At 66.2% G+C, this 57541-nt stretch carries 50 protein-coding genes (2 of these 50 running past the window's edge); 24 read left to right on the top strand and 26 right to left on the bottom strand.

The window, feature by feature from the left end:
- From ACNSTU_RS13205 to lpxC, 14 genes are all read left to right on the top strand, one after another.
- A protein-coding gene (locus ACNSTU_RS13205) for a peptidoglycan D,D-transpeptidase FtsI family protein (RefSeq protein WP_290634537.1) crosses the window boundary here: on the top strand, window positions 1–1496 show its 3' portion. It extends 235 nt beyond the left edge of the window; only the last 1496 of its 1731 coding nucleotides appear in the window; its start codon lies beyond the left edge, outside the window; the stop codon is at window positions 1494–1496.
- Window positions 1493–3016 (top strand): UDP-N-acetylmuramoyl-L-alanyl-D-glutamate--2,6-diaminopimelate ligase, encoded by a 1524-nt coding sequence (locus ACNSTU_RS13210; protein ID WP_290634539.1) that lies wholly within the window; start codon window positions 1493–1495, stop codon window positions 3014–3016. The genes ACNSTU_RS13205 and ACNSTU_RS13210 overlap by 4 nt, the downstream gene beginning before the upstream one ends.
- Window positions 3013–4362 carry a UDP-N-acetylmuramoyl-tripeptide--D-alanyl-D-alanine ligase gene (locus ACNSTU_RS13215; protein ID WP_418212455.1) on the top strand — a complete coding sequence of 450 codons (1350 nt, stop codon included), beginning with the start codon at window positions 3013–3015 and terminating at the stop codon, window positions 4360–4362. The genes ACNSTU_RS13210 and ACNSTU_RS13215 overlap by 4 nt, the downstream gene beginning before the upstream one ends.
- 1 nt (window position 4363) lies before the next feature.
- The gene (mraY, locus tag ACNSTU_RS13220; RefSeq protein WP_290634544.1) at window positions 4364–5446 is read left to right on the top strand and encodes a phospho-N-acetylmuramoyl-pentapeptide-transferase; all 1083 of its coding nucleotides are present in this window, start codon (window positions 4364–4366) and stop codon (window positions 5444–5446) included.
- A 12-nt stretch (window positions 5447–5458) separates the two neighbouring features.
- The gene (gene murD, locus ACNSTU_RS13225) at window positions 5459–6793 is read left to right on the top strand and encodes a UDP-N-acetylmuramoyl-L-alanine--D-glutamate ligase (protein ID WP_366213916.1); all 1335 of its coding nucleotides are present in this window, start codon (window positions 5459–5461) and stop codon (window positions 6791–6793) included.
- Window positions 6790–7977, top strand: a complete 1188-nt coding sequence (gene ftsW / locus ACNSTU_RS13230) for a putative lipid II flippase FtsW (protein WP_290634548.1) — start codon at window positions 6790–6792, stop codon at window positions 7975–7977. The genes murD and ftsW overlap by 4 nt, the downstream gene beginning before the upstream one ends.
- Window positions 7974–9059, top strand: a complete 1086-nt coding sequence (murG, locus tag ACNSTU_RS13235; protein WP_290634550.1) for an undecaprenyldiphospho-muramoylpentapeptide beta-N-acetylglucosaminyltransferase — start codon at window positions 7974–7976, stop codon at window positions 9057–9059. The genes ftsW and murG overlap by 4 nt, the downstream gene beginning before the upstream one ends.
- Window positions 9056–10510, top strand: a complete 1455-nt coding sequence (murC, locus tag ACNSTU_RS13240; RefSeq protein ID WP_290634552.1) for a UDP-N-acetylmuramate--L-alanine ligase — start codon at window positions 9056–9058, stop codon at window positions 10508–10510. The genes murG and murC overlap by 4 nt, the downstream gene beginning before the upstream one ends.
- On the top strand, window positions 10510–11412 hold the full coding sequence (gene murB, locus ACNSTU_RS13245) for a UDP-N-acetylmuramate dehydrogenase (RefSeq protein ID WP_290634554.1): 903 nt from the start codon (window positions 10510–10512) through the stop codon (window positions 11410–11412). The genes murC and murB overlap by 1 nt, the downstream gene beginning before the upstream one ends.
- On the top strand, window positions 11409–12350 hold the full coding sequence (locus ACNSTU_RS13250) for a D-alanine--D-alanine ligase (RefSeq protein WP_418212456.1): 942 nt from the start codon (window positions 11409–11411) through the stop codon (window positions 12348–12350). Before murB ends, ACNSTU_RS13250 begins: the two co-directional genes overlap by 4 nt.
- A complete protein-coding gene (locus ACNSTU_RS13255; protein WP_290634559.1) occupies window positions 12347–13156 on the top strand; it encodes a cell division protein FtsQ/DivIB in 810 nt (269 codons plus the stop codon). The genes ACNSTU_RS13250 and ACNSTU_RS13255 overlap by 4 nt, the downstream gene beginning before the upstream one ends.
- A gap of 13 nt (window positions 13157–13169) precedes the next feature.
- Window positions 13170–14408, top strand: coding sequence for a cell division protein FtsA (ftsA, locus tag ACNSTU_RS13260; RefSeq protein WP_418212457.1), 1239 nt, complete (start codon window positions 13170–13172; stop codon window positions 14406–14408).
- 64 nt (window positions 14409–14472) lie between these two features.
- Entirely contained in the window at window positions 14473–15609 is a 1137-nt protein-coding gene (gene ftsZ, locus ACNSTU_RS13265; RefSeq protein WP_290634563.1) for a cell division protein FtsZ, read from the top strand.
- A gap of 210 nt (window positions 15610–15819) precedes the next feature.
- A complete protein-coding gene (lpxC, locus tag ACNSTU_RS13270; RefSeq protein WP_290634565.1) occupies window positions 15820–16740 on the top strand; it encodes a UDP-3-O-acyl-N-acetylglucosamine deacetylase in 921 nt (306 codons plus the stop codon).
- A gap of 32 nt (window positions 16741–16772) precedes the next feature.
- Here the strand turns inward: lpxC and ACNSTU_RS13275 are convergent, their stop codons facing one another.
- A complete protein-coding gene (locus tag ACNSTU_RS13275; RefSeq protein ID WP_290634567.1) occupies window positions 16773–17234 on the bottom strand; it encodes a DciA family protein in 462 nt (153 codons plus the stop codon).
- Between the two features lie 231 nt (window positions 17235–17465).
- Here ACNSTU_RS13275 and secA point away from each other — a divergent pair, with 231 nt between their 5' ends.
- The 3 genes from secA to ACNSTU_RS13290 are packed head-to-tail and all read left to right on the top strand — an operon-like array spanning window position 17466 to window position 22408.
- Window positions 17466–20204, top strand: coding sequence for a preprotein translocase subunit SecA (gene secA, locus ACNSTU_RS13280; protein ID WP_290634569.1), 2739 nt, complete (start codon window positions 17466–17468; stop codon window positions 20202–20204).
- A 12-nt stretch (window positions 20205–20216) separates the two neighbouring features.
- Entirely contained in the window at window positions 20217–21431 is a 1215-nt protein-coding gene (argJ, locus tag ACNSTU_RS13285) for a bifunctional glutamate N-acetyltransferase/amino-acid acetyltransferase ArgJ (protein WP_290634571.1), read from the top strand.
- A gap of 14 nt (window positions 21432–21445) precedes the next feature.
- A complete protein-coding gene (locus ACNSTU_RS13290; RefSeq protein ID WP_290634572.1) occupies window positions 21446–22408 on the top strand; it encodes a Nudix family hydrolase in 963 nt (320 codons plus the stop codon).
- Between the two features lie 20 nt (window positions 22409–22428).
- Here ACNSTU_RS13290 and ACNSTU_RS13295 read toward each other — a convergent pair whose 3' ends face one another.
- From ACNSTU_RS13295 to ACNSTU_RS13360, 14 genes are all read right to left on the bottom strand, one after another.
- Window positions 22429–22635, bottom strand: coding sequence for a DNA gyrase inhibitor YacG (locus ACNSTU_RS13295; protein WP_290634573.1), 207 nt, complete (start codon window positions 22633–22635; stop codon window positions 22429–22431).
- A gap of 6 nt (window positions 22636–22641) precedes the next feature.
- Entirely contained in the window at window positions 22642–23430 is a 789-nt protein-coding gene (gene zapD / locus ACNSTU_RS13300) for a cell division protein ZapD (protein ID WP_290634574.1), read from the bottom strand.
- Window positions 23430–24059 carry a dephospho-CoA kinase gene (gene coaE / locus ACNSTU_RS13305; RefSeq protein ID WP_290634575.1) on the bottom strand — a complete coding sequence of 210 codons (630 nt, stop codon included), beginning with the start codon at window positions 24057–24059 and terminating at the stop codon, window positions 23430–23432. Before coaE ends, zapD begins: the two co-directional genes overlap by 1 nt.
- Window positions 24060–24097: 38 nt before the next feature.
- Window positions 24098–24976: a prepilin peptidase gene (locus tag ACNSTU_RS13310; RefSeq protein ID WP_290637907.1), complete on the bottom strand. Its 879-nt coding sequence runs from the start codon at window positions 24974–24976 to the stop codon at window positions 24098–24100.
- A 33-nt stretch (window positions 24977–25009) separates the two neighbouring features.
- Window positions 25010–26236, bottom strand: coding sequence for a type II secretion system F family protein (locus ACNSTU_RS13315; RefSeq protein WP_290634577.1), 1227 nt, complete (start codon window positions 26234–26236; stop codon window positions 25010–25012).
- A gap of 2 nt (window positions 26237–26238) precedes the next feature.
- Entirely contained in the window at window positions 26239–27957 is a 1719-nt protein-coding gene (gene pilB / locus ACNSTU_RS13320) for a type IV-A pilus assembly ATPase PilB (RefSeq protein ID WP_290634579.1), read from the bottom strand.
- Between the two features lie 317 nt (window positions 27958–28274).
- Window positions 28275–30254, bottom strand: a complete 1980-nt coding sequence (locus ACNSTU_RS13325) for an acetoacetate--CoA ligase (protein ID WP_290634581.1) — start codon at window positions 30252–30254, stop codon at window positions 28275–28277.
- 63 nt (window positions 30255–30317) lie between these two features.
- On the bottom strand, window positions 30318–31100 hold the full coding sequence (locus ACNSTU_RS13330) for a 3-hydroxybutyrate dehydrogenase (RefSeq protein ID WP_290634583.1): 783 nt from the start codon (window positions 31098–31100) through the stop codon (window positions 30318–30320).
- Between the two features lie 50 nt (window positions 31101–31150).
- On the bottom strand, window positions 31151–32476 hold the full coding sequence (locus tag ACNSTU_RS13335; RefSeq protein WP_290634585.1) for a TRAP transporter large permease: 1326 nt from the start codon (window positions 32474–32476) through the stop codon (window positions 31151–31153).
- A 3-nt stretch (window positions 32477–32479) separates the two neighbouring features.
- On the bottom strand, window positions 32480–32974 hold the full coding sequence (locus ACNSTU_RS13340; protein ID WP_290634587.1) for a TRAP transporter small permease subunit: 495 nt from the start codon (window positions 32972–32974) through the stop codon (window positions 32480–32482).
- 124 nt (window positions 32975–33098) lie between these two features.
- The gene (locus tag ACNSTU_RS13345) at window positions 33099–34211 is read right to left on the bottom strand and encodes a hypothetical protein (protein ID WP_290634589.1); all 1113 of its coding nucleotides are present in this window, start codon (window positions 34209–34211) and stop codon (window positions 33099–33101) included.
- A 321-nt stretch (window positions 34212–34532) separates the two neighbouring features.
- Window positions 34533–35945, bottom strand: a complete 1413-nt coding sequence (locus tag ACNSTU_RS13350) for a sigma-54 interaction domain-containing protein (protein WP_290637911.1) — start codon at window positions 35943–35945, stop codon at window positions 34533–34535.
- Complete coding sequence (locus ACNSTU_RS13355; protein WP_290637912.1) at window positions 35942–36166, bottom strand: hypothetical protein; 225 nt, start codon at window positions 36164–36166, stop codon at window positions 35942–35944. Before ACNSTU_RS13355 ends, ACNSTU_RS13350 begins: the two co-directional genes overlap by 4 nt.
- An 88-nt stretch (window positions 36167–36254) precedes the next feature.
- Window positions 36255–37739, bottom strand: coding sequence for an AMP nucleosidase (locus ACNSTU_RS13360; RefSeq protein WP_290635295.1), 1485 nt, complete (start codon window positions 37737–37739; stop codon window positions 36255–36257).
- A gap of 108 nt (window positions 37740–37847) precedes the next feature.
- On the opposite strand from ACNSTU_RS13360, the gene ACNSTU_RS13365 reads away from it, so the two are divergent.
- Window positions 37848–38444 carry a GNAT family N-acetyltransferase gene (locus ACNSTU_RS13365; RefSeq protein ID WP_290635297.1) on the top strand — a complete coding sequence of 199 codons (597 nt, stop codon included), beginning with the start codon at window positions 37848–37850 and terminating at the stop codon, window positions 38442–38444.
- A gap of 9 nt (window positions 38445–38453) precedes the next feature.
- Here ACNSTU_RS13365 and ACNSTU_RS13370 read toward each other — a convergent pair whose 3' ends face one another.
- Together ACNSTU_RS13370 and ACNSTU_RS13375 are read right to left on the bottom strand one after the other, a co-directional pair.
- Window positions 38454–39080, bottom strand: a complete 627-nt coding sequence (locus ACNSTU_RS13370) for a glutathione S-transferase family protein (RefSeq protein ID WP_290635299.1) — start codon at window positions 39078–39080, stop codon at window positions 38454–38456.
- A gap of 9 nt (window positions 39081–39089) precedes the next feature.
- Window positions 39090–39893, bottom strand: a complete 804-nt coding sequence (locus ACNSTU_RS13375) for an SDR family NAD(P)-dependent oxidoreductase (protein WP_290635301.1) — start codon at window positions 39891–39893, stop codon at window positions 39090–39092.
- Between the two features lie 250 nt (window positions 39894–40143).
- On the opposite strand from ACNSTU_RS13375, the gene ACNSTU_RS13380 reads away from it, so the two are divergent.
- A complete protein-coding gene (locus ACNSTU_RS13380) occupies window positions 40144–42804 on the top strand; it encodes a LuxR C-terminal-related transcriptional regulator (RefSeq protein WP_290637918.1) in 2661 nt (886 codons plus the stop codon).
- A gap of 33 nt (window positions 42805–42837) precedes the next feature.
- On the opposite strand, the gene ACNSTU_RS13385 is transcribed toward ACNSTU_RS13380, so the two are convergent.
- The 6 genes from ACNSTU_RS13385 to ACNSTU_RS13410 form a co-directional block, all read right to left on the bottom strand.
- Window positions 42838–44142 (bottom strand): TRAP transporter large permease, encoded by a 1305-nt coding sequence (locus ACNSTU_RS13385; RefSeq protein WP_290637920.1) that lies wholly within the window; start codon window positions 44140–44142, stop codon window positions 42838–42840.
- On the bottom strand, window positions 44135–44668 hold the full coding sequence (locus ACNSTU_RS13390; RefSeq protein WP_290635307.1) for a TRAP transporter small permease: 534 nt from the start codon (window positions 44666–44668) through the stop codon (window positions 44135–44137). The genes ACNSTU_RS13385 and ACNSTU_RS13390 overlap by 8 nt, the downstream gene beginning before the upstream one ends.
- A gap of 74 nt (window positions 44669–44742) precedes the next feature.
- Complete coding sequence (locus tag ACNSTU_RS13395; RefSeq protein ID WP_418212458.1) at window positions 44743–45840, bottom strand: C4-dicarboxylate TRAP transporter substrate-binding protein; 1098 nt, start codon at window positions 45838–45840, stop codon at window positions 44743–44745.
- Window positions 45841–45886: 46 nt separating this feature from the next.
- Complete coding sequence (locus ACNSTU_RS13400) at window positions 45887–47056, bottom strand: acetyl-CoA acetyltransferase (RefSeq protein ID WP_418212459.1); 1170 nt, start codon at window positions 47054–47056, stop codon at window positions 45887–45889.
- A gap of 33 nt (window positions 47057–47089) precedes the next feature.
- Complete coding sequence (locus tag ACNSTU_RS13405; protein ID WP_418212460.1) at window positions 47090–48625, bottom strand: class I adenylate-forming enzyme family protein; 1536 nt, start codon at window positions 48623–48625, stop codon at window positions 47090–47092.
- A 156-nt stretch (window positions 48626–48781) separates the two neighbouring features.
- On the bottom strand, window positions 48782–48994 hold the full coding sequence (locus ACNSTU_RS13410; protein WP_290636919.1) for a hypothetical protein: 213 nt from the start codon (window positions 48992–48994) through the stop codon (window positions 48782–48784).
- A gap of 186 nt (window positions 48995–49180) precedes the next feature.
- Here ACNSTU_RS13410 and dinG point away from each other — a divergent pair, with 186 nt between their 5' ends.
- The 3 genes from dinG (at window position 49181) to rnk (ending at window position 52898) form a co-directional block, all read left to right on the top strand.
- A complete protein-coding gene (gene dinG, locus ACNSTU_RS13415; RefSeq protein WP_418212461.1) occupies window positions 49181–51328 on the top strand; it encodes an ATP-dependent DNA helicase DinG in 2148 nt (715 codons plus the stop codon).
- Window positions 51321–52154 (top strand): alpha/beta fold hydrolase, encoded by an 834-nt coding sequence (locus ACNSTU_RS13420; RefSeq protein WP_418212462.1) that lies wholly within the window; start codon window positions 51321–51323, stop codon window positions 52152–52154. The genes dinG and ACNSTU_RS13420 overlap by 8 nt, the downstream gene beginning before the upstream one ends.
- Window positions 52155–52484: 330 nt before the next feature.
- Window positions 52485–52898: a nucleoside diphosphate kinase regulator gene (rnk, locus tag ACNSTU_RS13425; RefSeq protein ID WP_290634894.1), complete on the top strand. Its 414-nt coding sequence runs from the start codon at window positions 52485–52487 to the stop codon at window positions 52896–52898.
- 9 nt (window positions 52899–52907) lie between these two features.
- On the opposite strand, the gene ACNSTU_RS13430 is transcribed toward rnk, so the two are convergent.
- The 3 genes from ACNSTU_RS13430 to ACNSTU_RS13440 all read right to left on the bottom strand — a co-directional run bounded on the left by ACNSTU_RS13430 (window position 52908) and on the right by ACNSTU_RS13440 (window position 56568).
- Window positions 52908–53984 carry an NAD(P)H-dependent flavin oxidoreductase gene (locus tag ACNSTU_RS13430; RefSeq protein ID WP_290634896.1) on the bottom strand — a complete coding sequence of 359 codons (1077 nt, stop codon included), beginning with the start codon at window positions 53982–53984 and terminating at the stop codon, window positions 52908–52910.
- A gap of 9 nt (window positions 53985–53993) precedes the next feature.
- Window positions 53994–54254, bottom strand: coding sequence for a zinc-binding dehydrogenase (locus tag ACNSTU_RS13435; RefSeq protein WP_290634898.1), 261 nt, complete (start codon window positions 54252–54254; stop codon window positions 53994–53996).
- 127 nt (window positions 54255–54381) lie between these two features.
- Window positions 54382–56568 (bottom strand): TonB-dependent receptor, encoded by a 2187-nt coding sequence (locus ACNSTU_RS13440; protein WP_290636922.1) that lies wholly within the window; start codon window positions 56566–56568, stop codon window positions 54382–54384.
- Window positions 56569–56696: 128 nt separating this feature from the next.
- Here ACNSTU_RS13440 and mntR point away from each other — a divergent pair, with 128 nt between their 5' ends.
- A complete protein-coding gene (gene mntR / locus ACNSTU_RS13445) occupies window positions 56697–57131 on the top strand; it encodes a manganese-binding transcriptional regulator MntR (RefSeq protein WP_290634902.1) in 435 nt (144 codons plus the stop codon).
- A 175-nt stretch (window positions 57132–57306) separates the two neighbouring features.
- Window positions 57307–57541: the 5' end (the start) of a DUF1826 domain-containing protein gene (locus tag ACNSTU_RS13450; RefSeq protein WP_290634904.1), read on the top strand. Its footprint extends 428 nt past the window's final position; only the first 235 of its 663 coding nucleotides appear in the window; it begins with the start codon at window positions 57307–57309; the stop codon falls past the right edge of the window.

Consider the following 57541-nt stretch of genomic DNA (forward strand, 5'->3'; position numbering starts at 1 on the left):
CGCCTGTGGACTCGGTCTGGGCGCATCCCGGCAACCTGCTCGATGCCGCGGATCGGCTCCCGGAGCTGGCCGAGGCGCTGGACCTTGATCCGTCCCGACTGGCACAACGACTGCGTGAGCGCGCCGACCGGCAGTTCGTCTACCTGCGCCGGCATATTCCGCCGCACCGGGCGGAAGAGGTGATGGCGCTGGATCTGCCCGGTGTTGCGCTCCGCCGCGAATACCGCCGCTTCTATCCGGCAGGTGAGGTGACAGGCCAGTTGCTCGGGTTCACCGATGTGGATGATGTGGGTCTGGAGGGGCTGGAACTCGGTTACGAAGGATGGTTGCGAGGCGAGCCCGGGCGCAAACGCGTGCTTCAGGATCAGCGCGGGCGTATCATCGAAGACGTGGAGCAACTCCGGGAGCCGCGCCCGGGGCGCGATCTGCGCCTCAGTATCGACCGGCGTCTGCAGTACCTGGCCTACCGCGAGTTCAAGCAGGCTGTGAACACCTACGACGCCGATGGTGGTTCCCTGGTGCTTATGCGCCCGAAGACCGGCGAGATTCTCGCCATGGTCAATCAACCGGCGTTCAACCCGAACAATCGTCGGGCGATGGAGCCGGGCAGTCATCGCAACTCGGCGGTGGTGGATGCCTATGAGCCCGGGTCCACCATCAAGCCGTTTACCGTGGCCGCCGCCCTGGACGCCGGGATTGTTACCCCGGAGAGCGAGTTTGACACCGAGCCCGGGTACTTGCGGGTCGGCAACCACGGCATCTATGACCTCCGCGACTACGGCCGCATCGACGTGTCCACCGTCCTGAGCAAGTCCAGCAACATCGGTGCAGCCAAGCTGGCGCTGGACATGGACGACCATCAGCTTTGGCGCATGCTGGACCGTGCCGGTTTCGGGCAGCGTAGTGGTCTGGGATTTCCGGGCGAGAGTTCCGGGCGGCTGTCGGATATGCCCCCACGCGGTGACGTGGAGCGCGCCACCCTGGCCTTCGGCTACGGCCTGTCGTCGACCCCGATGCAGCTCGCGCGCGCCTACTCCGCAATCGCCAGCGATGGCCGCATGCCCATGCCGTCGTTCCTGCGCCAGGACGAGGCCGAGTACTACGAGCGGGTCATGACGCCGGGCACCGCGTCGGTCGTCCGTGACATGCTTGAACAGGCCGTGCTCCCCGGCGGTACGGCAACGCGGGCCAGCGTTCCCGCCTACCGCGTGGCCGGCAAGACGGGCACGGTGCGCAAGTCCACGGCAGGCGGGTATTCCGATGATCGCTACGTGGCGTGGTTTGCCGGAATGGCCCCCGCCAGCGACCCCGAGCTGGTGATGGTCGTCATGCTCGACGAGCCCTCGGGAGATGCGTACTACGGTGGGCAGGTTGCTGCGCCCGTTTTCGCGGAGGTGATGGGCGGCGCCCTGCGGCTGCTCAACATTGCGCCGGACGGGCTCGACGACGAGCTCGTGCCTACGCCGTTGACGGCCATGGGCGAGGAGTCGCCATGAGTGCCGCACGTGAACAGGCCGCGACCACCACGCTGGAGAGCGTACTGGCCGGCGTAGGCGGCATCTCCCGCGTTCCCGCTGCGGCCGTGCATGGGATTACCGTGGACAGCCGCCGGGTGCAACGCGGATTCGTTTTCGCGGCACTGGAGGGTGCCCGCAGCCACGGCCTCGATCATCTGGACACGGCCCTGCAGCGGGCCCCGGCCGCGGTGCTCCATGATCCGGCGACCGGCGGTGACGCGGATGCCGCCACGCAGGTCTGCGGCGCGGCCGGCGTGCCGCTTGTCCCCGTTCCGGCCCTGGAGGCCAACCTGGGCGGCATTGCGGCCCGTGTCTACCGGGAGCCGGCATCGCAGCTGTGCTGTATTGGCGTGACCGGAACCGATGGCAAGACCTCTGTGACGCAGTTTCTCGCGGGGGCATTGCAACGCGCCGGCGAGCCTTGTGGCCTGTTAGGCACGCTCGGTTCAGGGTTTCCCGGGGCGCTCGTCGATACCGGCATGACCACCCCGGATGCCGCCGCCACCCAGGCGCTGCTTCGGGAACTGGTGGACCGGGGGGCGACCCATGTGGCCATGGAGGTTTCCTCTCATGCACTGGTCCAGCACCGGGTCGGCGGGGTGGTGTTCGATACCGCCGTACTGACCAATCTGGGCCGTGATCACCTGGATTATCACGGAACGCCGGAGGCCTATGCCGACGCCAAGCGGCGTCTGTTCGAGTCGCAGGGGCTGCGGCTGGCCGTCCTCAATCTTGACGATGCCCTCGGCGTGCGCCTGGGTCGTGAGCTGGCGGATGGCCCCGTGCGGGTCATGGGCTACTCCATGGATGCCAACGCCAGCGCGGAGATCATCTGCACATCGCTCAAGCCGCAGCCGGACGGCCTGCGCATGACGGTGGTGACCCCGGTGGGGCGCATCGATCTGGACGTGCCGCTGCTGGGCCGGTTCAACGCCGCCAACCTGTTGGCGGTCATCGGCACACTGGTGGGCCGTGGTTACGGGGCCGCCGCGATTGAACAGACGTTGGCGGGCGTGTGCTCGGTCCCCGGGCGCATGGAACCGTTTCCCCGCGCCGATGGCCCTTTGGCCGTGGTGGATTATGCCCACACGCCCGGCGCACTCCGAGCCGCTCTGGCCGCTCTGCGGGAGCACCTGCAGGGCCGCCTGTGGTGCGTATTCGGCTGCGGTGGTGAGCGCGACACCGGCAAGCGTCCCCTGATGGCCGCCGCCGCCGAGCGCCTTGCTGACCATCTCATCATCACCGATGACAACCCGCGCGGGGAGGATCCGGATGCGATCGTGTCGGCGATCAGCAACGGCTTGCGCCGTCCCGAAGGCGCGCGGATTATTCGCGACCGCGGCGAGGCGATTGCCACCGCATTGCGAGAGGCGGGGCCGGGCGACGTGGTCCTGATCGCCGGCAAGGGTCACGAGACCGATCAGGCCACCGCCACGGGAAAGCAGCACTTCAGCGACCGCGAAACCGCCCGGGACATCCAGGCAGGAGGGCGCGCATGATCCACTTCGCCCTCAATGATCTGGTGGAGCCGCTCCGGGCTCGACAGGTGGGCCCGTCGGTGACGTTCACGGGTGTGGCCACCGACAGCCGTCACGTGCCGGAGGGCGCGCTGTTCGTGGCTCTGGAGGGCGAGCGGTTCGATGGTCACCGGTTTGCCCAGCAGGCCCTGGACAAGGGCGCGGCCGCGGCGCTGGTGGCGCGTGCGGACGGCATCACCGGCCCCTGCCTGGTGGTCGGCGACACGCTGCGCGCCCTGGGCGAGCTGGCGACGCTCTGGCGGCGCCGGGCACGGGCGCAGGTCGCCGCAGTCACGGGCAGTAACGGCAAGACCACCGTCAAGGAAATGCTCACCAGCATCCTCTCCCTGCGGGCGCCGACGCTGTTCACCCAGGGCAACCTCAACAACGAAATCGGTGTGCCGCTGACCCTGTTCCGGCTCACCGACGCGCACGCGCTCGCGGTGATCGAGATGGGGGCCAACCACGCCGGAGAAATCGCCCGGCTTACCGCCATGGTCGAACCGGACGTGGGCGTGGTGACCAACGCCGGCCCCTCGCACCTCGAGGGCTTTGGCAGTCTCGACGGCGTCGCGCGGGCCAAGGGCGAGCTGTTCCGGGATCTGCCCGCCGGCGCAACCGCCGTGATCAACGCCGATGACCGGTATGCGCCCCTCTGGCGGGAGCTGGCCGGGCAGCGACGCGTGGTCACGTTCGGGCTTGAACATGAAGCCGACGTCATGGCCGAGCGTGACAACGGAGCTGTGACCATGGTCGTGGGCACCCAGCGCCTTGAGCTTGTGCTCCCGGTTCCGGGTCGGCACAACCTGGCCAACGCCCTGGCGGCCGCCGCCACCGCGCACGCGCTTGGGATCGCGCCGGAAGCCATCCGTAACGGTCTGCAGGCGTTCCGGCCCGCGGCCGGGCGCCTCACCCGCCGTGCCGGCCGGGCGGGCAGCGAAGTGCTGGACGATACCTACAACGCCAACCCGGCGTCGCTGGTAGCCGGCCTGGACGTGCTCGCCGAAGCCGGGGAGCCGCGCTGGCTCATTCTCGGGGACATGGGTGAGCTGGGTGCCGAGGCGGCCGACCTGCACGCCGAGGCGGGCCGTCAGGCGCGGGCCGCCGGGGTGACGCGGCTGTTCGCTGTCGGGCCGCTCAGTGCCGCCGCCGTGGAGGCTTTCGGTGCCGGCGCAGAGCATTTTCCGGGTCGGGATGCGCTGGTGGCGAGCGCGAGACAGGAACTGACCCCGGGGGCCACCGTGCTGATCAAGGGATCCCGCAGCATGGGGATGGAAGCGGTGGTGCGGGCACTAGAAGAGCCGGAAACGGCCGACGGAGACGGGTGACATGCTGTTTCATCTACTTGGATTGCTTGAAGAGTTCTACAGCGGGTTCAGGGTGTTCCAGTACATCACCCTGCGCGGCATCATGGGCGTGCTCACCGCGTTGGTGATCTCCTTCATTGTCGGCCCATTCGTCATCCGGCGGCTCGGCCAACACCAGATCGGGCAGCAGGTCCGTGACGACGGTCCCGAGTCCCACCTGTCCAAGGCCGGTACGCCCACCATGGGCGGCGCCATGATTCTGGTCGCCATTGCCGTGTCGACACTGCTGTGGTCGGACCTGACCAACCGCTATGTCTGGATCGTGCTCATGACCACGCTGGCCTTCGGCGTCATCGGCGGCGTGGACGACTACCTCAAACTGCGTTACGGCAACAGTCGCGGGCTACCTGCCCGGCAGAAGTACTTCTGGCAGTCGGTGGTGGGGGTGGCCGCGGCCGCGGCGCTGTTCCTGTCCGCCCAGAATACGGTGGAGACCGAGCTGATCCTGCCGTTCGTCAAGGACGTGAGCTGGCAGCTCGGCTGGCTCTTCATTCCGCTGGCCTACCTAGTCGTGGTGGGCGCCAGCAACGCGGTCAATCTCACGGACGGGCTCGACGGCCTGGCCATCAACCCGGCCGTCCTCGTTGGGGGTGCCCTGGGCGTGTTCGCCTACGCCTCCGGCCACTTCCAGTTCGCCGACTACCTGGGGATTCCGTTCGTCCCGGGGGTCGGCGAGGTGGTCATTTTCTGCGGCGCGCTGGTGGGCGCCGGCCTCGGCTTTCTGTGGTTCAACGCATACCCCGCCCAGGTCTTCATGGGCGACGTGGGCGCACTGGCACTCGGCGCCGCACTGGGAATCGTCGCCGTGGTCACGCGACAGGAGATCGTGCTGTTCATCATGGCGGGCGTGTTCGTCATGGAGACCATCTCCGTGATGATCCAGGTCGCCTCGTTCAAGCTCACCGGCCGTCGCGTGTTTCGCATGGCGCCGCTGCACCACCATTTTGAACTCAAGGGTTGGCCCGAGCCTCGGGTCATTGTTCGGTTCTGGATCATTACCGTGATTCTGGTTCTGATCGGGCTCGCTTCACTGAAGATCAGGTAAATGCAACAAGCCATGGCAACAAACGCGCAGAGAACAGTGGTTGTCGGCTTGGGCCGGACGGGCGAGGCCTGCGTGCGTTTCCTGCATGCGCGTGGTGTTGCCGTGGCTGCAACGGACAGCCGCGAACGGCCGCCGGCCATGGCGGCGGTACAGGAACTGGACCGGGGGATTCCGCTGCAGGTGGGCGGATTCGACGCGGCCATGCTTGCCGATGCGCAGGAGATCGTGGTCAGCCCCGGTGTGTCGCTGGACGAGCAGGCCCTGCGTCAGGCGCGCCTGTGCGGTGTTCCCGTGATCAGCGAGATCGAGCTGTTCGCCCGGCATGCCCGGGCGCCCGTGGTGGCCATCACCGGCTCGAACGGCAAGAGCACGGTCACGACGCTGGTGGGCGAGATGGCCGCGGAAGCCGGAAAGCGCGCCGGTGTAGGCGGCAACCTCGGTACGCCGGCGCTGGATCTTCTGACCGACCCGGAGCCGGACCTCTACGTGCTGGAACTCTCCAGTTTCCAGCTGGAGACGACTTACTCCCTGCGGCCCGCCGCCTCCGTGGTGCTCAATGTCAGTGCCGACCACATGGACCGGCACGGCGATATCGGTGCATACGCCGCGATCAAGGCGGGCATCTACGCGGGTGACGGCATCATGGTGATCAATCGTGATGATCCGCGCGTTGCCGCAATGGCCCGGCGTCGCCGCACGGTGCGTTCCTTCAGCCTTGGTGCTCCCGCGGCCGGGGGGTTCGGTATCCTGACAGCGCAAGGCCGTGAATGGCTGGCCCGGGACCGCGATCTCATCATGCCAGTGGATGAGCTTGCGCTGCAGGGGCGGCACAACCAGTTGAACGCACTGGCGGCCCTGGCTCTGGCGGAATCGGTGGGGCTGCCGTCCCAAGACTGCGTCAACGTCCTGCGCCGTTTCCGGGGGCTGCCGCACCGGATGGAATGGCTGGCCGACCATAACGGTGTGCGCTGGATCAATGACTCCAAGGCCACGAATGTGGGCGCCGCCATCGCCGCCGTTCAGGGACTGGAAGGCCCGCTGGTGCTGATCGCCGGTGGGCAGGGCAAGGGGGCGGACTTCGCGCCGCTTGCTGCTGCCCTCGAGGGCAAGTCCCGGGCCGTGATCCTGTACGGCGAGGATGCCCCGCTGATCGCGCGGGCGCTGGGCGATTCGGTGCCCGTGCAGCGGGTCGCCGGCCTGGACGAGGCGGTCACCGCCGCAGCGGCCACGGCCGAACCGGGCGATACGGTTGTGCTCGCGCCGGCGTGCGCCAGCTTCGATCAGTTCAGCGGCTACCAGGAACGGGGCCGGGCGTTTGCCGAGGCGGTCGGGAGGGTTGCCCGATGAGCGTTCCCGTGCTCAATGCCGTCGCCACCGAGGCCCGCCGCGCCACCGCGCTGTGGCCGAACCTCGATCAGCGCCTGCTTCTGGCGCTCGCCGCGGCCGTGCTGCTGGGCATCGTGGCGGTGACGTCGGCATCCGTCTCCCTGGCGGAGAGCCAGTTCGGCTCGCCGTTCTACTACCTCAACCGGCAGCTGCTGTTCCTCGGCCTGACGCTGGCCGCCAGCTGGGTGGTGTTGCAGGTACCGGTACAGACCTGGTACCAGGCCAGCGGTCTGCTGCTCCTGCTGGCCATGCTGCTGCTGGTCCTGGTCCTGATTCCGGGGGTGGGGCGCGAAGTGAACGGTGCCACGCGCTGGATTCCGGTGGGCATCTTCCATCTGCAGGTCTCCGAGGTTGCCAAGTTCGGCGTGCTGTTCTACCTCGCGGCCTATCTGGTGCGTCGCGGCGACCGGGTGCGGGGCTCCATGCAGGGCTTTCTCATTCCCATCGTGCTGCTCGGCGCCAGCGGTCTGCTGCTGCTCATGCAGCCCGACTTCGGGGGGGCGCTGGTGCTCGGAGCCACAGGGCTGGGGCTGCTGTTTCTGGCCGGAGTCCCCCTGTGGCGTTTTCTGGTGCTGGCCTCCTGTGCGGGTGGCGCGGCCTGGATGCTGATCGTCACGTCCCCCTACCGGATCACCCGGCTCATGGCCTTCGTGGACCCCTGGGCCGATCCGTTCAACACCGGCTTCCAGCTGACCCAGTCGCTGATCGCCATCGGTCGCGGTGAGTGGTTCGGCGTGGGGTTGGGCGCAAGCGTGCAGAAGCTCTTCTATCTGCCGGAGGCGCACACAGATTTCGTCTTCGCAGTCCTGGCCGAGGAGCTTGGTCTGGTCGGCGTCGTGCTGGTGCTGGTGCTGTATTCCTGGATCGTCTGGCGGATTCTCGCCATTGGCGCTGCCGCTATCCGGGCCCACCAGCCCTTCGGCGGCTATCTCTGCTTCGCGGTTGGCTTCTGGCTTGGGCTGCAGAGCTTCATCAACATCGGCGTGAACATGGGGTTGCTCCCGACCAAGGGGCTGACGCTGCCGCTGATGAGCTACGGCGGCAGCAGTCTGCTCACCACCGGTGTCGCACTGGCCGTGGTTCTGCGGGTGGATTACGAACGCCGTATGGCGGAACGGGCGCCGCGCCCGGGGAGGTCGTCATGACCCGCGCTGTGGCGGAAACACCTGTGCTGATCATGGCCGGCGGTACCGGCGGACACGTCTTCCCGGCGCTTGCCGTCGCCGACGCCCTGCGCGCCCGCGGCGTGCCGGTGATCTGGCTCGGCACCCGTAAGGGGCTCGAGTCGCGGGTGGTGCCGGAAGCGGGCCTGGTGCTCGAGTGGCTGACGGTCCAGGGGCTTCGGGGCAACGGTGCCCTGGGCTGGGTGCTGGCGCCGGTGCGTGTGTTGCGTGCGGTGCTGCAGGCGGCGCGGGTTGTGCGCCGCCACCGGCCGCGCGCCGTGCTCGGCATGGGCGGCTATGTGGCTGGCCCCGGTGGGCTGGCGGCCTGGCTGCTGCGGTGCCCGCTGATCATTCACGAGCAGAACGCCGTGGCCGGGATGACCAACCGTCTTCTGGCGCGGCTCGCGCGCCGAGTGCTCGCCGGTTTTCCGGGCGCCTTTGCCGGTGATCGCGCCGAGGTCACCGGCAATCCGGTGCGCGGTGCCATCCTGCGACTGCCGCCACCGGAGGAGCGCCCGCAGGGACGTGAGCCCTGGCGGCTACTGGTGGTCGGCGGCAGCCTCGGCGCCAAGGTCCTCAACGAGGTGGTGCCGCAGGCGCTGGCCCTGATGCCGGAGTCGGAGCGGCCGGTGGTGGTGCATCAGGCCGGCGAGGTCACGGGCGAGCTTGCCCGCAGCGAATACGCAGGGCTTGGTGTCAGCGCCGAGGTGACGCCGTTCATCGCTGACATGGCGACTGCCTACGGGGAAGCGGATCTGGTGGTCTGCCGAGCCGGAGCGCTCACCGTCAGCGAGCTGTCCATCGCCGGCGTCGCTTCTGTACTCGTACCGCTGCCGCACGCGGTTGATGACCACCAGACCGCCAACGCAATGCAGCTGGCGGAGTGTGGTGCGGCCGAGCTGATGCCGCAGTCCGAACTTACGGCGGAGCGCCTGGCAGCGTTTTTCCGCTCCGTCGCGCAGGACCGTGCGCGACTCATCGACATGGGGCAGGCCGCGCGCGGGCTGGCCCGCCCCGATGCCGCTGAAACTGTGGCTGAACGGTGCCTGGAGGTAGCCCGATGAGCGATCATCGCCTTGAGCAGAGCTGGGATCACACCCGACCGGGCACCATGGGCCGGGTGCGGCGGATTCATTTCGTCGGGGTCGGCGGCGCCGGAATGAGCGGCATCGCCGAGGTGCTGTGCAATCTCGGCTATGCCATCTCCGGCAGTGACCTGCGCGAGAACCCGGTGACCCGCCGTCTGGCGTCGCTGGGTGTTCACGTCACCATCGGCCATTCCGATGCCAACGTGGCGGATGCGGACGCCGTGGTCGTGTCCAGCGCTGTGGGCGCAGATAACCCGGAGCTGCAGGCTGCGCGTACCCGGCGCATTCCGGTCGTACCACGCGCGGAAATGCTCGCCGAGCTGATGCGGTTCCGTTACGGCGTGGCCGTCGCCGGCACCCACGGCAAGACGACCACCACCAGCCTGGTGGCCAGTGTGCTCGCCGAAGGCGGGCTGGATCCCACGTTCGTCATCGGCGGCCGGCTGACCAGCGCCGGTGCCAACGCGCGGCTGGGCGACAGTCAGTTCCTGGTGGCGGAGGCGGACGAGAGCGACGCGTCGTTCCTCTACCTCCAGCCCATGATTGCTGCGGTCACCAACATCGACGCGGATCATCTTGGCACTTACGGCGGTGACTTCCAGCGGCTGCGCCAGACGTTCCTGGAGTTTCTGCATCACATTCCGTTCTACGGTCTCGCCGTTCTGTGCCTGGATGACGACGAAGTCGCCGGTCTGCTGCCGGAGCTGACCCGCCCCGTGCGCACCTACGGCGTGGCCGAGGGGGCCGACCTGCAGGCGTTCGACATCGTCCAGGAGGGCGCGCGCACCTATTTCAGCGTGCGCCTCAACGGCGACCCGGAACCCCTGCGCATCGGGCTCAACCTGCCGGGGCGCCACAACGTGCTTAACGCCCTTGCAGCCATCGCCATTGCCGACGAGCTGGGCGTCGACCACGACGCCATCGTGCGAGCCCTGGGGGAGTTCCAGGGGATCGGCCGGCGGTTCCAGAGCTACGGCGAGCAGCCGCTGCCGCACGGCGGGGGGCACGCCCTGGTGGTGGACGACTACGGGCATCACCCCAGCGAGATCCGCGCCGTGCTCGAAGCGGTGCGCTCCGGCTGGCCGGAGCGCCGGCTCGTGGTCGCGTTCCAGCCGCACCGTTACAGCCGCACGCGCGACCTGTTCGACGATTTCTCCCGGGTGCTGGCCGGCGTCGACGCTCTGCTTGTCTCTGAAGTCCATGCGGCGGGGGAAGACCCCATCGCAGGGGCGGATGCCCGCGCCCTTTGCGCGGCCATCCGCGCCCGCGGCCAGGTCAACCCGGTTTTCGTGGAGTCGGTGGCGGAGCTGGTGGACACGCTGCCGGGGGTGCTCCGGGACGGCGACATCCTGCTCACGCTCGGCGCCGGCAGTATCGGTGGCGCCGCAGCCATGCTCCAGGACCGACTCACGGGAGGTGAGGCGTGATGGCGGAAGCGCTCAACCATCGCGGCGAACTCAGGCTGCAGGAGCCCATGGCCCGGCACACCACCTGGCGTGTCGGCGGCCCGGCGGACCGCTTTTACCGGCCGGCGGACCGTGATGACCTGATCGGCTTTCTGCGCAGCCTTCCCGAGGACGAGCCGGTGTTCTGGTGCGGGCTCGGCAGCAACCTGCTGGTGCGCGACGGTGGCGTCCGCGGGACGGTGATATTCCTGCAGGGTGGCGTCGACGAACTGCGGCGGCTGGATGACACGCGCGTCCACGCCGACTGCGGCGTGGCGTGCGCCAAGGTGGCACGCTTCGCCGCCCGGCAGAACCTTGTCGACGCCGAGTTTCTTGCCGGCATCCCCGGGACCATGGGGGGCGCGCTCGCCATGAACGCCGGTGCGTTCGGTGGCGAGACCTGGCGGGTGGTCGAGGAGGTAGAGACCATGACCCGCGGCGGCGAGATCCGCCGGCGCCGCCCAAGCGAGTACAGCGTGGGCTACCGCAGCGTGAAGGCCCCAGCGGAGGAGTGGTTCCTGAGCTGCACTCTGGCGCTGCGGCCGGGTGACGGCGACGTGGCCATGCAGCGCATCCGGGAGCTGCTGGCCCAGCGTGCTGCATCCCAGCCCATCGGCAAGCCGAGCTGCGGCTCCGTGTTTCGCAACCCGGAGGGCGACCACGCTGCGCGTCTGATCGAGACCGCCGGCCTGAAAGGCCGCCGGCAAGGCGGCGCGCTGGTCTCGGACAAGCACGCGAACTTCATCATCAACGACGGGACTGCCACAGCCGCGGACATTGAGCAGCTGGTGGAGACCGTGCGCAGCGAGATCGCCAACCGGTTCGGCGTCCAACTGGAGGCGGAAGTGCGGATCGTGGGCGAAGCCGCGGAGGACGGAGCATGACGGAGCATTCGGTGACCACACCAGCGGTATTCGGTCGGGTGGCCGTGCTCATGGGCGGCTGGTCCGCCGAGCGCGAGATCTCGCTGCGCAGCGGGCGGCAGGTGCTTGCCGGCCTGCAGGCGCGAGGCGTGGATGCGCACAGCGTGGACGCCGGTCGCGACGTGCTTCAGGTGCTGGAGGCGGGTGGCTTTGATCGCGCCTTCATCGCCCTGCATGGACGCGGCGGCGAGGACGGCGTGATTCAGGCCGGCCTGGAGCTGCTCGGGCTGCCCTACACGGGCAGCGGCGTGCTGGGCTCGGCCCTGGGCATGGACAAGCTGCGCACCAAGCAGGTGTGGCGTGGCGCCGGGCTGCCAACCCCCGACTACATGGAGCTGCGCCCCGATACCCGCGCGGCCGACGTCATCGCCGCCCTGGGGACGCCGCTGATCGTCAAGCCCGCACGCGAGGGCTCCAGCATTGGCATGAGCCGGGTCACCACCGAGGCGGAACTCATTGCCGCCCGCGATGCCGCTGCCCGCTATGACCGCGACGTGATCGCGGAGCGCTGGATTACCGGCGAGGAGTACACCGTCTCCCTGCTCGGCGACACGGTGCTGCCGGCAATCAGGCTGGAGACGCCGCATACGTTCTACGACTTCGAGGCCAAGTACGAGTCGGATTCGACCCGTTACCACTGCCCGTGCGGTCTGGAAGGCGCGGATCTCGACGCCCTGAATGCGCTGGCGACGGAAGCATTCCGCGCCGTCGACGGCGCGGGCTGGGGGCGGGTGGACGTAATGCGCGACGGCAATGGCGCGTTCTGGCTGCTGGAGGTGAACACCATCCCCGGCATGACCGATCACTCGCTGGTTCCCATGGCGGCCGAGGCCGCGGGGATGCCGTTTGACGAACTGGTCTGGCGGATTCTGGAGACCAGTCTGGAGGCGGATGCATGAAGCGGCAGCGCACCACAACAGGCGCCCGTCGGCGCGGACCAGCCCGGCAGCCGGTGGATCCGGCCGTGCGGGCCGAGCGCCGCGCCCGGATGTTGCTGTGGTGCCGCCGTGGCGGCCTGGCCGGTGTGGCCGTCGCGGGGATTGGCGGTGCTGTCTGGGGCACGGCGTGGTTGCTGGCCCCGGAGACGTTCCCGCTGGAGTCGGTGCATTTTGACAGCCGCCTGGAGCACGTTCGCGAAGGGGACCTCCGCGATGCGCTGGATGGCCGCCTTAACGACGGTTTCTGGGCGCTGGACGTGGCCGGAATCCGCCGGGCCCTGGAGGCGTTGCCGTGGGTCGATCGGGCAGCGGTGCGTCGGGTCTGGCCGGGGCAGCTGCGGGTGGAAATCCGTGAGCAGGAGGCGGTCGCGGTCTGGAACGACGAGGCGCTGCTTGGCGCCGGGGGCGACGTCTTTTCCGCCCCCGAGGAAACCTGGCCGGGGGGGCTGCCCGTTCTGTCCGGGCCGGATGGGCGGGAATCGGACGTGGCCGCGCGCTACCTCGAACTCCAGCGCGCCGTGGGCGGCATTGGTTTCAATGTCGAGCGTCTGGGGATGGACGATCGCGAGTCGTGGACTGCAGAGCTGGACTCCGGCGCGCGGATCCGCCTTGGCCGCGAGGATGTGGCGGACCGCCTTGAGCGGTTCGTGGCGGCGTACCCGGGGCTGGTACGCGAACGGGAGGAGGAGATGGCCCGCGCCGATCTCCGTTATCCCAATGGTTTTAGCGTGCGTTGGCGCGACAACGGAAACAACGCGCCCAACTGACGAGAGGTAGAGCATGTCGAAGAAGACGGAACAGAGTCTGCTGGTCGGCCTGGATATCGGAACGTCCAAGGTCGTCGCCATCGTGGGCGAGGTGGGCCCCAATGGCGAGGTGGAGATCAGCGGGATCGGTTCTCATCCTTCGCGTGGACTCAAGAAGGGCGTGGTGGTGAACATCGAGTCTACGGTGCAGTCGATCCAGCGCGCCGTGGAGGAAGCCGAGCTCATGGCCGGCTGCCAGATCCATTCCGTCTACGCAGGGATCGCCGGCAGCCACGTGCGCAGCCTGAACTCGCACGGCATCGTCGCCATCCGTGACAAGGAAGTGGGTCAGGCCGACATGGAGCGCGTGATCGACGCAGCCCGGGCCGTGGCCATCCCGGCGGATCAGAAGATCCTGCATATCCTGCCCCAGGAGTTCGTCATCGACACCCAGGAGGGCATCCGCGAGCCCATCGGCATGTCCGGTGTCCGCCTGGAGGCCAAGGTCCACATGGTCACCGGCGCGGTCAGTGCGGCCCAGAATATCGTCAAGTGCATCCGCCGCTGCGGTCTTGAAGTGGATGACGTGATCCTGGAGCAGCTTGCGTCCAGCCACGCCGTGCTCACCGATGACGAGAAGGAGCTGGGTGTCTGCCTGGTGGACATCGGTGGCGGGACCACCGACATCGCCGTGTTCACGGAAGGGGCGATCCGTCACACCGCGGTCATCCCCATCGCCGGTGACCAGGTCACCAACGACATTGCGGTGGCCCTGCGTACGCCCACGCAGCACGCCGAAGAAATCAAGGTGAAGTACGCCTGCGCCCTGTCCCAGCTGGCGGGCGCCGAGGAGACCATTGAAGTGCCGTCGGTGGGTGATCGCCCGGCCCGGCGGCTGTCGCGGCAGACCCTCGCCGAGGTGGTGGAGCCGCGTTACGAGGAACTCATGACACTGGTCCACCAGGAGCTGCGCCGCAGCGGCTTCGAGGACCTCATCGCCGCCGGCGTCGTGCTGACGGGCGGCAGTTCCAAAATGGAAGGGGCCATCGAACTGGCCGAGGAAGTGTTCCACATGCCGGTGCGCATCGGCATACCGCAAAGCGTCACCGGGCTGTCGGACGTGGTCCGCAACCCGGTCTATTCCACCGGGGTCGGTCTGCTGACCTTCGGGGCCAACGGCCGCGGTCACAGCACCAGGCCGGATTACGACACGTCGAATGGATACAACGCGCTCTGGGACCGCATGAAGAGCTGGTTCCAGGGCAACTTCTGAGTTTCGGGTCGGGTCTGCGAGCGGCAGCTGCCCTCGCAGGGCATTGTAAGAAGGAGGCATCGCCATGTTTGAACTGATGGATTCGTTCAGCCAGAACGCAGTGATCAAGGTCATCGGGGTCGGTGGCGGCGGCGGCAACGCCGTGCAGCACATGGTTTCTGCAGACATCGAGGGCGTGGATTTCATCTGCGCCAACACGGACGCCCAGGCGCTGAAGAACACGTCCGCCAAGACGGTTCTGCAACTGGGCAGCTCCATTACCAAGGGGCTGGGCGCCGGTGCCCATCCGGAGGTGGGCCGGAACGCCGCGGCCGAGGACCGCGAGCGCATCGCCGAATCGCTGGAAGGCGCCGACATGGTGTTCATTACCGCCGGCATGGGCGGTGGCACCGGCACGGGCGCGGCGCCCGTGGTCGCCGAGATCGCCCGGGAGATGGGCATTCTCACCGTGGCGGTGGTCACCAAACCGTTCCCGTTCGAGGGTGGCAAGCGCCTGCGTGTGGCCGAGGAAGGGATCAAGGAGTTGGGTCGGACCGTGGACTCCCTGATAACCATTCCCAACGAGAAACTCCTCAGCGAGCTGGGTCGCAACCTGACGCTGCTGGACGCGTTCAAGGCGGCCAACGACGTTCTTCTGGGTGCCGTGCGCGGTATCGCGGAGCTGATCACCCGTCCTGGCCTGATCAACGTCGACTTTGCCGACGTTCGTACCGTCATGTCCGAGATGGGCATGGCCGTCATGGGCACCGGTGCCGCCTCCGGTGAGGGGCGTGCGCGGGAGGCCGCGGAACGGGCCATCGCCAGCCCGCTGCTCGAGGACATCAACCTCCACGGCGCCAACGGCATTCTCGTGAATGTCACCGCCGGTCTCGATCTTGGCATTGGTGAGTTCGACGAGGTTGGTCAGGCCGTGCGGGAGTTCGCTTCCGATGACGCCACCGTGGTGGTCGGCACGGTGATCGATCCGGAGCTGGAGAGCGAGTTGCGGGTGACGGTTGTCGCCACCGGCCTGGGTCAGCCCAAGACCGAGGACAAGGCCCCGCAGCTGCGTACGGTCAAGAAGCCGTCCGGCGAAGTGGATTACGACGAACTGGAGAAACCCACGGCGGCCAGGAAAAAGGCGGCCAACGACAAGTACGGCGATTCCGGGGATATGGACTATCTCGACATTCCGGCCTTCCTGCGACGGCAGGCGGATTGACAATGACGGTTCTGTGAACTGGTCCGCGGGTCCTCCCCGCGGCAGCGCGGTACCATTGCGGCCGTCACCGACCCGACGGCGCGCTATGTTGCACCGCAGTATGCAAGTTGCGTGCATTGCAGTAAAATGACGCGGCACTGATTCGGGGCGAGTTTGTCGAACGGCGATTAACACCCCCGTTTTGGGCCAGGCTAGGAGTTGATTGTGGCAATGATCCGCCAACGCACCCTCAAAAACGTGATCCGCGCCACCGGCGTCGGTCTGCACACCGGGGAGAAGGTCTACCTGACGCTTCTGCCCGCGCAGGCGAATACCGGGATCGTGTTCCGGCGCACGGATCTTGGCACCGAATGGGAAATCGGCGCGCACCCCGAGAATGTGGGCGACACGCTGCTCTCTACGTGCCTGGTCCGCGACGGCGTTCGCGTGGCAACGGTCGAACACCTGCTGTCCGCCCTGGCCGGGTTGGGCATCGACAACGTCATCGTCGAGCTGAGCAATGCGGAAGTCCCGATCATGGATGGCAGTGCCGGCCCGTTCGTGTTCCTGATTCAGTCCGCAGGTATCCAGGAGCAGGAGGCGCCCAAGAAGTTTGTGCGCGTCCGCAAGCCCGTAGTGGTTGAAGACGACGACAAATGGGTCCGTTTCGACCCGTTCGACGGCTTCAAGGTGGACTTCACCATCGAATTCAACCATCCGGTCTTTGATAGTGGTACCCAGCACGCATCCGTGGATTTCTCGGCTACCTCCTTCGTCAAGGAAATCTCACGGGCGCGCACATTCGGTTTCATGCGTGACATCGAGACGCTGCAAGCCAATCGGCTGGCGCTGGGTGGCAGCCTGGACAACGCCATCGTGGTGGATGACTACCGCATCCTCAACGAAGACGGTCTGCGCTACCGCGACGAGTTCGTGAAGCACAAGATTCTCGACGCGATCGGTGACCTGTATCAGCTCGGTCACAGCGTGATCGGGGCGTTCACCGGCTACAAGTCCGGGCATCACCTGAACAACATGCTGCTGCGAGCCCTGCTTGCCAACCAGGATGCGTGGGAATACGTCACCTTTGAGGGGGACGAGCCTGCACCGGTTTCGTTTGACCAGCCCTTGTCGGCCCCGGCGCCGGCGTGACCTGGGAGCTGAAGCCGGCCGCGGGCTGACCGCTAGTCCTGTTCGCGACCTCCCGGAGCGCGGGACGCCAGTTTCGCCAGTGCGTCCGCAAGCCGGGGGTCGGTGGCGTGTCGGGCGGCTGCGTCAATCGTGCGGCCGGCTGATGTGGACAGGGTTTTCGGCGTGGTGACGTCCGGGCGGCGCGGCAGATTGCCGATCCGGATGGTCACCTGCTGTGGCCGGATCCCGGCCTGGTCCATCACCACCTCCTGCAGACGAGGTGCCAGATACCGTAACCGGTGCCGCCACTCAGGGCTATCCGCCACGAGGACCAGGGCGTCGCGGCCGATCCGGGCGAGCCGCACGTGGCCCCTGGCCTGTGGCGGCAACTCTCGAAGCAGGCGTGTCTCCCACTGCCGCAGTTGTGCGGCGCGTGCGTACAGCCCGGCGGCAGGACCGCGTGTCTCCTTGAATGCCCCGGACAGGGGTTTCGGGCCCTTGCCTTTCGTTGCCATGCGTCAATCCCCCGCAACCCATCGCCTGCAGTTTACCCGCCGATCAGGTATGATGATCCATTTACCGGCCGCGCCCTGCAGCGGTGATTGTCATCATGGCTTCCATGGTGCCAGACGCAAGCAGCGCGGGGCGATCGGCGGATGGAACCAGGCCCCGGTCGAGGGCGTCGGAAATGCGTTCTGCAGTGGTGCGCTCGCGCCGCTGCCCACATCGTCATCGAGAAGGTCTCTATGCTAGGTGCAATTGCCAAGAAGGTCTTCGGCACCCGTAACGAACGGCAGGTCCGCAAACACTGGAAGAACGTGGACCGGATCAACGCCCTTGAGTCGGAGGTTGAAGCGCTGACCGACGAGGAACTCCGGGCGCGTACCGATGCGTTCAGGGAGCGGCATGCCAACGGTGAGAGCCTTGACGCGCTGTTGCCGGAGGCTTTTGCCACGGTTCGAGAGGCCGCCCGGCGCGTGCTGGACATGCGACATTTCGATGTCCAGCTGATCGGGGGCATGGTCCTCCACTCCGGGCGAATTGCCGAGATGAAGACCGGCGAGGGCAAGACCCTGGTCGCCACTCTGGCTGCCTATCTCAACGCCCTGAGCGGCAATAGCGTGCACGTGGTGACGGTCAACGACTATCTTGCCCGGCGCGACGCCGAGTGGATGGGCCGCATTTACGGCTTTCTGGGGCTGGAGACCGGCGTCGTTGTGCCCGGTATGGCGCACGAGGACAAAAAAGCCGCTTACGCCTGCGATATCGTCTACGGTACCAACAACGAGTTCGGTTTCGATTACCTGCGCGACAACATGGCGTTCCGGCTCGACGACCGCATGCAGCGGGATCTCGGTTTCGCCATCGTGGACGAGGTGGACTCCATCCTCATCGATGAAGCGCGTACCCCGCTGATCATCTCCGGCCCGGCCGAGCAGAGTTCGCAGCTCTACGAGAGCATCAATGCCCTCATACCGCATCTGAGCAGGCAGGAAGAAGACGAGGGTCCGGGTGATTTCTGGCTGGACGAGAAATCCCGGCAGGCCTACCTCACCGAGGAGGGACACGACCGGGTCGAGGAGATGCTCTCCGAAGCCGGACTGCTGAAAGAGGGGGAGAGTCTTTACGATCCCCGGAACATTGGTCTGCTGCATCACTTCAACGCGGCGCTGCGCGCGCACCACCTGTATCACCGGAATGACCAGTACCTGATACGTGACGAGCAGGTGGTGATCGTCGACGAGTTCACCGGCCGGGCCATGCCCGGGCGGCGCTGGTCGGACGGCCTGCATCAGGCGGTGGAGGCGAAGGAAGGCCTGCCGGTGCGCAAGGAGAACCAGACCCTTGCCTCCATCACGTTCCAGAACTTCTTCCGCCTGTACGAGAAGCTCTCGGGCATGACCGGCACCGCCGACACCGAGGCCTACGAGTTCCAGCACATCTATGGGCTGGAGGTCACGGTCATCCCGACGCACCGGCCGATGATCCGCGAGGACAATAACGATCTCGTCTATCTCAACCAGAATGACAAGATCAACGCCATCGTCGAGGACATCGTCGCCAACCGTGAGGCGGGGCGGCCGATCCTTGTGGGCACGGCCTCCATCGACGTCTCGGAGGTGATCTCCAAGAGCCTTGACGATGCCGGTATCCCCCACGAAGTGCTCAACGCCAAGCAGCATGACCGCGAGGCGCCGATCATCGCCAAGGCCGGTGAGCCGGGCGCCGTGACCATCGCGACCAACATGGCGGGTCGCGGCACCGACATCGTCCTGGGCGGTAACCTGGACGCCGAGCTGGCGGAACTGGGCGAGGATGCCACCGAGGAGCAGCGCGAGGCGGTCCGCGCCGACTGGCAGCGCCGTCACCAGCAGGTCATTGAAGCGGGCGGCCTGCACGTGATCGGCACCGAGCGGCACGAATCCCGCCGCGTGGATAACCAGCTGCGCGGTCGTTCGGGGCGCCAGGGTGACCCGGGCTCGACCCGGTTTTATCTGTCACTGGAAGACAGCCTCCTGCGCATTTTCGCGTCCGAGCGCGTCTCCAACCTGATGCAGCGGCTCGGCATGCAGGAGGGCGAGGCCATTGAGTCCGGCATGGTCTCGCGGGTGATCGAGAATGCCCAGCGCAAGGTCGAAACCCATAACTTCGATATCCGCAAGCAGTTGCTGGAATTTGACGACGTCGCCAACGACCAGCGTCGGGTGATCTATCGTCAGCGTCAGGAGCTGATGGCGGATGACGACCTCAGCGAAACCGTCGAGGTCATGCGCAACGACGTCGTCAACCGCGTCATCGACGAGTACATCCCGCCCGGCAGCATCGACGAGCAGTGGGATGTCGCCGGCCTGGAAGAGGCCCTGCGGCGCGACTTCGCCCTGGAGCTGCCGATCCAGCAGTGGCTGGACGACGAAGACGACCTCCACGAGGAGCCTCTGCGCGAGCGCATCGTCGAGCAGGCCCAGGCGAAGTATCTCGAGAAGGAAGAGCAGGTTGGCGCGGACGCCCTGCGCCGGTTCGAGAAGGTGGCGATGCTGCAGGTGCTGGACAGCCAGTGGAAGGAGCACCTGGCGGCCATGGACTACCTCCGCCAGGGCATCCACCTGCGCGGCTACGCGCAACGCAACCCGAAGCAGGAGTTCAAGAAGGACGCCTTCCACATGTTCTCCGCGATGCTCGAGAGCATCCAGCGGGAAGTCATCAGCCTGCTGCAGCGCGTGCAGGTCCGGGAGCCGGAGGACGTGGACCGCGCCGAGGCGGAGCAGCCGAAGCCCCAGGAGCGCGCCGACGTGAGCTATCAACACGCCGAGAGTCAGAGTGCGCTCGCCGGGGGTGGTGACGAGGCCGGCGAGGGGCGGGGGGATCGCGCCGCCCCGCGCACCGCAGACACCTTCGTCCGCGAGGGCCGGAAGGTGGGGCGCAACGAGCCGTGCACCTGCGGTTCCGGCAAGAAGTACAAGAACTGCTGCGGACGCCTGACCTGAGGAGCCTGTAACGTGGCGGTCGGACTCCCCCTGCAACCTGCGATAGCCCCGGTCCCCGGCGTTCGTCTTGGCGTGGCCGCGGCCGGCATCAAGAAGCCGGGCCGCCCTGATCTGGTGCTTATGGCACTGGACCCGGGCTCCAGGGCGAGTGCCGTGTTCACCCGAAACCGGTTCTGTGCGGCGCCCGTGCACGTGGCGCGTCGCCACCTGGGGGCGGCCGAGCCCCGTTTTCTGCTCATCAATACCGGCAACGCCAACGCCGGGACCGGCGAGGCCGGCATGGCCGCGGCACTGTCGTCCTGCGAGGCGGTGGCCCGGCACATGGACGTGGCCGACGCCTCTGTGCTGCCGTTCTCCACCGGCGTCATTGGTGAGCCATTGCCGGTGGACCGTATCATCAATGCCATTCCCGAGGCCGCCACGGCGCTGCAGAGCGATGGCTGGCTCGCCGCGGCGGCCGGCATTCTCACCACCGATACCGTGCCCAAGGGCGCGTCGCGGCGGGTGGCCCTGAGCGGTGGTGAGGTCACCATCAGCGGCATGTCCAAGGGGGCGGGAATGATCCGCCCCGACATGGCCACCATGCTTGCGTTCATCGCCACGGACGCCGACCTGACCCAGGCCCAGCTGGATGACGTCCTACGCCACGCCGTGGGCACCAGCTTCAACCGCATCACCGTAGACGGTGACACGTCCACCAATGATGCCTGTGTCCTGATCGGTACCGGCGCCAGCGGCATCGCGCCGGCGGCTGGCAGCGATGACCTGGAGCGCCTGCAGCAGGCCCTGGTGTCGCTGTGCCAGGAACTGGCGCAGGCCATCGTGCGGGACGGTGAGGGCGCGACCCGCTTCATCACCATTGACGTGAGCGGTGCATGCAATGAGGCGGAGGCGGAGGCCGTTGCCTTCACCATTGCCCAGTCGCCGCTGGTGAAGACGGCGTTCTTCGCGGGCGATCCCAACTGGGGCCGAATCCTGGCCGCCATTGGCCGCGCGGGCGTGGACGATATGGACGTGGATCGTGTGGCCATCTGGCTGGACGACCTGTGTATTGCGGCCCACGGCGGCCGTTCCCCCGATTACAGCGAGCCCGCCGCGGCGGAACGCATGAGCCGGGAGGAGATCACCATTCATGTCGCGCTCGGACGTGGTGACGCCGGGGCGGTGGTCTGGACCTGTGACTTTTCCTATGAATACGTGCGTATCAACGCCGAATACCGCACCTGACCGCGCCTCCGCTTATGGGCCGCAATGACTCCGCGCAGACCCACGTGGCCGTGGGCGTGATCCGCCTGCCCGATGGGCGTGTGCTCATCGCACGCCGGGCCGAAGACAGCCATCAGGGGGGGCGCTGGGAGTTTCCCGGTGGCAAGGTTGAAGCGGGTGAAACCGTTCGCGACGCCCTTGCCCGGGAACTGCACGAGGAACTGGGTATCCAGCCTCTGGAGGTGCGGCCATTGATTCGCGTGCCGTGGCAGTATGCCGACAAGTCGGTGCTACTGGACACGTGGGAAGTGCGGCGCTTCGCCGGGACGCCGTCCGGCCGTGAAGGCCAACCGCTGCGGTGGGTGCCGCCGCGGGAGCTGAACCGCTACCGGTTTCCCGCCGCTAACGGCCCGATCACCACGGCTGCGTCGCTGCCGGAGACATATCTCATTACGCCGGATCTTGCCGACGGCGAGCGCAGCAGCGCTTTTCTCGAGCGGTTGCGGCGCCACATGGCGGCCGGCGCGGGTCTGATCCAGCTCCGTCTCCCCGGCGCCTCGGCAACGGTCTGGCGCCGGGTTGCAGGTGAATCGGCCCTGATGGCAAGAGAGCAGGGGGTGCAGTTGCTGCTCAACGGGGATGTGGCGCTCGCGCGGGAGCTGAAAACGGGCGTTCATCTGCCCGCAGCCATGCTGCATGAACTGGACCGGCGGCCGCTGGCCTCCTCGTCGCTGGTGGCAGCGTCCTGTCACGACGCCAATGAACTGGCCCGGGCCGTGTCCTTGGGCGCTGATTTCGCGGTTCTCGGGCCCGTGCGCCCCACGGCAAGCCACCCGGATGCGACCCCGCTTGGTGAAGCCCGGTTTCAGGAGCTGGTTGCCGACGTGCCGATTCCCGTGTACGCCCTGGGCGGGTTGGGCGCCGATGATCTGGCGCAACTGCACGCCTGCCGCGCACAGGGTGTCGCGGCGATCCGGGGGTTGTGGCGGGTGGACTGAGCCGGCCCCGCCGCATGGGACTACTGGTTGGCCGGGTCCTGCTCGTCGCCGATCTCGTCCAGCAGTTCCTCCGGGAGCTCGATGCCGGGAATTCGGTGGCTCTCCTGCAGCCAGCCGCCCAGGTCCACAGACTTGCAGCGTTCGCTGCAGAATGGCCGCCAGGGGCTGTCGCCGTCCCAGTCCACGAGTTTCCTGCAGTTGGGGCAGGGGGCGTTGCGATTGCTCATCTCAAATCAAAGAACGCAGAGTTGCAGTACGAACCGTTTATCCTCGGTCGACTGCTGGGGCCGGTCAAGGGTGCCGTTCTGTTCCATGAAGCGGATTGTGATGAACATCTTGGTGCCGCTGATCTCGGGGTACTCGCTGCTGTCCGCCGGCAATTCCACGCGAACCAGCTGGTAGGAGGTGTTCTTGTCCAGGTTGCGCTGATAGGTTCCCTTGCGGCTGTGACACTCCTTCGGAATTGCGCTGTCGCGGAGCAGCCCCAGTACGGTCTCGGTCGCATCCCGGACCGTATCGATGCTTGCGTACCAGTTCTCCAGGTCGTGCTGCCGAGCGCTGGCCGGGCGGGACAGCCAGCGGTGGTAGCGTGGCAGGTCGAAAGCGCACGTGCCACCGGCGATGCCGGCGCGCTGCATGACGTTCGAGAGTAGGTCATCCTGACGCAGTGCTGCGCCCAGCTGGCCGGTGTGCTGGCCCAGCCGTTCGTGCAGTGTGCCGCAGCGCTCAATGACGTGGTGCAGGCGGTCGGTGTCGACTCCGGGCCGTTCCTCCAGGCGCCTCAGCAGGCTGGTGACCCGGTCCAGCTCCTTGATGAGCTCGGTCTTGAGATCGCCGCGGCTGAACAGGTCCAGGATCTCGCCAATGGTGCTGACGCCAAGCCGGCTGTGCCACAGCGTGTCACCTTCCATCGCGAACCGGGCCTGACCGAACAGGTGTTCCAGCCGCATGAGGGTGCGCACGCGCTCATTCAGCGGCTGTTCGAAGACGATGGATTCATCGTGGTCTTGTTCGTGTTCCATTAGTGCTCCGCTAGACCGGCGTTCGTGTTGGCGCTGCGTTCCGCCATGGCGAGATACGCCTGATGCAGAGTCTCGACCTGCTGCTTCAGGTTCTCAAGATCCTGGGTGTTGTCGATGATGTCGTCTGCGTGGTGCAGCCTCCGCTCCCGGGACGTCTGTGCGGCGATGATTGCATCCGCCTGCTCCGGGGTACTGCCGTCCCGGGCGATAAGCCGCTCGCGCTGTACGGATTCCGGGACGTCCACAACCAGGACGCGCTCGACCATGTCCAGCAGATTGCTCTCCACGAGCAGCGGTACGGACAGGATCGCGTACGGCCCCCGGACCTGGCGCAGCTCGGCATCCATGAACGCGCGGATCCGCGGGTGCAGGATGCCCTCGAGCCGCTGGCGTGCCGCATCGTCCGCAAACGCCGTTTGCCGCAGCTGCTGGCGGTCGAGTGTTCCTTCGGCCGTGAGAATCTGATCACCGAAAGCCTCCACGAGTTCCGACAATGCAGGCTCCCCGGGTTCCACGACACGCCGGGAGGCGACATCCGCATCCACAACGGTAACACCGCGGTCGGCGAACAGGTCGCTGACCGTGGTCTTGCCGCTGGCGACGCCGCCTGTGAGACCGATGATGAGCACGGATTCGCATCCTCCACGTTTCGGGCGGCCCGGCGACCCTAACCCAGCCCGGACAACCGCATGTACATGGCGATCAGGTCATCCCGCCACAGTAAGGTAAGCCAGCCCGCAGCGGCAAGGTATGGGCCGAACGGAATGGGCAGTTCCCGGTCCCGCCCCAGAACCAGTACCATGGCGACGCCTGCAACCGCACCGACCAACGACGCCATCAAAATGACAACCGGCAGTGCCTGCCACCCCAGCCAGGCCCCCAGCAGGGCGAGCAACTTGAAGTCCCCGTAGCCCATGCCCTCCTTGCCGGTTGCGAGCCGAAAACAGTGGAACACGAGCCACAGGCTGAGATAGCCCGCCATGGCGCCGATCAACGCGTCCACGGGTGACGCCAGCGCGCCGTCGGTGAGCAGCGCGAACGCCAGGCCGAACCACAGCATGGGCAGGGTCAGCGTATCGGGCAGCAGCTGATGGTCGACATCAATCCCTGAGAGGGCGATCAAGGACCAGGTGAGCAGCAACGCGCCCGCCAGTTCAATACTCCAGCCGAAATGCCAGGCCACGGCAGCGGAGAGCAGGCCGGCGAGCAGCTCGACGGCGGGGTAGCGGGCACTGATCGCCGCGCGGCAGCCCCGGCAGCGGCCATGCTGGGCCAGCCAGCTCAGCACCGGGATGTTTTCCCAGGCGCGGATGTGGCGGCCGCAGGCGGGGCAGTGGGACCCCGGGGTGATCAGGTCGAAACGCCCTCCGGTCGTCTCCGCCGCCTCGCCCAGCACCTCCCGCGCCTGTTCTCGCCACGCCCGTTCCAGCATGACCGGCAGGCGCAGGATGACGACATTGAGAAAACTGCCCACCAGCAGCCCGAAAACGAACGTTGCGGGGATCAGGCCCGCTGGCTGCTGCAGTACGTCGATTACGCTTGCCATCCGGTGAGAGCGGTCCTCGCTGAAAGGGCGGCGTCAGATGACCTGACCCATCTGGAAAATCGGCAGATACATGGCGATGACGAGGCCGCCCACTAGGACGCCCAGAATCACCATGATGAACGGCTCCAGCAGGCTGCTGAGGCTGTCGATCTGGTTGTCGACTTCCTCTTCGTAGAAATCCGCCACCTTCGCCAGCATCGTATCCAGCGAGCCGGACTCCTCGCCGATGGCGGCCATCTGCACCACCATGTGGGGGAACAGGTTGGACAAGCGCATGGCGACATTCAACTGTTGCCCGGAGGCGACCTGGTCTTTCATCTCCAGAATGGCGTCTTCATAGACGGTATTACCGCAGGCGCCGGAGACTGATTCCAGCGCCTCCACCAGCGGCACGCCGGCGGCGAACATGGTTGAGAGCGTGCGCCCGAAGCGCGCGGTGGCGGCTTTGTCCAGAATCGGCCCCACCACCGGGATGCGCAGCAACAGCCGGTCCATGAAGCGCCGGAAGCGTGGCGATCGTCGATGGGTCACGACGAAGGCCACCACCGCGCCGATGATGCCCCCGAAGATGGCGTACCAGTACTGCTGGAAGAAGTCCGAGAGGTTGATGACCATGCGCGTGAAAACCGGCAGATCGGCGCCGAAACTGCGGAACATGTTCTGAAATTCCGGCACCACGAAAATCAGCAGGATCGCTGTGACGATGAACGCCACCACGATGACTGCGGCCGGATAGAACATGGCCTTGCGGATCTTCTTCTTGATCGACTCCGTCTTCTCCAGATAGGTCGCCAGCTTGTCGAGCAGCGTATCCAGCACGCCGGCGGATTCGCCGGCCTCGACCAGGTTGCAGAAGAGGTCGTTGAAGTAGCGGGGGTGTTTCGCCAGCGCCTCGCTGAGGTTGGTGCCCCCCTCCACGTCGCCCTTGATGTCGGCGATGAGCTCCCGCATGGATGGGTTCTGGTGACCCGACGCCATGATGTCCAGGCCCTGCACCAGCGGCACACCGGCATTCATCATGGTGGCGAGCTGGCGGCTGAACACCGCGATGTCGCCTGGGTCGATGCGCTTCTTGCGCTGCCCCAGGCTGGACAGCGCGGACTTGCGACGTACGTTCTTCGGGTTGATACCGATGCGGCGCAGTTCCGCCTTCATCATGGTGACGTTGGCGGCCTGGTTCTCGCCCTTGACCCGTTCTCCGCGTTTGTCGGTTCCTTCCCAGACGAACGTGGGATTCTGTTTTGCCGCTTTTGCTGCCATGTTCATTCCTTGGTGACGCGGTTGACCTCGTCGAGGCTGGTCACGCCCTGCATGACCTTCATCAGGCCCGAGCGTCTGAGGTCGTTGATCCCTTCCCTGGCGGCCTGCTCTTCGAGCTGCATGGCGTTGCCGCCTTCCATGATGATCCGGCCCATGGCCTCGCTGACGGGCATGGCCTGGTAGATGCCCACGCGGCCCTTGTAGCCCTGGTTGCACTGGTCGCAGCCCACCGGGGCGTAGACGGTGAGGTCGTCCAGGTCGGCGTCGGCAAACCCTTCCTTCTTCAACGCCTCCGCAGGGATGTCCGCCGGGGCCTTGCAGTTGCTGCACAGTCGCCGCGCCAGCCGCTGGGCGATGATCAGGTGCACGGACGAGGCGATATTGTACGACGGCACGCCCATGTTCATGAGCCGGGTCAGGGTCTGCGGGGCGTCGTTGGTGTGCAGTGTGGACAGGACCAGGTGCCCGGTTTGTGCCGCCTTGATGGCGATCTCGGCGGTTTCCAGGTCTCGGATCTCGCCGACCATGACCACGTCCGGGTCCTGGCGCAGGAACGCGCGCAGGGCCGTGGCGAAGGTGAGTCCGGCCTTGGGATTCATGTTGACCTGGTTGATCCCGGGCAGGTTGATTTCCACCGGATCCTCGACCGTGGAGATGTTCCGGTCCTCGGTGTTGAGGATATTCAGCGCCGTGTAAAGGGACACGGTCTTGCCGCTGCCGGTGGGGCCGGTGACCAGCACCATACCGTAGGGCTTCTCGATGGCGCCGAGGAAGCGTTCTTTCTGTTCCGGTTCGTAGCCGAGCTTGTCCACGCCCAGCATGGCGCTGCTGGGGTCGAGAATACGCAGCACGATCTTCTCGCCGAACAGCGTCGGACAGCTGCTGACACGGAAGTCGATGGCGCGGGTCTTGGACAGGCTCATCTTGATGCGCCCGTCCTGTGGCACCCGCCTTTCGGCGATGTCCATGCGCGACATGACCTTCAGTCGTGCGGAGATCCGTGGGGCGAGCCCCAGAGGCGGGCTGGCCACGGTGTGCAGCATGCCGTCCTGCCGGAAACGCACGCGGTAGGTCTTCTCGTAGGGCTCGAAATGGATGTCCGAGGCGCCCTTGTTGATGGCGTCCACCAGCACCTTGTTGACGAAGCGCACCACCGGCGCGTCATCGGCATCGGATTCCTCGCCGGGGGTCGTGTCGTCGTCGCTGGCGCTGACCTGCAGATTCTCAAGGTCGCTGTCGAGCTCCTCGCTGGCCATGCCGAAATTGTTGCCAGCGGCGTCCAGGGCGCGTTCGATGGCGCGTTGCAGCTTGTCGTGCTCGACCAGAACCGGCTCGGTGGTGAGCCCGGTGTGGAACTTGAACTCGTCCAGGGCTTCGAGATTGGTGGGGTCGGTCACCGCCACGAACAGACGCTTGCCGCGCTTGAGCAGCGGCAGGACCTGATGGTGGCGGATGAGTTTCTCCTTGACAAGTTTGACCGCCGCCGGGTCGACGTCCAGTGCGTCCAGGTCCAGCAGTGGCACGCCGAATTCGATGGCAGCGGCGTGGGCCAGGTCGCGGGCGGCGATCAGATGTTCGCTGACCAGGTGCGTCACCAGGGGATGACGCGCCTTGCGGGCGGCTTCCACCGCGTCACGTGCGGATGCCTCGGGGATAAGCCCGTCACGGACGAGTCGTCCGGCCAGGCCACTGAGATTGATTGTCGGGTTTGCCGTTGCCATGGGTCAGGAGTCGGTCGTTCCGGTTGCGGGCTCGGGAGGTGCGGTCACTCGCGGGCCGGATGTCCGCAGTCACGGGACGTGCGATAGAACCCTGTACGCAACGGCCTGCGCATGGCCGGCCAGCTCAGGTGCATCGTCCGTGACACCAGTGCGGGACGCGTCGTTGCTCTCCGTTGTTGCGTCCATGGAATATAAACGATGGATGCCACGAACAAAAACGTAGCACCTGCGGACCAACGCGGATGCGACACAGTTCCGGTTTGCGGACCGGAAAGTCCCTTTTCCGGTCAGGAGTTGCCGCAAGTTGCTGCTGGTCGCTAACCCGTTGGCAGCAGCTCGGCCTCGGCCAGTGCGGCCCGGATGCTGTCCAGGGCTTCCGGGTTGCCCAGGGCGGCGCGGTTCTCTTCCTTCCTGTCGCCGCGAAGCATGCGCGCCACCGCCAGTTCCACCTTCTTGCCGCTGCGCGTGTAGGGGATGTCGTCAACGGCAACGATGTGCCGGGGCACGTGTCTCGGGCTCGCGCCTTCGCGGATGCGCTGGCGCAGCTCGCGCTTGAGATCCCCGGTGAGGGACGTGCCGGCGGCTGGCACCACCAGCAGCACCACCTCCACGTCGCCCTCCACCGGCCGACCCACCACCAGGCTGTCGGCGACCGCGTCGACGGTTTCCACCTGCCTGTAGATCTCCGCCGTACCGATACGCACCCCTCCGGGGTTGAGTACCGCATCGGAGCGCCCGTAGATGATGGCGCCGCCACTCTCGGTGAAGCCGATGAAATCGCCGTGGGCCCAGACACCCGGGAATGTGTCGAAATACGCCTCGCGGTAGCGCGAGCCGTCAGGGTCGTTCCAGAACGCCACCGGCATGGATGGCAGGGGCTGACGGCAGACCAGTTCCCCGCGGTCATGGGCCAGGGCAGTGCCGTCCTCATCAAAGGCGACCACGTCAGCGGCCAGCATGGGCGCCTGGATTTCTCCCCGGCGCACCGGCAGGATCGGGTTGCTGCCCACGAAGCAGGCGCAGATATCCGTGCCGCCGGCGATGGAGCCCAGCAGGATGTCCCGGGAGACGGATTCGTAGAACCAATCATAGTCCTCGGGCAGCAGTGGTGAGCCGGTGGAGAACACCACCCGCAGGCGGCTGAGATCCTGGTCCCGGCCCGGATTGATCTCGGCCTTGCGGCAGGCGGCGATGAAGCGGGCGCTGGTGCCGAAGTGCGTAAGCCGCTCCGACTCGGCCAGCCGCCACGGCATGCCGACGTCCGGGTGTCCCGGGGAGCCGTCGTAGACCACCAGCGTGGCGCCCGCGACGAGAGCGGATGCCTGCCAGTTCCACATCATCCAGCCGCAGGTGGTGAAGTAGAAGAAGCGGTCGCCTGGCGCGACATCACCGTGGAGGATCAGCTCCTTGGCATGGTTCAGCAGAATCCCGCCGGTGCCATGGACGATGCACTTCGGTTTGCCGGTGGTGCCGGAGGAGTAGAGAATGTAGAGGGGGTGGTCGGCAGGTACCGGCGTGAACGATGGCTGCTCCCCGTCGTGGGTGGCCAGGGCCTCGTCCCATGGCACGAAGGCATCGCCTTCCGGCATGGGGGCCTCGTCGAGCTGGCAGATCACCGCGACGGCGCGGACCGACGGCATACGCTCCTTGAGTTCCCGTATTTGCTCGGCCTTGTGGAAGCGCTTGCCACCGAAACTGTAACCGTTTACGGCCACCAGGATTTTGGGTTCGATCTGGCCGAAGCGGTCCTCTGTGGCCTGGGTGCCGAAATCCGGGGAAGCGGAACTCCACACTGCACCGATGCTGCTGGCGGCCAGCATGGCGACCATCGCCTCGTGGCCGTTGCACACGAAACCGGCGACGCGATCCCCGGCCTCCACACCCTGGGCGCGCAGCCAGCCCTCGAAGGCACCCACCTGCTCGTAGAGCGTGCGCCAGGTGACACGGATGGTGTCACGCCCTTCGGCGACGGCGACGATGGCCTCTTCGTCAGCGCGGTCTCCGTGTGCATGGCGCAGCAGGTTGCCGGCGTAACTCAGCCGTGCCCCGGGCAGCCAGCGCGTGGCTGGCATGGGCTGGTCGTCGCGGATGCGCTCCCAGGGGGTGTCAGCCTGCAGGCCGGCATAGTCCCAGACGGAGCGCCAGAAACTGTCCATGTCGCCGACGGACCACTGATACAGCGCCTGCCAGTTGCCGAAGCGGCCGTATCCGTTGTCTGCCAGCCAATCCATGTACCGGGCCATGTTGCTGTTGCGTAGCTCCCGTTCACCCGGTTGCCACAGGATTTCACCGGACATGTCTGTCTTCCTCCGTCGCTGTTCCTGTCTCGGGCGGCCGGCGCGCGGCGCCCGTTCTGCGTGCTATTGCATATGCCAGCCATGGCTCACCACCACGGACTGCCCCGTGAGGGCGTTGGACGGGAATGCCGCCAGGTGGATCGCCAGCTCGGCGACATCTTCCAGCGTTGTGAACTCCTGGTCCACAGTCTGCTTGAGCATGACGTCGCGCACCACGGACTCTTCCGAGATTCCGAGTTCGCGGGCCTGCTCCGGGATCTGCTTCTCTACCAGGGGCGTGCGCACGAAACCGGGGCAGATGATGTTGCTGCGCACGCCGTGGGCGGCGCCTTCCTTGGCGACCGAGCGGCACAGCCCCGCCAGCGCGTGCTTGGCGGCAACGTAAGGCGCTTTCAGGGGCGACGCCTCCTTGGAGTGGACGGAGCCCATGTAAATCACCGCGCCGCCGCGTCCACTGGCATACATGGACTGCAGCGCCGCCTTCGTCACCAGAAAGGCGCCGTCCAGGTGCACGGATACCACTTTGCGCCAATCGGCGTAGTCGAGCTGGTCGATGGGGTCGATGTGCTGGATGCCGGCATTCGCCACCAGCACGTCCAGGGCACCCCAGCGGTCGCAGACCTCGGTGACGCCGTCATTGACGGCCTGTTCGTCGGTGACGTCCATGGTGACAGCCATGGCCTCGCCACCGTTCGCCGTGATGGCGGCCACGGTCTCGCCGGCCATCTCCGCCGACAGGTCGGCGACGGCAACCCGGGCGCCTTCGTGGCCGTAGGCCTCCGCGATGGCACGGCCGATACCCCGGCCGGCCCCCGTTATCAGGGCCACTCGCTTGTGCATCCGCATTGGAGTCTCCTCCGCGTTGTTATGTTGCGGCGTGTGCCACGCCGGTGGCATCAGCCCAGCAGCAGCTCCGGCAGGCCGGTGATCAGGCCCGGGAACAGCGCGAGAATGATGCACGTGAAGACGATCAGAAGGCAGAACGGGATGACCGCCTTGTACAGGTCCAGTATCTCGACGCCCGGTGGTGCGACACCCTTGAGGTAGAACAGGGCGTAGCCGAACGGCGGCGTGAGGAAGGACGTCTGCAGGATCACCGCGTTCATGACCACGAACCAGAGCAGATCGATATCCATGGCCTGGACCACCGGCAGCATGATCGGGAAGCTCAGCAGTACGATGCCGGTCCAGTCCAGGAACATGCCCAGCAGGAACACCAGGAACAGCATGGTGATCAGGACGCCGATCTCACCGCCCGGTGCCCCCATCATCAACTGCTGCACGAACTCCATGCCGCCGCCACGGGAGAAGACGCCTGTGAACGCCGTGGCGCCGACGATCACGAATGTCACCATGGCAGTGGTCTTGCCTGCCTCGACGAATGTGGCGAAACACGTCTTGATGGACCTGTCACCGAAGGCAAGAAACAGCAGGAAGGCCAGCAGTGCGCCGATGGCGGATGCCTCGGTGGCTGTGGCGAAGCCGGTGAAAAGCGCGCCCAGTACCCCGAGAATCAGCGCCATTGGCGGGATGACGTAGAGGGCCATCAGGCCCAGTAGTCGCGGCGTCGTGTACTGCGAGCGCTCGGCGGGTTCCACTGGCGGCCCCCATTCCGGCTTGAGCCAGCAAGCGACCAGTACGTAGGCCGCGTAGAGCGCGCCGAGGATCAAGCCGGGCACCAGCGCGCCGGCAAACAGCGCACCCACCGACACCGGCGAGTAACTGGCCATGAGCACAAGCATGATGCTCGGCGGAATCAGGATGCCGAGGCTGCCGCTGGCCATGATGACCCCGGAACTCAGAGACTTGTCATAGCCGTACTTGAGCATCGGTGCCAGGGCTATGAGGCCCATGACGGCGATGGAAGCACCGACAATCCCGGTTGTTGCGGCCAGCAGCACGGACACGACGACAACCGTGAGCGCCACGCCGCCGCGCAGGTTGGCCATGAGCAGGCGCATGACTTCAAACATGCGCTCCGTGACACCGGAGTCGTTGAGAAACCGGGCCATGAGTATGAACAGCGGGATGGCGACCAGGACGTAGTTGTCCATGACACGGCCGTAGATGTTGCTGACGATGGTGCCGAACACCTGCGGGCCGGGCCCGAGGTAGGCACCGATCACGGCGGCGCCGCCCAGCACGAAGGGCAGGGGGTGGCCCATGAACAGGCCGATCAGCAGCGCGCCGAACATGATGAGAGTAAGAAGTTCCGGACCCATGAATTATTCCTCCCGCAGCCGCTGGACAGCCTGAAGCACAATGGCGATGGCCTGCAGAAGCAGCAGGACGCCAGTGACCACCATGATCATCTTCACGGGATACACGGGTATGGACACCATGCCCGAGGTGGTCTCGCCGCGGGTCCAGGAGCGCATGGCGTAGCCCCAAGAGTGCTCCAGGTAGATGTAGATGAACGGTGCGAAAAAGATCAGATAGCCGAGGATCTCAAGCACGGCCCGAACCTTCTTCGAGAAAAGGTTGGTGATGACGTCCACTTCCACGTGGGCACGCATGTACAGCGCGTAGGCGCCGAGCAGCATGAAGTGGGCGGCAAAGAGTTGTTTCGTCACTTCGAACGCCCAGTCACTGGGGCGGCCGATGAAAAAGCGCAGGGTGATGTCATAGACCACCACCAGCGCAAGGATCGCAATGATTGGCGCGATGATTCGGCCAAACCACTTATTGAATCCGTCGATGAAGCTGGCAATGAAGTGCATAAGCCACGCTCTCCCGTCATGGTTCGGAAGGGGAAGACGGGGCCGCTCGCGCGACCAGTGCCGTCACGAAGACCCGCGGCTCGGGGCCGCGGGTCTTCGCGCTAGGCAGTCCTTGCCAGTCGTCTTAGAGGCACTCTTCCAGTTCTTCCAGGGACGGCAGGTTGTCCATGGTGCGGCTCATGTTGAACGGCGCGGACAGGTCCCTCCAGACGGCGTAGTCCTTCAGGTAGCTCACCTGAGAGTGGTACACCTTGGCGTGGCGCGGGTTCTCGCAGGCACCGCGGATGATGACCTGGTTGGTGATGTCCTGCACTTCCTCCAGTTCTTCCATGGGCATCTGGCTGATCTCGACGCCTGCATCCAGGAAGTTATTGGTGCCTTCGACGGAGCCGTGCTCGGACCAGGCCAGAGACCAGGCCATGGTGGACTCGGCGGCAACCTTCAGCTTCTCCTGTGTGGTCTCGGACAGGGCGTCCCAGGAGTCCTTGTTGATCATGACGCCGAAGACGCTGGCCGACTGGTGCCAGCCGGGGGTGGCCCAGTAGTCGACGATCTCGCCGAAGCCGACCTTCCAGTCCACACCCGGAATGGAGAACTCGGCGCCGTCCACCACGCCGCGTTCCACGGCCTGGTAGATCTCGTCACCGGCCAGTTCCACCTGGGAGCCGCCCAGTTCTTCCAGCACACGGCCCTGGTCACGCCCGGCAAGCCGCAGACGCATGCCGTCGAGGTCGCTGATGGACTCGATCTTGGTGCGACCCATGAAGCCGGATTCGTTGTTGGTGACGGCGTACGGGAGGTACACCATGTTGTACTCGCCGTAGATCTCCTGGTAGATGTCCCAGCCGCCCCACTTGAAGATCCAGTTCAGGTAATCCACGGCATTGAACATCATGGTGTGGGTGGCGAGCGGGGAGAACGCAGAGTCGGTGCCCGCCCAGTAGCCGGGCCAGTCGCCGGATGCGTCGATGCTGCCGGTCTCGGTGGCATCGAATACTTCGCCGGCCGACATCAGGCTGCCGCCGGAGCGGAAATCGATTTCCAGCTCATCGCCCGCGATTCGGTTGACGGTCTCGGCCCAGCGCTGGTCGATCTTGATCAGATCGATGGAGTCGGACCAGGTCGTGGTCATTGTCCACTGCGCCGGGCTGTCGGCGTGGGCAGTGGTGGCCATGCTGCCAAGGGCAAGGCCGGCGGTGGTGAGGCCTGCAACGGCCAGTCGGGTCACAGCTTTCATGGTATCTCCTCCTGGGGTTTTCGTTCTGGCGAGACGCGCTCGCGGGGCGGCTCCGTGAGACGGCCCGGTGTCTGTCGCACCCTCGCCGTGACGCATCAATGTCGCCCGATGGTTCATGCTTTTCGGGGCAACACGCTGTTATCAAAGCACCAAGCGTGCCAACTCGGGCGGGTCTGGCATAACGTATTGTCCTGGATGGAAAAGGCGAAGCGTTGGGCAGTTTCCGTGAGGGGGGGGGTGGGCTGGTGTGTCTGGTTAATAGGACAGTTTTTGGTGCAGGGTGGCTTGATGTGTCCTGAAATAGAGACACATGTCCTGATGTCAGGACAGTCGCGACAGCTTCTCGTACAGAACGGAGCGGGAAATACCCAGCAGGCGCGCAGCTCGGCTGCGATTGCCGTCCGTGGCGCGCAGGGCGGACTCGATGGCGGCCTGCTCGGCATCCGCCACCGTCTCGGCCAATGGGCGCACCGACGTCGAGCCAGTTGCCGCCGTTGAGCCGGCAGCCCGGCTGACCGGGAGCACCGCATGAATCTCGTGCGCCGACAGGGCGCCCTCGCCTTCATTCATGGTCAGGGCCTGCTCAAGCGTATTGCGCAACTCACGGATGTTTCCGGGCCAGTGATAGCGCTCCAGTACTGCCAGTGCATCGCTGGTGAGTTCGGCGTGGAGCTCGCCGCCCAGGGCGATGTCCTCCAGCAGGGCTTCGCAAAGAATCCCCAGGTCCTGCAGCCGCTCACGCAACGGTGGCACGCGGATCTCAAGCACGTTGAGCCGGTAGTAGAGATCCGACCGGAAGGTGCCGTCGGTCAGCATAGCGCCGATATCGCGGCTGGTGGCGGCGATCACGCGGACGTCCACCTGCTGCACCTGGTTGGATCCCAGCGGCTCCACCTGCTGCTCTTCCAGCACCCGCAGCAGCTTGGCCTGCAGCGCCAGCGGCATGTCCCCGATCTCGTCCAGGAACAGGGTGCCGCCATGGGCCAGCTGAAACTTGCCTTCCCGCGTTCGCTGTCCGGCGCCGGTGTAGGCGCCCGGGGCGACCCCGAAGAACTCTGACTCCAGAAGATTCTCCGGTACTGCCGCCAGGTTGACGCCCACGAACGGACGATCTGCCCGCGCCGAGGCGCTGTGGATGGCCTGGGCGAGGATCTCCTTGCCCGTGCCGGTCTCGCCGAGCAGCAATGTGGGGATGTCGCGTCCTGCCGCCAGCCGGGCGCGGCGTTTCACGTCCAGGGCCGCCGGGCTCGCGCCGACGAAGTCCGACAGGCTGTAGCGCGCTGTCCGGCGCGCCAGGGCTCGCCGCGCAGCGGCCAGATCATCCTGCAGGCGACGGTACTTGGACATCAGCGGTGCCAGGGGCTGAAGGTCGTCATAGACCACGAATGCGAGCGCGCCGACCACGATACCGTCTTCTTCCACCGGCAGCCGCGACACCACGAGCTGCTGGTCCCGGAACTCCATGATGTCCAGTAGCCGTGGTTGTCCGGTACGTACGGTTTCCGGCATACGTGTGGCGGGGATGACTTCCCGGATCGGTCGGCCCACGAGGCGTTCGGGCGCATCGCCGATCAGGCTGGCGTAACTTGAATTGATCCAGGTGATGCGGGCGTCGCGGTCCACGGCGATGGCACCAGCGGTTGCCTCCTCAAGAAGCGGCAGCAGGGTTGTGAGGAGGTGGCGCGGAATACCCATGAAGGGCCCACGGGAATCGCCGGTGCTTCTGGTCGTCATGGGGTCTCCCGGTGATCTTCGGTGGCGAAGATGTCGCCGCCGTCTTCGTCGAGCGGGCGGATAAACGCCTCGTAGAGTGTGGTGGGCCGGCGCGCGACCCTGACGGCGCGCAGGCGGCGTTCCATGGGGGCGCGGCCGACCACGATCGGTGGCGCTTGCCGGGCGTGGACGGCTCCCGTCGGGCCCCGCTGCAGGGTCGACTGCCGTTCGTCTGCTCCCATGCGTCGGCCTTCGTCCGGTTTCAGGGCACCAGCATAGCGAAGCCGGGCCGGCGCATGAACCGTCGCCACGCGCGCTGTCGGTGTTTCCTTAACGGAATGCCACCTCGGCGAAGCTGCGCAGTTTGCGCGAGTGCAGGCGTTCCCGGTCGTAGTGCTTGAGGTTCTCAAGCGCCATCAGGCCCATCTCAAGGTGCTGGTCCACCCGCTGGCGGTAGAGCTCGCTCGCCATGCGCGCGAGCTTGATCTCGCCGTGCATGGGCTTGTCCGACACGCACAGCAGCGTGCCGTAGGGCACCCGGAAGCGGAAGCCGTTGGCGGCGATGGTGGCCGACTCCATGTCCAGCGCCACCGCGCGCGACTGTGACATGCGCTTGAGCGTGGTGGCGTGATCGCCCAGTTCCCAGTTGCGGTTGTCCACGCTGGCCACCGTCCCGGTGCGGATCACGCGCTTGAGCTCGAAGCCGTCAAGGCCGGTGACCTGGCGGGCCGCGTCCTCCAGCGCCACCTGCATCTCCGCCAGTGCGGGCACCGGCACCCACAGGGGCAGCTCTTCGTCCAGCACGTGATCGGCGCGGATGTAGCCGTGGGCGAGTACGTAGTCGCCGAGCTTCTGCGTGTTCCGCAGGCCGGCGCAGTGGCCGAGCATCAGCCAGGCGCTGGGCCGCATCACCGCCACGTGGTCGGTGATGTTGCGCGCGTTGGACGGGCCGGCGCCGATATTGATCATGGTGACCCCGGAGCCGTCCGCCGCGACGCGATGGAATGCCGGCATCTGGAATGCCCGCTCCGGCGGTTCGCCGCTCGGCTGGTTTTCCCCGCGGCGCGTGATGCGGTTGCCCGGCTCCACGAACGCGTCGAAGTCGGCGGTGCCGGCGGCGAGCTGCTCGCGGCAGTGCCGGGCGAAGGCGTCGGTGTAGAACGGGTAGTTGGTGAAGATGACGAAGTTCTGGAAGTGGCACGGATCGGTGCCAGTGTAGTGGTCCAGTCGGTGCAGAGAGTAGTCCACCCGCGCCGCGCGGAACAGCGCCAGCGGCTGCGCCCCTCCCGCCTCGACGCTGTGGGTGCCGTTGACGATGGCGTCGTCCATGGCCGCCAGGTCTGGCGTGTCGAACAGGTCGCGCAGGGGGCGGTCCGGCAGACCGTCGGCGAATCCACCCTGGACGTTGATATCCCGCGGATAGGCGAAATGCAGCGGGATCGGCTCCGCAGACTCGCCCACTTCCAGTGGCTCGCCGTGGTGCTGCAGCAGCAGGGCGCACTGTTCGATCAGGTAATCGCGGAAGAGATCCGGCCGCGTGACGGTTGTCTCGAACACGCCCGGGCCGGCGACGAACCCGTAGGACGAGCGGGAGTCCACCCGGGCATGGGTTGCGGTGGCGATGCGCACCCGCGGGTAGTACGCCCGAACCCGCCCCGGGACAGGGTCACCCTGAGCGCAGCTCTGGAACCAGTCGCGGAGGAATGCGGTGTTGCGGTCGTAGATCTCCTGCAGGTATTCCACGGTTACCACCGGATCGGTGAAGCTGCGCGTGGCGGCTGCCGGTGGCGTCAGAACGTCGCTGTGTATGGCCATGGTTCGCTCCCTGAGTGGTCTGTCGTTCCAGCATAACCAACCTGCGTGCACATGCGCCCCGGGGTGTGTTGGAATCGCTTTCTACACGGGATGACGGGAATGCCGGCAATGGGTGACCTTCGCTTCGAACGACTCTATGGCGCCGGTCTGGGCCGGCGGCTTGACGACATTGCGCGGTTGCGCATGACTGTCTTCCGCGAATGGCCCTATCTCTACGAGGGCGATGAGGAGTATGAACGCCGATTCCTGCAGATTTATGTCGACTCGCCGCGCTCGTTCGCGCTAACCGTGCTGGACGGCGATGCCGTGGTCGGGGTGACTACGGCCATGCCGCTCACGGACGAGGAGCAGGAGATTCAGCAGCCGTTCGTCGACGCGGGGATCGACGTGCAGCGCGTATTCTATTTCGCCGAGTCGGTGCTCCTTCCCGAGTACCGCGGTCACGGCCTTTACCGGCAGTTTTTTCAGGAACGCGAGGCCCTCGCCGGCTCCTTCGGCGATTACGACCGTGTCGCGTTCTGCGCCGTGCAGCGCCCGGACGACCACCCCATGAAGCCCGCCAACCATCAGCCGCTGGACCCGGTGTGGCGGCACTTCGGTTATCAGCCCCGGCCGGAGTTGGTGGCCTACTTCCCCTGGCCCGACATCGGCGAACGGGAAGAGACGCAGAAGCCGCTCCAGTTCTGGCTCAAGCCGCTGGGCTGAGCGACCGCTCTACTGTAGTGGTGGCCGGTGGATGTGGCTCGTGAACGCCGCTCGGGTCTGGTAGCGTTCGTGGAGAGCGGCGAGCAGTGGCTGGGTCGTGGCCGCATCGCCGTTGAGCGTCAGCCAGCGATGGATGAACGCCCCGAGGGCGACGTCAGCGATTGTAATCCGGTCTCCCACCAGAAACGCGCCGGGCCGCAGGGATTGCTCGAGAATCGAGAAGTTCTGGTGCGTCTGTCGCCTCGCGGTCTCGATCGTGTTCGCGTCCCGATCCGCTTCCGGTGTGCGCACCAGGCCGATGAAGTAGGGCAGCATCTGCGGCCACAGCGTGCTGACCTGCCAGTCCATCCATTGATCGATGTATGCCGACTCCGTTGGTGAACGGCCGTAGCATTCCGCTTCGGGATACAGACGGGCCAGGTAGCGGAGTATCGCATTGGATTCCCAGAGCGTAAGCGCCCCGTGCTCAATGACCGGCACGAGACCGTTCGGGTTGCGTGCGACCAGCGCGTCGTGCCGTGCGGCATTCTCCTGGCCGCCCGCCGGCTCGTGGTGCCAGGCCATGCCGAGCTCTTCGGCAAGCCAGAGCACCTTCTGAACGTTGGCCGAGTTGCGGCGTCCCCAGATGGTCAGCATGTGAAACGCCTAGTGGATCTTGCAGGTCAGGCCGCCATCGACCACCAGATTCTGGCCAGTGATGTACTTGGCTTCGTCCGAGGCCAGGAAGACCATGGCGTGGGCCACATCCCACGCATCACCCATGCGGCCGGTGGGGCACTGGGCGTTTCGTTTGTCCACCATCTCCTGCTGACTGCTCGCGGAGTAGCCTTCGTTGAGCCCCTGGTAAATCATTGGGGTGTCCATCAGGCCCGGCAGAATGCAGTTCGCGCGGATGCCCCGGCTGGCGTACTGCAACGCCACGCTCTGACACAGTTGCGCGACAGCGGCTTTGGTGGCGCTGTAACTCACGTAGGGTACGCCGGTGTAACGGATGCCCGCGATGGAGCCGGTGACCAGGATCACGCCCCGACCCTGACGCTCCATCACCGGCAGAACGTGCTTGCACGTCAGGAAAGGGCTGGTGAGGTTGATGTCCAGCGCCCGGTGCCAGGCGCTTTCCTCCAGCTCGACCGGGCCACCCAGCTCGACGATGCCGATATTGTTGTGCATGACGTCGACGCCGCCGTAGGTGCGTACGCATGCATTCACCATCGACTCCACGGCGGCAGAGTCCGTGGCGTCGGCCTGGTGCGCGGTCGCCTCGAGCCCCTCGTTGCGAATGAGGTCCACGGTTTCCTGGACCGCCTCTCCGTTGATATCCACCGCGAAAACTCTGGCGCCTTCCCGCGCGGCCTGCATGGCCGCCGCCTTGCCATTGCCCCAGCCGGCATCAATGGAGCCTGCGCCGATGATCATCACGACGCGATCCTTCAGGCGTTGTCCGCTCATTGTGCATCTCCTCCGATCCTGTGCGGTTCTCATAATTATTTCGTTCACCATACGAAGGGGTCGGGGCAGGTGCACCCCCCTAAAGTGGGGAGCGACTTGCGGTTACCTTGGCGGGCCGGTTTCCGTAAACTGCGGGGATGTGACGGCTCCCCGGGACATGCCGTGACAGCGCCAGCAGCCCGGCTGGAAACGCGCCCGATCCACAGGTGACGTGTGGTTAACGATGGAAAAATGGCAGTCTCCAGTAGAAATGCAGGCACTGGATGTGCCACCGACTGTGCTTCGGCCGCCGCAAAGCGGGGTGGAGCTGATCCCTCGCCCGCAGGTATTCAAGACCATCACCGATCTGCCTCCCGGGTGCATGGTCAAGGTCGTGGCGCCCGCCGGGGCCGGCAAGACGACCGTTCTCAGTCAGGCGTATGAGCACCTGCGTCGGGATGAAGTCGCCGTCGCCTGGCTGTCGGTGACGTCTCTGGCCAATGACTTCCACCGTTTCGTGCTGCAGCTCATCGCGGCCGTGCGCACCGCCAAGCCCGATTTCGCCGCAACGCTGCCGTCGCTGCTCGAGAGTACAACGTCGCGCATGTATCAGGACCTTGCCATGAAACTGGCGCTGGCGTTTGCTCACGGAGTGGACAAGCGCCTGGTCGTGTTCGTGGACGACTACCACTGCATCGATTTGCCGGTCATTCATCAGACGCTGGCGATGCTGCTGGACCATCTGCCACCCGAGGTGTCGCTGGTTGTCGGGTCACGTACCGAGCCCGACTTTCCGTTGGGAGCCATGCGGGCCAGTGGCCGCCTGGTGGAGCTGGGCTGGAACGAACTGCGGTTTTCCCGGGCCGAAGCGGCCGAGCTGTTCCAGTTGCGCGGCTGTGACCTGTCGGCCTCGCAACTGCAGAGTGTCTACGACGAGACGGAGGGGTGGGCCACGGGCCTGCAGCTGGCCAGCCTGGATCTGGGGGCGGATGACGCCATGCGTGCCGGCGATCAGCCGCTCACCCGACAGGCGCACGTCACCGACTACTGGCTCGATGCCGTACTGCGCAGACTGTCACCGGAGCTCCAGGGTTTCCTGCTCCGTACCTCGGTGCTCGACGGTCTGAGTCCGGGGCTTTGTGACGCGATCTGCAACACCGATGACAGCGCCGCCGTGCTGCAGGAGCTGGAGCGGCTGAATCTGTTCACCTTCCGCCTCGACGATGTCCAGGTCTGGTTCCGCTACCATCATCTCTTTCGGGAGTTCCTGTTCACGCGACTGCGGGACCGCCACCCGCAGCAGGTGGAGGCGTTGCACCTGGCCGCCAGCCGGTGGTTCGAGCAGGAGGGGGCGCTGGCCGAGGCCATTGATTTCGCCCTCCGGGCCAATGACCCGAGTCGGGCGGCAGCGTTGCTTATCCCCTATGGGCGGGCGCTGTTCCGTGGCGGACGGTTCAAGGAGCTGCGCCTGAATCTGGAGCAATTGCCGGAAAGTGAACTCACCGCATCGGCGGAGCTGTGCATCCTCAACGGCTGGTCCTGTGCCTATGGTGGCGAATTCGGGAGAGCGCACGCCTGGGCCGAAGCCGGAGCAGACGCCGCCTTGCATGAAGCGAAGCGCGTGGCCTTCGAGGGTGAGATCGCGGTGCTTCTCAGCACGCTGGGCGTCATCCAGAACGATGAACCGAATCGCACCAGCCTTCATCCGCGGCTCATGGAGCAGCTGGAGCACACCGACAGTTCGGTGCAGGCCTTCGCGCACATTGCGCTCGGGTACGCCTATCGTTCGGATGGCCGGCTGGCGGACGCGGGCCACGAAATTGCCGAAGCGATCCGCTTTGCCGAGCGCAACGAGTGCTCGCTGATCAACATGCTTGCCCGCTACAACCACGTGGCGCTGGCGTTGCTGCGGGGCGAGCGTGAGGTCGCCGAGAACAGCGCACGCGGAAGCCTGCAGATTGCCACGGAACGCCACTGGACCGAGGGGATGGGGGCCGCATTCGTGCGCGCGCAGCTCGGTGCCGTTCTGTACGAGGCAAACCGGGTTGACGACGCACTCACCGAACTCGACGCCGCCGTGGCCATCCTGCGTGCGACCGAGGCCTACGGTTTTCTCGGGGTTGCCCTGTTGATGAGGGCTCGAGCACTGTGGGCCGGAGGGCGTATGGATGCGGCCGGCAGTGATCTGCGTGACGCCGGTGAAATCGGTGAGAGTCGCCAGGTGGAACGCGTGCGCTTCAAGAAAGCGCTTTTGGAGGCGCGCATGGCGCTCGCCGACGGGCGAGTGTCCAGAGCGAGGCGTCACCTGGACAGGGCCCGGTTGCTGGTGCGTGAGCCCGGGGCCGGGGAGGCGTGGTCGGAGCACTTCGAGCAACTGAAGCTGGTGGAAGCGCGGGCCGCGGTGGCCAGCCAGGACTGGCATGCCGTCTCGGCAGAGCTTGCCACCATTGCGACCAGCGCCCGCGACGCCGGGCGCTGGTATCACTGGCTGGAGGCGCAGGCGCTGACCGTGGAGGTTTGCCTCGCCCGGGAGGATGCCGCGGCGGACGCGGTGCTCACGGAAGCACTCGCCTTCGCGGCCGAGGAGTCGCTGTGGCGTCCATTCTTCCACGTGGGCCCGCGCTTGCGGGCGCGGGTTGCCCTGCTCGCCAGGAGGGGCGGTGTGCGCGGGGCCGTGGCGCTGGATGCCGCGCTGGACGCTCCGGGGCTTGCCGCCGAGCGGAGCCGCTGTGAACCTTTACATGCCCGGGAAACGCAGATTCTCGCGCTGGTTGCGGAAGGGGTGAAGAACCGTGAGATCGGTGCGCGGTTGTTCATCTCCGAGGAAACGGTGAAATGGTATCTCAAGAGCCTGTACCGCAAGCTCGATGTGGAAAACCGCACTGCCGCCGTTGCCCGGGCTCGGGAACTGGGGTTGATGGCGGAAGCCTGACAGCCTCCCCGGAGGCCCCGGGGAGGCCCGTCATTACATGGTGCTCGGGAGCCAGGTCGTCAGCAGCGGGAAGCTGAACAGGATTGCCAGAGCTGCCAGTTCCATCAGCACGAACCAGCTGGAGCCGTGGAAGACTTTCTCCAGTTTGACGTCATCATCCAGTCCCGCGATGACGTAACAGTTCAGCCCCACCGGTGGCGTAATCAACCCGATCTCGCACATCTTCACGGCCAGAATGCCGAACCAGATCGGGTCGAACCCGAGCGCGACCACGGTCGGGAACATGATCGGCATGGTGATCACGAGCATGGAGAAGGCGTCCAGGAACATCCCCAGGGGCAGGAAGATCAGCAGGAAAAGGAAGATGATCACGAGCCCCGGCACCGGCAGTGTCGCAGCGAACTCCGAGAGCATCTGCGGCAGTTGCACCAGGCTCAGGAACAGGCTGAATATCGCGGCCCCGATGATCGTCATCATGATCATGACGGTGGTGGACAGGGCGTCCTGGCAGGACGTCCAGATGCTGCGGAGCTTCCCGCGGGTTCCGGAGGCAAGCAGCATCAGCAGCGCCGCCAGTGCGCCCACCGCCGCAGCCTCCGTCGGCGTGAATACGCCCGTGTAGATGCCTCCCAGTACGACGACGATCAGCACAAGCAGCGGCCATGCGCCAACTAGGGAGACCAGGCGCTCCTTCCAGGCGGTGCGTTCGGACACCTTGCCCAGTTCCGGCTTGAGTTTGCTCAGCACCCAGATACCGCCCAGGAAGATCACGGTGGAGAGAATTCCGGGGATGACGCCCGCAAGCAGCATGGCGCCTGCAGAAACCTGGTTGATGGCGGCGTAGAACACCAGCAGCACGCTGGGCGGAATCAGAACGCCCAGCACACCGCCTGCGGCGATGGCGCCGGTGGAGAGCCGCTGATCGTAGCCGGCCTTTTTCATCTCCGGGAGGGCAATCGACCCCACGGTCGCCGCGGTGGCGACGCTGGAGCCGGATGTCGCCGAGAAGCCCGCACACGTGAGCACGCTGGACATGGCCAGGCCGCCGGGCCAGTGACCGACCCACTTCCGCGAGATACCGAACAGGGCGCGCCCGACGCCGGCGTGGTGCGCGAAGTTGCCCAGCAGAATGAACAGCGGGATCACGGTCATGAGATAAACCGCGGTCTCCTGGTACGTCAGCGTGCGCAGGGTGGAGTAGATGTAGCCGAACCCCTCCGTGGCGAAGATGCCCACCAGGCCGGAAATGCCCAGGGCCGCGAATACCGGGAATCCGACCGCCATCAGAACGAACAGCAGAGGGATGACAATGATGATTGCGGTGACTGGCTCAAGCATGGGGAATGTCCTGTCGTCCGGTCGGGCGTCTGGTGTTCGTCCGGCCTCCCCTTGCCAAGGCCTCCACGGCGCACTTGAGCATCTGCAGGCTGGCCAGCCAGAGACCGAGCGCGACGATGATCTTGACCCACCAGACCGGCATGCGGACCACGCCCCAGCGGAACTCCCGGTCAAGGGTGGAGTGATACGCCTCCTGGGTGGCCGGAGCGGCGATGATCATCAGCAGGATCGCGGTCGCGATCCAGGCGAACGCCTCCAGGCCGGCACGCGCCCGGGGCGGCAACCGGTCAACAAGGAGGGTCACGCGGATGTGCTTGCGGCCCTGCTGCGCCCAACCCAGGCCGAACATCACGCAGACCACCATGGCCAGCTCGGCCATTTCGAACACACCGGGAATGGAGTTGCCGAGGAGGAATCGTGAGGCCACGTCCGAGCTTGTCCCCACCATCAGGAACAATAGAAAGACGATGGCGATCACGCCCGTCACCCAGGCGAGAAGGGTCTCGAGTCGGTTCAAGAGGTTCACGGCGCACCTTGTTCTTGCGGCAATGAAAGCGCCCCCGGGCCGCGTGGCGTGCACCGGGGGCGGATTGCTCACGATCAGCCTCTGGCCTGATAGATCTCGTAAGGCGTCTTGAGATCGCCCTGGCCGTCGTGCCGGTCGATGGCTTCCCGGACCACATCCTGCATGGCATCACCGTCGATGCCATTGGGCTCGGCAACTTCCGTTTTCCACTGCTCCACCTGATCGGGCTGGACGATGTCCCGGGCCCGTTCCTTCTCCTCTTCGGACCAGGTGGCGAACTCGGCGCCGTCTTCCAGCGCGGTCTCCACGGCTTCTTCCGCAGCGGGCTGGTAGATCTCGGCGAGCTTGCGCTCGTACAGGTCGGCCGCCACCTCGTCGAACAGCGACTGGACCTCTTCCGGCAGATGCTCCCATTCCCGCATGCTCATTACCGTTGCGGCGGGCGCATGAGGGCCGTCACCCATGTCGGTGAAGTGCGGGGCGATCTCGTGGAGCTGATAGCTGACGGCGGTCACGAACTCGAAGCCGGCAGCACCGTCGATGACGCCGCGCTCCAGCGAGGTGTAGACCTCCGGCGCGGCCATGGGCACCGGGGAGCCACCCAGGCGCTCGATGGTGTCATTCATGACGCCGTAGGCGCGGATGCGCTTGCCGCGAAGATCCTCGATGGAGTTGATGGGCTCGCGAGTCACCAGTGGCGCGTGGTACCAGTTCGTCCAGTAGAGCACCTTGGCGCCGTGACGTTCTTCCCACTCCTGGCGGAGGGGGGCGAAGTTTTCGTAGACATCGCGGCATACCAGTTGCATCGCATCGGCCTGCGACATGCGGTAATACCACTCCAGGCCTCGTGTTGCCGGCATGGAAGCTTCGTAGTAGCCCGGCGAGATCAGGGACATCTGGCTGCGGTTATCGCGCACTGCCGGCAGGTGGTCGCCCACGCCGTGCAGAGACGCCGACCAGTACTGGCTGAAGTCGATGGCGCCTTCGGAGCGGCGTTTGATCTCCTCCATGAACCAGGTATCGAGCTGCGAGGGGATGGCCTGCTGCGAGATGTAGGATGCCCAGCGCATGTCTCGGTCGTTGCCAGCGAGCAGGGACAGCGGCACACTGCTGAGGGCAATGGCCCCGCCGACAGACGCGCCGGACAGTTTCAGAAAGTGTCGTCTTTGCATGGTCGTACTCCTCCAGTCGGTCTCTTTATGGTCGTATTGCAGGGTGCTAGCGGGCGCGCTCCAGAACGCTGGCGTAGTTCGCGACGGCAACGCCTCCCATGTTGAACACGGCCCCCAGCTGCGGCGATGCCACCTGCATGTCGCCCGCTTCCCCGGTGAGCTGTTTTGCGGCCATCACGTGCATGGAGACGCCGGTTGCGCCCACGGGGTGGCCTTTGGCTTTCAGCCCGCCGGACGGGTTGACGGGCAATCGTCCGTCAACCGTCACCCAGTCTTCCTCGATGGCGCGGCGGCCTTCACCCTTCGGCGTGAGGCCGATAGCCTCGTAGATCATCAGCTCCGCGATGGTGAAACAGTCATGGACCTCGGCGAACGACAGGTCATCCAGGCCGACGCCAGCGTGCTGCATGGCCTGACGCCAGGCATGGGCCGCGCCTTCCAGCTCCGTGAGATCGCGCCGGGCCATGGGCATGAACTCCGTGGCCTGTACGCGGGACCGGAAACCAACCGCCCGCCGGGCATTGGCCAGGCCCGATGCGTCGGAGAGCACCACGGCCGCCGCGCCGTCAGAGACTGGTGAGCAATCCGTGCGGCGCAGGGGAGCAGCCACCACCGGGTTCTTGGCGGACTCCGTGTTGCAGAAATCGAACCCGAAGTCGTTCTGAAGGTGGGCGTAGGGATTGCGCGCGCCGTTGTGATGGTTCTTGGCGGCGATCCTTGCAAGCACGTCGCTTTGATCACCGTAGGCGTCAAAGTACGCCTGGGCGATGCGCGCGAAGACTCCGGCGAAGCCCAGGCTGGTCTCCACCAGATCGCTGCGGCGATAGCTGGCGCCAAGCAGGCTGTCTGCAACCTGCGCCGCCCCGGCGTCGGTCATTTTCTCGACGCCCACGACCAGAACGCGACGGGCGGCGCCGCTGGCGAGGTGGTTCAGCCCTTGATGCAGGGCGGCGGAACCGCTGGCACAGGCATTCTCGACCCGGGTGGCCGGCTTGAAGCGCAGCCGCTCGTCCACCTGCAGCACCAGCGGCGCGCAGAAGTCCTGGGGGCTCATTCCGCTGTTGAAGTGGCCGAGGTAGATGGCGTCGATCTCGGCCGCGTCAACTCCGGCATCCTCCAGCGCCTCGCCGGCTGCCTGGGTAATCAGTGACTCGATATCGCAATCGGTGTGCTTTCCGAACCGGGTATGCCCCCAACCGATCATGTAGTGGTCCATGGTGACCTCCTGGTGTGGTTTGCGCCGCGCGCGTTAGTCGGCCCCGGTCTGCAGCCGTTCGCGCAGGGTGTTCTTGACGATCTTGCCGTAGGCGTTCTTCGGAAGATCGTCCACGAAGACGTACTCCTTGGGGCGCTTGAAGCGCGCGATCTTCTCCAGGCACACCCGGTCGAGGTCGGCTGGTGTCACTTCTTCGCCTTCGGTGGCGACCACGAAGGCGACCACCACCTCGCCCCACTCAGGATCCGGGCGGCCGATCACTGACACCTCGAATACCCCGGGGTGGGTCAGCAGCACGTCTTCGACTTCCTTGGTGTAGATGTTGGTGCCGCCGCTGATGATCACGTCCTTGGAGCGGTCCTTCAGATACAGCAGGCCGTATTCGTCCATGCACCCGCGGTCGCCCGTGTACAGCCAGTCATTGACGATGGCCTCCCGTGTGGCCTCAGGGTTCTGCCAGTAGCCGCTCATCACCGTATCGCCGCGCACGATGATTTCGCCGACCTCGTTGGCCGGTAGTGTCTCGCCGTCGTCGCCGACGACGCGCACGTCCACCACGGCGTTGGGCATGCCGACGGATGCAAGCTGATGTTCATGCTCGGGCGTGTTGCAGCGGGCGTGGAGAGCCCGTGACTTCGCAGTGATCGTCATGGGCGTCTCGCCCTGACCATAGATCTCGACCAGCCGGTTACCGAACACGTCCAGAGCGTCACGCAGGTCGGCCAGGTACATGGGGCCCCCGCCGTAGATGATGTTGCGCAACTCGGTGGTGTCCGCGCGCCGTTCCCGGACTTTCTGGGTGAGCCGCTTGACCATCGTTGGCGCGGCAAAGAAGGACACGCTGCGGTGTGTGCTCAGGAGGTCACAGATCTCGTCCGCGTCGAACCCGCCGCTTTCCGGGATGATCTGCAGAGCGGCGGCGGAGACGTGGGGCAGCACGTAAAGCCCGGACCCATGCGACAGAGGGGCTGCGTGGAGGATGCTGTCACCGGGGGCTACGGACTCGACGTCCATGAAGTAGCCGTAGTTCATGGTGATGAGATTGCGATGCGTGAGCATGGCCCCCTTGGGCGTACCCGTGGTGCCGCTGGTGTAGAACAGCCAGGCGGCATCGTCGGAGGCGAGGTCCGCGACCGGGATCGGTGTCGTATTGAACCAGTCCGCGAATGTCGCCGTGCCCGTATCAATGACCTGCTCCAGCGTGGCAACATCATCGGCGATGTGATGGACCGTCGCAGCCAGCCCCGGAGTCGTGAAGCAGATGCGGGCGCCGCTGTGCCCGAGGATATACTTCAGCTCCTCGGCTGACAGCTTGGCGTTCACCGGAACGACGGTGATGCCGGCGTGCCAGGCGGCGAAGAGGATCTCGAGATACTCCGGGCTGTTCTTCATGAACAGCGCGATACGGTCCCCCTGCACGAGCTCCGCGTGCGAGCGAAGCGCGCCCGCAAGGGCGGCGCACCGCCGCGAGAATGCCCCGTAGTCGTGCAGGATCCGTTCACCGTGAGCAATGGCGGGCTGCGTCGGAAACGTCCGGCCCGCGCGCTCCAGTAGCGACGCAAGGTTCAAACCACTCCCCTCCAGAGTTCTGACGTGCAAGCCTTTCCGGCTTTCGGTATGGACTCAGGCTAGAGGGGGAGGGTGAGATGACGCACCCCCCGAAAGGGGGGACAATCGAAATCCGGGCAGGCATGCTCTGCGCAGGGGAGCGTCGAGCATGCGTGATCACCCGCGCAGGACGCGGGATTCCTTCTGGAACTGTCTCGCTTCCCGCAGGAGTCGTTCTTCCAGGGTTTCCAGCTCCCGGGGATCGTTGTGGTCGGTCCCTTGCGCCTCGCGCCGCTCCAGTTCGCCGTCGATGCGTTCGAGCAGCGTGCGCAGGGCGTCATCGGGCCAGGCTTCTCGGTCGGAGAACCGATGGGGTGTCGGCTTCGGCATGCAGTCCTCTGGATTCGGGTTGCGACAATACGGGGTGCATGACGCTGGGGGTGCCGCACGCAGCGCCACGATCAGTTTATGGGTACAGTCCCTGACCGTTTCAAGGACATTCAGTTCCGAATGGTACCGGGACAGGGGGCGACATGCAGGAGAGTCGAGACAGCGATGGATGGGGATGACAGTAACATGGCGGCGGTTGAGCCCGAGTCAGGTATCGCGCCGCTGAGCGATGCCGAGCGCGACGTGATGCGCAGAATGCTTGATGACGTGCGCAACCATACCGACGGGTTTCGCTCGCGTCGGGCGCAGCTGCAGATGATCGCCGACGTGGCCCGCATCCTCACGGGAGACGCCGCGGCGGAGCCCATCGGGCTGATCGAAGCGCAGACCGGCACCGGCAAATCCCTGGCCTACCTGATCCCGGCCATCGCCCTGGCGCTTCACAGGAAGCGCAAGGTGGTGGTGTCCACGCGCACCGTGGCGTTGCAGCAGCAGCTGGTGGATCGCGATCTGCCCGCGCTGGTGGAGGCCGCCGGGCTGGACATCACTTTTCGTATCGCCAAGGGCCGGGCCCGCTACGCCTGCCCCTACCGCATGGAGCAGTACCTGGGCGACCTCGCCCAGGGCACGCTGTTCGAGAATGATGACAACGCCGCGGCTGGGGACGAGGCCGAATCGCTGGCTGGAGTCTCGGCGGTGATCCAGTCCATGGATGACGCGCTGCGGGCGGAGACGTGGAGCGGCGACCTGGACCACTGGCCGGAGCGCATCGATGCGGCCGTGAACAGCCGGATTACCGTGGATCAGCACCGCTGTCTCGGCAGCAAGTGTCCGAAGTTCAGTGCCTGCCCCTACTTCACCGAGCGCAACCGCGTGCGCGACGCCACGGTGGTGGTCGCCAACCACAGCCTGGTGCTGAGCGACGTCTCTCTGGGGGGTGGCACTCTGCTGCCGCCTCTGGAGGACACGTTCCACATCGTCGACGAAGGCCACAATTTCGCCGAGGTGGCCACCGGCCACAACAGCTTCGATCTGGACGGCAAGGCTGCTCGGGAGATGCTCAGCGGGCTGTCGCGGGATGCCCGCGACGTGGCCGAGTCCGCCATGCCGGGCAACCGTGTCGAGCCCACCGCCCGCAAGCTCGCCGAGACCGGAGGCGAGGCGCACGCGGCCCTGCGCGACTTTGCCCACGCGGTGGATCGCCACCTGCGGGACCGCGGTGAACGCCGCGGCGACGGCGCCCTTTACTGGCTGCTGGACGGGGAAGCCCTGCCAGACGACATTACCACCACGGCTGACCAGCTCGCCGCCACCGCCCAGGCGCTGACGGGGGCGGTGGAGACATTGCAGGCGGGCGCCCAGTCCCGGATCAGCAGCGGCGAGCTGTCACCGGCGCAGGGAACACAGCTGCAGGAGCGCATCGGTGCGCTGCTGACCCAGCTCGAGGGCATTCAGGGTGTTGCCCGGGCCTACGCCCTGCCGGATCCGGCCGATGCGCCGCCAGTGGCGCGCTGGGCCACGCTCGGCAGCGATGGTGTCAACGCCTACGCCTGTCCCACATCCGCGGCGGCCTGGCTGCGCGGCCAGTTCTGGTCGAAGGTGGCGGGGGCGGTGGTGACGTCCGCAACGCTCGCCGCCGGCGACGACTTCACCCGCACCCGCATCAGTCTCGGGCTGCCCCGTGAGGCGTTCGAGCGGCAGCTGCCATCGCCGTTCGATTTCCAGCGCATCAGCCGTCTGAACATCGTGCGCCTGGCCGCCAGCGCCGCACAGCGTGATGCCCACACCGAGGCCGTGATCCAGGAGCTGCCGCATTGCGTGGCGCTGGACGAGGGGACGCTGGTGCTGTTCACCGCGCGCCGGCAGATGGAGCGCACCGCCGAGGCCCTGCGTGAGACCTGGGGCGACGCCCTCATCTGCCAGGGCGATGCCTCCCATCATGAGGTGCTGCGTCGCCACCGGGCGCGCATCGAGGCGGGTGAGGGGTCCGTCCTGTTCGGTCTGGCCTCGTTTGCCGAAGGGGTGGATCTGCCCGGGGCACAATGCCGGCACGTGGTGATCACCAAGTTGCCGTTTGCCGTTCCCGACGGCCCGGTGGACAAGACCTATTCCGACTGGCTCGAGAAGCGCGGCCGCAACCCGTTCATGGAAGTGGCCATCCCCAATACCGCGATCAAGCTCAAGCAGCAGTGCGGCCGGCTTATTCGCAACGAGGACGACTACGGAGCCGTGACCCTCATGGACGAGCGCGTTCTCACCAAGCGCTACGGCTCGCTGCTGCTCGCCGGGTTGCCGTTCCCGCGGCAGGTGGAAACCGGAGGCGGCAATGGCTGACACGACGATGGATGGCAGCGCCCTGGTTGACGAGACTTGGGTTCATACACCGCGCGGGCGGCTGTTCGTGAAGACCTGGGACGGTGCTCCCTCTGGAGGCCGTGGGCGGGCCCCGATGGTTCTCCTCCACGATTCACTGGGTTGTGTCGATCTCTGGCGGGACTTCCCGGAGCGCCTGGCCCGGGCTGCCGGGCGGTGTGTTGTCGCCTACGATCGGCTGGGGTTCGGGCGCTCCGACACCTACCCGGGCGCGCTTGGCCCCGGCTTCGTCGATGAGGAGGCCACGGGGGGCTTTGCAGCCGTGCGTGACCACCTCGAGATCGGCGATTTCCTGGTGTTCGGCCACAGCGTCGGTGGCGGGATGGCGACCGTCTGCGCCGCCACGTATCCGCGACAGTGTCGGGCGTTGATCACGCAATCCGCGCAGGCGTTCGTGGAGGAGCGCACCCTGGCCGGGATCCGCGAGGCGCAGCGCATGTTTGCCGGGGAGGGGCAGATCGACCGCCTGCGCAGGTATCACGGAGACAAGGCCGAGTGGGTCCTGGACGCCTGGGTGAGCACCTGGCTGTCCGAGGCGTTCCGGCACTGGACCCTGGACGACGCGCTCCGCGGCGTGTACTGCCCCGTGCTCGCCATTCACGGCGAGCATGACGAGTACGGCTCCGTGCGCCACCCCGAGCGCATCGCTTCGGGCACGGCAGGCCCTGCCGCCACGCACATTCTGTCGGAGTGTGGCCACGTGCCCCACCGTGAACAGCCGGAAGCGGTGCTGGCCGCCGTGGAGTCGTTTCTGGCGGAGCACGCCCTGACCAGCGCCGCTCAATGACCCCGGAGGACGGATGCTCTACTACCTGGATCTTGCCGGTGTCGCGGTTTTCGCGGCGAGCGGGGTGCTCGCCGCCCGTGATCGTGCTTCGCGTGATCGCCAGCCGCTGGGGCCTGAACCTGCCATCCCTGCCGCACCGGCGACGCGGCTAGCGAGCCCGCGGGCAGCAATGGTGGGTGCCCGGGTCTGGCGGACGTTCCCAACCCGCGTGACTCTGATAAGCTCTCGGGTGGGGACGCGTAATCAATCCATGTCTGAAACCGGGAGGGCACGCCACATCGGCGTGTCGTCGCTATTCGCGTTCACGGACACCGTTTATTCGAGGAAGTCATGTCGACGCAACCACCGATCATCATTTCAGAAACCGACCTCGACCGCCTTGAGCGCCTGCTGGAGACGGCCGCGCGCGACAAGGCGCCGGGCGTCGCGGAACTGGAGCGGGAGCTTGAGCGCGCCGATGTGGTGGCGCCGCAGGACGTGCCCCCGACGGTGGTGACGATGAACTCCACGGTGCGGTTCCGGGAGGTGGTGTCATCGGAGGCCTTCGAGCTGACGCTGGTGTATCCGAAGGACGTCGCTTCCGATGGCTCGACGATCTCCATACTCGCGCCCGTGGGCAGCGCACTTCTCGGGCTCGCCGAGGGCAACGAAATCGAATGGCCAAAGCCCGGCGGCGGGACACTGCGCGTTCGTATTGAAGAGGTGGTCTACCAGCCGGAGCGCGCGGGTGAGTACCACCGCTGAGTGACCGCGTCAGCCGCCGAGGCGGCCCATTGCGTCCCGCCACAATGCCGCGGTCCGGTCCGCTGCCGGCTCCGTGGTCGCCATGGCGGCTGCCTGCCCCGCCCATGCCTGCATGCGGTGGACGTCATTGGCGTCCGCACCGGCCTGTTTCATGGGGCCGGTGAGGTGGCGCTGGATCGGGTAGGGCGGTGGGGATGGCGCCTCGGTTGATGCCATGGCCCGTGCGAAATCGGTGGCAATGGCGCGGGCGGCACGTCCGGTGAATGCGCGCGTGAGCATGGTGTCCTCGGGTTCCAGCCCGTGGAGGGCGTCGGCCCAGCTGGCGTGGGTGGCGGCTTCGGGGCAGCGCAGAAAGCCGGTCCCGATGACCACCGCGCTGGCCCCCAGGGTCAGTGCCGCGGCGATGCCCCGGCCGTCGCCAATGCCGCCGGCCGCGATGACCGGGATGTCCAGATGGTCCGCCAGGCGCGGGACCAGCGCAAACAGCCCGACCGTCTGACGCTCCCCTGCAGCCGGGTCGAAGGCGCCGCGGTGCCCGCCGGCTTCCGCTCCCTGGGCGATCACGGCGTCCGCACCGGCCGCCTGCGCTTCCTGTGCCTCCCTCAGCGTGGTCGCGGTCGCGAACCAGCGAATGTCGAGCTCTTTGCAGCGCCGCACGAACGCGGGCGGGAAGACGCCCATGATGGATGACACCACCGTGGGGCGGGCCTGGAGCAGTGCCTCGCACTGGGCATCGAAATCGGGCAGGGGCGTATCCGCGGCGGAGGCCGGGACCTCCGGCCCCCAGTCGGCGAGGAACGCCCGCATCCGCGCCTCGGCATCGGCATCCCGTTGCGGGGGCGCGTCGGGAATCCACAGGTTGAGCTGGAACGGCCCGTCGCTGCCGGCGCGGAAGCTGTCTGCCCATGACTGGATGCCGTCCGGCGACGAAACCAGCGCACCCATGGCCCCCATGCCGCCGCCGTTGGCCACGGCGATGGAGAGGTTGACGGGGCAGGCACCGGCCATGGGTGCAAGCAGGATCGGCGCCTTCAGGCCGTAGGTGTCACAGAAGCGTTCTGCGCGCTGGATCGGGGATGTGTTCATCCTGACCTCTCAGTACTCGAAACAGATCTTGCCCACGTGGGGACCCGATTCCATGCGGCTCAGGCCGTCCGGTACGGCGTCGAAGGGCAGCGTGGTGTCGATGACCGGCCGGAGCTGGTGGGAGTCGATGGCGTGGCACATCGCCTCGAAATGGCTGCGACTGCCCACCGAGAGCCCGATCAGGTGCAGGTTTTTCCCGTAGATTGCGCGCATGGCAATTTCCTGCGATTGGTCGATGCCCCAGTCGTCCTGCACTTCCCAGGCGCGCATGACCGTCCCCCGTTCGTGTGTGTGTAATGACTGTATCCCAACGTCACCTACTGTTTCACGTTGTCCGGGTGCCTACGGGGAGCCATGGCAATGCTGCCGCTGGGCGAGCACGCCTTTCAGGGTGTGCTCAGCCACCAAAGTCGTAACGCAGGCCTGCGGTCACGGTACGGCCGATGATCGGGGCGCTGTCACGGAAGTAGCTCTGGTGGCGGCGACCGTCTTCATTGAGCAGATTGTTCCCGCGCAGGAATACGCGCAGCCCCGGCGCCCGGGAGGGGCGCCAGCCGACAGACGCGGATATCAGGTGGTAGCCGGCAGTCGGTTGCTCGGCCTCGCCGGTGTGGCGCTGACGGAATACCCGCCGGTAGTCGGCGCTGGCGTCCAGCTCCCGCCACTCCACATCCGCGCCCACGCCGGCACGGGGTGGGGTCATGCGCGGCAGATTGCCGCCGTCACGCAGGCGTCCGCGCAACAGGTCGCCACTGGCGCGCAGGGTCAGGGGGACGGGCGCCGCTTCCACATCCAGTGCAGCGCGCAGCTCCAGCCCGTAGAGGTGGACATCGTCCTGGTCGTTGAACACCAGCCGGACGCCGTCGGAGTCTTCCTCGCCGTTCTCGTCCACACGCCGCGGGTTGCCGTCGTCGTCCGGGATGAACTGGAAGTAGGTGAAGTCGTCCACACGGTTGTAGAACGCGGTCGCCTCATAGCGCAGGGTGCCGGCGTGGCGTTCCAGCGTGGTTTCGAGGTTCAGGTAGGTCTCGCTGCGCAGGTCCGGGTTGCCCACTTCGAAGGTATCCGCCGCCCCGTGGCGGCCGAAGGCGTAGAGCTGTTCCGTCGATGGCGCCCGTTCGGCGCGCATCAGACTGGTGCGTACCCGGTGGCTGGCGTCCAGGTCCACCATCGCCCCTACCGACGCACTGAAGTTGGTAAACCGGCGCGTTCCGGGGTCGCGCTGGAACGCCACCGTTTCGCCGTTGCGCTCCACGCTCTCCACCTGGGGGTCGGAAACGGCCGACGGGTCGGAGTGAACCTGGCCTATACGAGCGCCGAATTCGAGTTGGCCGAAGTGCGTCGGGCGCTCCTGCACACTGAACAGGCCGAGTTCGCGTGTTTCCACCGGGCGGACGAAGAAGTCCCGACCCTCCCGCGGGTCCTCGGCGACGAAGTCCTGGTGGTTGGTGTCCAGACCCACGACGCCGGTAAAGCCGGCAATCGGGTCGTGGGCCAGCTCCAGGCGCGCGTCCAGCTCATCCTGGCGGAATACTGCTTCGGTCTCGCGTTCGTCCAGTTGCCCGCCGTCGGATGTACGTTCGTATTCGAACTCCACCTCATCCTGCCGGAACTCCGTGTAGGCGAGGTTGGCGCGCAGGGAGGTGAATCCCGGCATTGGATTGTAGAGTTCGCTGCGAAGGTCGACCCGGTCGTAGTCGGCGAAGATGCGTTCGTACTCGTCCGACTGCCCGCCCTCGGATTCCGGGCGCGCGTCGAAGGGCTCCGGTATGCCGTATTCAGCATCCCAGTGGCTGTAGCCGAGCCCAACATAGCCTGCATGACCGGACCACATGCCGGTAACCGACCAGGCGTCGCTGGCGATGTCACTGTTGATCAGTGTCCCGCGCCGGCCGCGTCCGTCGGTGGTCTGGTAGCCCTTGATGTCGAAGTCGTCGGTGCGGCGTGCCGAGGTATCGGCGCGCAGGGCGACATTCTCGCCCACCGGAACATCCAGGCGTGCGCTGCCCTGGCGGTCGTTGGCGTTACCGCTGTATGACCCGTACACGGACCCCGAGACCCGGTCACCGATGGCCGGGTCGAAGCGACCGGTGACCACGTTCACCACGCCCCCCGCGGCGCCGGAGCCGTAGAGCAGGGTGGCCGGGCCGCGGATAATCTCCACCCGCTCAGCGCGGAGAGGGTCGTTCGCCACCACGTGGTCCACCCCCTCGTCGGAGACGTCGCTGGTGCGCATGCCGTCTTCGAGCATCTCGATCCGCGCCCCCTGCAGCCCGCGGATCACCGGGCGCCCCACGCCCGGGCCGAAGTCGGCGTTGGCGATACCGGGCTCCCCATCGAGGGTTTCGCCGATGGTGCCTGCGCGCCTGCGCTCCAGTTGTTCGCCCTCCAGCACGTTGATCGGCTGTACCACTGCGCTTTCGGTGCGGCTGAACAACGTCCCCCCGGTGATTTCGATTGGTGACAGCGCCGTGGTCTCATCGGACGCCACGGCCGGTGCCGGCAGAGCCAGGAGGGCCGTCGCAAGAAGGCCGCCGCCAAGCTGCCCCGGTGTCGTTAGTGGTTCGTCCTTGCTGATGGTCATATCACCCTCCAGTCAGATTGATTTCCTAGGCTGCAAAAATTAGCACAAGCTAAGTTTTGTGCATAAGCTTTGTTGGCAAGCTGTCGTTATGGCTTTACGCTTCCGCCATGAAACAGCCTCGCCACCACATGCGTGATCGCACAGATGGGGATCTGCTGCCCGACGCGGACGCCCACGCCGAGCAGTACGCCAGCGTGCGGCGTGCCCACGAGACGGAACTCATCGAGGATTACGTGGAACTGATCGGCGAATTGCTGGAAGCCGAGGGCGAAGCCCGCGCCGTGGACATCGCCCGGCGTATGGGCGTGCGGCAGGCGACGGTCACCAAGATGGTCGGCCGGCTGGCCGAGCGCGGCCTGGTCACCACCGCGCCGTATCGATCCATTTTCCTCACCGATGAAGGGCAGGCCATGGCCAGGCGCTCACGGGAGCGACATGCGGTAGTGTTGCAGTTTCTGCGCGCGATCGGCGTGAGCGATGCCACCGCCCGTATTGATGCCGAGGGGTTGGAGCATCACGTCAGCGAGGAGACGCTGGAGGTCATGCGCCGCCATATCGGCTGAGGACCCACCGGCATGGACCTAACCCGGGGGGCACTGCATCCCGATGCAGCCGGTTCGATGTCCACAGGCTTCTGCCAACGGCTCGGGCACGCCAGCAGCACACGATATGTTTGGGTATAAAATATTATGTTATAACATTGTCTTTATTCCCTATAGCCAAGGATTTTCTCGGCCTATGACAACGATGACCCTTTCCGACAATGCGTTGACTCCCGCAAGCTTCGGAGAATCCGTCGAGGGAGAGCAGTGCGGCGTGCTGGACAACGCCCTGCTGCAGGGCGTGAACATGGCGATCTGGCGGCGCTTCTGCCTCCCCGAGCCAAGCCGGGAGCTCGCCTGCATTGATGCCGGCTGGAGTGAGGCGATTCGGCTGACCACCGCGGTGACCAGCGCCGAGGCGGGCCTACGGC

Origin of the sequence: Aquisalimonas sp. APHAB1-3 (assembly GCF_048323695.1) — a bacterium.
In the GTDB taxonomy this organism is placed as follows: Bacteria; Pseudomonadota; Gammaproteobacteria; order Nitrococcales; family Aquisalimonadaceae; genus Aquisalimonas.

Coding starts and splice junctions, on each gene's coding strand:
- ACNSTU_RS13210 (WP_290634539.1), top strand. CDS start 1,493: ATGAGTGCCGCACGTGAACAGGCCGCGACCACCACGCTGGAGAGCGTA.
- ACNSTU_RS13215 (WP_418212455.1), top strand. CDS start 3,013: ATGATCCACTTCGCCCTCAATGATCTGGTGGAGCCGCTCCGGGCTCGA.
- mraY (WP_290634544.1), top strand. CDS start 4,364: ATGCTGTTTCATCTACTTGGATTGCTTGAAGAGTTCTACAGCGGGTTC.
- murD (WP_366213916.1), top strand. CDS start 5,459: ATGGCAACAAACGCGCAGAGAACAGTGGTTGTCGGCTTGGGCCGGACG.
- ftsW (WP_290634548.1), top strand. CDS start 6,790: ATGAGCGTTCCCGTGCTCAATGCCGTCGCCACCGAGGCCCGCCGCGCC.
- murG (WP_290634550.1), top strand. CDS start 7,974: ATGACCCGCGCTGTGGCGGAAACACCTGTGCTGATCATGGCCGGCGGT.
- murC (WP_290634552.1), top strand. CDS start 9,056: ATGAGCGATCATCGCCTTGAGCAGAGCTGGGATCACACCCGACCGGGC.
- murB (WP_290634554.1), top strand. CDS start 10,510: ATGGCGGAAGCGCTCAACCATCGCGGCGAACTCAGGCTGCAGGAGCCC.
- ACNSTU_RS13250 (WP_418212456.1), top strand. CDS start 11,409: ATGACGGAGCATTCGGTGACCACACCAGCGGTATTCGGTCGGGTGGCC.
- ACNSTU_RS13255 (WP_290634559.1), top strand. CDS start 12,347: ATGAAGCGGCAGCGCACCACAACAGGCGCCCGTCGGCGCGGACCAGCC.
- ftsA (WP_418212457.1), top strand. CDS start 13,170: ATGTCGAAGAAGACGGAACAGAGTCTGCTGGTCGGCCTGGATATCGGA.
- ftsZ (WP_290634563.1), top strand. CDS start 14,473: ATGTTTGAACTGATGGATTCGTTCAGCCAGAACGCAGTGATCAAGGTC.
- lpxC (WP_290634565.1), top strand. CDS start 15,820: ATGATCCGCCAACGCACCCTCAAAAACGTGATCCGCGCCACCGGCGTC.
- ACNSTU_RS13275 (WP_290634567.1), bottom strand. CDS start 17,234: ATGGCAACGAAAGGCAAGGGCCCGAAACCCCTGTCCGGGGCATTCAAG.
- secA (WP_290634569.1), top strand. CDS start 17,466: ATGCTAGGTGCAATTGCCAAGAAGGTCTTCGGCACCCGTAACGAACGG.
- ACNSTU_RS13290 (WP_290634572.1), top strand. CDS start 21,446: ATGGGCCGCAATGACTCCGCGCAGACCCACGTGGCCGTGGGCGTGATC.
- ACNSTU_RS13295 (WP_290634573.1), bottom strand. CDS start 22,635: ATGAGCAATCGCAACGCCCCCTGCCCCAACTGCAGGAAACTCGTGGAC.
- zapD (WP_290634574.1), bottom strand. CDS start 23,430: ATGGAACACGAACAAGACCACGATGAATCCATCGTCTTCGAACAGCCG.
- ACNSTU_RS13310 (WP_290637907.1), bottom strand. CDS start 24,976: ATGGCAAGCGTAATCGACGTACTGCAGCAGCCAGCGGGCCTGATCCCC.
- ACNSTU_RS13315 (WP_290634577.1), bottom strand. CDS start 26,236: ATGGCAGCAAAAGCGGCAAAACAGAATCCCACGTTCGTCTGGGAAGGA.
- pilB (WP_290634579.1), bottom strand. CDS start 27,957: ATGGCAACGGCAAACCCGACAATCAATCTCAGTGGCCTGGCCGGACGA.
- ACNSTU_RS13325 (WP_290634581.1), bottom strand. CDS start 30,254: ATGTCCGGTGAAATCCTGTGGCAACCGGGTGAACGGGAGCTACGCAAC.
- ACNSTU_RS13330 (WP_290634583.1), bottom strand. CDS start 31,100: ATGCGGATGCACAAGCGAGTGGCCCTGATAACGGGGGCCGGCCGGGGT.
- ACNSTU_RS13335 (WP_290634585.1), bottom strand. CDS start 32,476: ATGGGTCCGGAACTTCTTACTCTCATCATGTTCGGCGCGCTGCTGATC.
- ACNSTU_RS13340 (WP_290634587.1), bottom strand. CDS start 32,974: ATGCACTTCATTGCCAGCTTCATCGACGGATTCAATAAGTGGTTTGGC.
- ACNSTU_RS13345 (WP_290634589.1), bottom strand. CDS start 34,211: ATGAAAGCTGTGACCCGACTGGCCGTTGCAGGCCTCACCACCGCCGGC.
- ACNSTU_RS13350 (WP_290637911.1), bottom strand. CDS start 35,945: ATGACGACCAGAAGCACCGGCGATTCCCGTGGGCCCTTCATGGGTATT.
- ACNSTU_RS13355 (WP_290637912.1), bottom strand. CDS start 36,166: ATGGGAGCAGACGAACGGCAGTCGACCCTGCAGCGGGGCCCGACGGGA.
- ACNSTU_RS13360 (WP_290635295.1), bottom strand. CDS start 37,739: ATGGCCATACACAGCGACGTTCTGACGCCACCGGCAGCCGCCACGCGC.
- ACNSTU_RS13365 (WP_290635297.1), top strand. CDS start 37,848: ATGGGTGACCTTCGCTTCGAACGACTCTATGGCGCCGGTCTGGGCCGG.
- ACNSTU_RS13370 (WP_290635299.1), bottom strand. CDS start 39,080: ATGCTGACCATCTGGGGACGCCGCAACTCGGCCAACGTTCAGAAGGTG.
- ACNSTU_RS13375 (WP_290635301.1), bottom strand. CDS start 39,893: ATGAGCGGACAACGCCTGAAGGATCGCGTCGTGATGATCATCGGCGCA.
- ACNSTU_RS13380 (WP_290637918.1), top strand. CDS start 40,144: ATGCAGGCACTGGATGTGCCACCGACTGTGCTTCGGCCGCCGCAAAGC.
- ACNSTU_RS13385 (WP_290637920.1), bottom strand. CDS start 44,142: ATGCTTGAGCCAGTCACCGCAATCATCATTGTCATCCCTCTGCTGTTC.
- ACNSTU_RS13395 (WP_418212458.1), bottom strand. CDS start 45,840: ATGCAAAGACGACACTTTCTGAAACTGTCCGGCGCGTCTGTCGGCGGG.
- ACNSTU_RS13400 (WP_418212459.1), bottom strand. CDS start 47,056: ATGGACCACTACATGATCGGTTGGGGGCATACCCGGTTCGGAAAGCAC.
- ACNSTU_RS13410 (WP_290636919.1), bottom strand. CDS start 48,994: ATGCCGAAGCCGACACCCCATCGGTTCTCCGACCGAGAAGCCTGGCCC.
- dinG (WP_418212461.1), top strand. CDS start 49,181: ATGGCGGCGGTTGAGCCCGAGTCAGGTATCGCGCCGCTGAGCGATGCC.
- ACNSTU_RS13420 (WP_418212462.1), top strand. CDS start 51,321: ATGGCTGACACGACGATGGATGGCAGCGCCCTGGTTGACGAGACTTGG.
- rnk (WP_290634894.1), top strand. CDS start 52,485: ATGTCGACGCAACCACCGATCATCATTTCAGAAACCGACCTCGACCGC.
- ACNSTU_RS13430 (WP_290634896.1), bottom strand. CDS start 53,984: ATGAACACATCCCCGATCCAGCGCGCAGAACGCTTCTGTGACACCTAC.
- ACNSTU_RS13435 (WP_290634898.1), bottom strand. CDS start 54,254: ATGCGCGCCTGGGAAGTGCAGGACGACTGGGGCATCGACCAATCGCAG.
- ACNSTU_RS13440 (WP_290636922.1), bottom strand. CDS start 56,568: ATGACCATCAGCAAGGACGAACCACTAACGACACCGGGGCAGCTTGGC.
- mntR (WP_290634902.1), top strand. CDS start 56,697: ATGCGTGATCGCACAGATGGGGATCTGCTGCCCGACGCGGACGCCCAC.